Source organism: Micromonospora sp. S4605, from assembly GCF_003176715.1.
Taxonomy (GTDB): Bacteria; Actinomycetota; Actinomycetes; order Mycobacteriales; family Micromonosporaceae; genus Micromonospora; species Micromonospora echinaurantiaca.
In genome coordinates, this window is the sequence record NZ_QGSW01000248.1 from 1 (window position 1) to 55250 (window position 55250).

53 protein-coding genes and 3 pseudogenes (1 of these 56 running past the window's edge) are annotated in these 55250 nt (G+C 70.2%); 26 read left to right on the forward strand and 30 right to left on the reverse strand.

The window, feature by feature from the left end; translation table 11 throughout:
* Positions 1-156: 156 nt before the first annotated feature.
* Together DLJ47_RS37785 and DLJ47_RS21730 are read right to left on the reverse strand one after the other, a co-directional pair.
* Positions 157-315, reverse strand: coding sequence for a lytic polysaccharide monooxygenase (locus tag DLJ47_RS37785; RefSeq protein WP_342447641.1), 159 nt, complete (start codon positions 313-315; stop codon positions 157-159).
* Positions 316-469: 154 nt separating this feature from the next.
* A pseudogene (locus DLJ47_RS21730) lies at positions 470-1543 on the reverse strand (RNA-guided endonuclease InsQ/TnpB family protein); the annotation flags it as partial.
* Between DLJ47_RS21730 and tnpA the strand changes: the two are divergent.
* Positions 1524-1925: pseudogene (gene tnpA / locus DLJ47_RS21735) on the forward strand (IS200/IS605 family transposase); the annotation flags it as partial. The pseudogenes DLJ47_RS21730 and tnpA sit on opposite strands and share 20 nt — an antisense overlap.
* Before the next feature lie 64 nt (positions 1926-1989).
* Positions 1990-3224 (forward strand): IS3 family transposase gene (locus tag DLJ47_RS21740; protein WP_109902192.1). Its coding sequence is split into 2 segments (ribosomal slippage): positions 1990-2269 and positions 2269-3224, totalling 1236 coding nucleotides; the frame shifts between segments, so codons are not numbered across the junction.
* On the opposite strand, the gene DLJ47_RS21745 is transcribed toward DLJ47_RS21740, so the two are convergent.
* Positions 3199-3489 (reverse strand): lytic polysaccharide monooxygenase, encoded by a 291-nt coding sequence (locus DLJ47_RS21745; RefSeq protein ID WP_233257940.1) that lies wholly within the window; start codon positions 3487-3489, stop codon positions 3199-3201. The genes DLJ47_RS21740 and DLJ47_RS21745 overlap by 26 nt on opposite strands.
* Positions 3490-3955: 466 nt before the next feature.
* Here DLJ47_RS21745 and DLJ47_RS21750 point away from each other — a divergent pair, with 466 nt between their 5' ends.
* Positions 3956-4537: a hypothetical protein gene (locus DLJ47_RS21750; protein WP_109902194.1), complete on the forward strand. Its 582-nt coding sequence runs from the start codon at positions 3956-3958 to the stop codon at positions 4535-4537.
* Between the two features lie 91 nt (positions 4538-4628).
* Here DLJ47_RS21750 and DLJ47_RS21755 read toward each other — a convergent pair whose 3' ends face one another.
* Positions 4629-5165, reverse strand: coding sequence for a hypothetical protein (locus DLJ47_RS21755; RefSeq protein ID WP_146228161.1), 537 nt, complete (start codon positions 5163-5165; stop codon positions 4629-4631).
* Positions 5166-5232: 67 nt separating this feature from the next.
* Here DLJ47_RS21755 and DLJ47_RS21760 point away from each other — a divergent pair, with 67 nt between their 5' ends.
* Positions 5233-5712, forward strand: coding sequence for a MarR family winged helix-turn-helix transcriptional regulator (locus DLJ47_RS21760; RefSeq protein ID WP_199235950.1), 480 nt, complete (start codon positions 5233-5235; stop codon positions 5710-5712).
* Here DLJ47_RS21760 and DLJ47_RS21765 read toward each other — a convergent pair.
* Positions 5633-6007, reverse strand: a pseudogene (locus tag DLJ47_RS21765) (NADAR domain-containing protein); the annotation flags it as partial. The gene DLJ47_RS21760 and the pseudogene DLJ47_RS21765 overlap by 80 nt on opposite strands.
* A 102-nt stretch (positions 6008-6109) precedes the next feature.
* On the opposite strand from DLJ47_RS21765, the gene DLJ47_RS37015 reads away from it, so the two are divergent.
* The gene (locus DLJ47_RS37015) at positions 6110-6550 is read left to right on the forward strand and encodes a ribosomal maturation YjgA family protein (RefSeq protein WP_446723589.1); all 441 of its coding nucleotides are present in this window, start codon (positions 6110-6112) and stop codon (positions 6548-6550) included.
* Here DLJ47_RS37015 and DLJ47_RS21775 read toward each other — a convergent pair.
* On the reverse strand, positions 6514-7077 hold the full coding sequence (locus DLJ47_RS21775) for a hypothetical protein (protein ID WP_109902202.1): 564 nt from the start codon (positions 7075-7077) through the stop codon (positions 6514-6516). The two genes, DLJ47_RS37015 and DLJ47_RS21775, sit on opposite strands and share 37 nt — an antisense overlap.
* A 132-nt stretch (positions 7078-7209) precedes the next feature.
* Between DLJ47_RS21775 and DLJ47_RS21780 the strand changes: the two genes are divergently transcribed.
* Positions 7210-7872 (forward strand): TIGR03086 family metal-binding protein, encoded by a 663-nt coding sequence (locus tag DLJ47_RS21780; protein WP_233257948.1) that lies wholly within the window; start codon positions 7210-7212, stop codon positions 7870-7872.
* Here the strand turns inward: DLJ47_RS21780 and DLJ47_RS21785 are convergent.
* From DLJ47_RS21785 to DLJ47_RS21805, 5 genes are all read right to left on the reverse strand, one after another.
* Positions 7869-8423, reverse strand: a complete 555-nt coding sequence (locus DLJ47_RS21785) for a GNAT family N-acetyltransferase (protein WP_109902206.1) — start codon at positions 8421-8423, stop codon at positions 7869-7871. The genes DLJ47_RS21780 and DLJ47_RS21785 overlap by 4 nt on opposite strands.
* 47 nt (positions 8424-8470) lie before the next feature.
* Positions 8471-8938 carry a nuclear transport factor 2 family protein gene (locus DLJ47_RS21790; RefSeq protein ID WP_146228162.1) on the reverse strand — a complete coding sequence of 156 codons (468 nt, stop codon included), beginning with the start codon at positions 8936-8938 and terminating at the stop codon, positions 8471-8473.
* Between the two features lie 75 nt (positions 8939-9013).
* Positions 9014-9523 carry a DUF523 domain-containing protein gene (locus DLJ47_RS21795; protein WP_109902210.1) on the reverse strand — a complete coding sequence of 170 codons (510 nt, stop codon included), beginning with the start codon at positions 9521-9523 and terminating at the stop codon, positions 9014-9016.
* A 674-nt stretch (positions 9524-10197) separates the two neighbouring features.
* Positions 10198-10941: an SAM-dependent methyltransferase gene (locus DLJ47_RS21800; protein WP_109902212.1), complete on the reverse strand. Its 744-nt coding sequence runs from the start codon at positions 10939-10941 to the stop codon at positions 10198-10200.
* Between the two features lie 324 nt (positions 10942-11265).
* Entirely contained in the window at positions 11266-11781 is a 516-nt protein-coding gene (locus DLJ47_RS21805; protein WP_109902214.1) for a MarR family winged helix-turn-helix transcriptional regulator, read from the reverse strand.
* Between the two features lie 103 nt (positions 11782-11884).
* Between DLJ47_RS21805 and DLJ47_RS21810 the strand changes: the two genes are divergently transcribed.
* From DLJ47_RS21810 to DLJ47_RS21820, 3 genes are all read left to right on the forward strand, one after another.
* The gene (locus tag DLJ47_RS21810; RefSeq protein WP_109902216.1) at positions 11885-12829 is read left to right on the forward strand and encodes an EamA family transporter; all 945 of its coding nucleotides are present in this window, start codon (positions 11885-11887) and stop codon (positions 12827-12829) included.
* The gene (locus tag DLJ47_RS21815) at positions 12826-13737 is read left to right on the forward strand and encodes an SDR family oxidoreductase (RefSeq protein WP_255562321.1); all 912 of its coding nucleotides are present in this window, start codon (positions 12826-12828) and stop codon (positions 13735-13737) included. Before DLJ47_RS21810 ends, DLJ47_RS21815 begins: the two co-directional genes overlap by 4 nt.
* Before the next feature lie 124 nt (positions 13738-13861).
* Positions 13862-14275, forward strand: a complete 414-nt coding sequence (locus tag DLJ47_RS21820) for a PPOX class F420-dependent oxidoreductase (RefSeq protein ID WP_109902220.1) — start codon at positions 13862-13864, stop codon at positions 14273-14275.
* A 50-nt stretch (positions 14276-14325) separates the two neighbouring features.
* Here the strand turns inward: DLJ47_RS21820 and DLJ47_RS21825 are convergent, their stop codons facing one another.
* On the reverse strand, positions 14326-15348 hold the full coding sequence (locus tag DLJ47_RS21825; RefSeq protein ID WP_109902222.1) for a helix-turn-helix transcriptional regulator: 1023 nt from the start codon (positions 15346-15348) through the stop codon (positions 14326-14328).
* A gap of 95 nt (positions 15349-15443) precedes the next feature.
* On the opposite strand from DLJ47_RS21825, the gene DLJ47_RS21830 reads away from it, so the two are divergent.
* Both DLJ47_RS21830 and DLJ47_RS21835 read left to right on the forward strand, forming a co-directional pair.
* Positions 15444-16127 carry an alpha/beta fold hydrolase gene (locus tag DLJ47_RS21830; RefSeq protein ID WP_109902326.1) on the forward strand — a complete coding sequence of 228 codons (684 nt, stop codon included), beginning with the start codon at positions 15444-15446 and terminating at the stop codon, positions 16125-16127.
* A 1-nt stretch (position 16128) separates the two neighbouring features.
* The gene (locus DLJ47_RS21835) at positions 16129-16695 is read left to right on the forward strand and encodes a GNAT family N-acetyltransferase (RefSeq protein ID WP_109902224.1); all 567 of its coding nucleotides are present in this window, start codon (positions 16129-16131) and stop codon (positions 16693-16695) included.
* 96 nt (positions 16696-16791) lie between these two features.
* On the opposite strand, the gene DLJ47_RS21840 is transcribed toward DLJ47_RS21835, so the two are convergent.
* Positions 16792-17262 (reverse strand): hypothetical protein, encoded by a 471-nt coding sequence (locus tag DLJ47_RS21840; RefSeq protein WP_146228163.1) that lies wholly within the window; start codon positions 17260-17262, stop codon positions 16792-16794.
* A gap of 423 nt (positions 17263-17685) precedes the next feature.
* The gene (locus tag DLJ47_RS21850; protein WP_109902228.1) at positions 17686-18312 is read right to left on the reverse strand and encodes a TetR/AcrR family transcriptional regulator; all 627 of its coding nucleotides are present in this window, start codon (positions 18310-18312) and stop codon (positions 17686-17688) included.
* Positions 18313-18366: 54 nt separating this feature from the next.
* Here DLJ47_RS21850 and DLJ47_RS21855 point away from each other — a divergent pair, with 54 nt between their 5' ends.
* Complete coding sequence (locus tag DLJ47_RS21855) at positions 18367-19518, forward strand: FAD-dependent monooxygenase (RefSeq protein WP_109902230.1); 1152 nt, start codon at positions 18367-18369, stop codon at positions 19516-19518.
* Between the two features lie 87 nt (positions 19519-19605).
* Here the strand turns inward: DLJ47_RS21855 and DLJ47_RS21860 are convergent, their stop codons facing one another.
* Complete coding sequence (locus DLJ47_RS21860; RefSeq protein ID WP_109902232.1) at positions 19606-20367, reverse strand: class I SAM-dependent methyltransferase; 762 nt, start codon at positions 20365-20367, stop codon at positions 19606-19608.
* Positions 20368-20485: 118 nt separating this feature from the next.
* On the opposite strand from DLJ47_RS21860, the gene DLJ47_RS21865 reads away from it, so the two are divergent.
* Positions 20486-21421: a helix-turn-helix transcriptional regulator gene (locus tag DLJ47_RS21865; protein ID WP_109902234.1), complete on the forward strand. Its 936-nt coding sequence runs from the start codon at positions 20486-20488 to the stop codon at positions 21419-21421.
* A gap of 57 nt (positions 21422-21478) precedes the next feature.
* On the opposite strand, the gene DLJ47_RS21870 is transcribed toward DLJ47_RS21865, so the two are convergent.
* Entirely contained in the window at positions 21479-21838 is a 360-nt protein-coding gene (locus DLJ47_RS21870; RefSeq protein WP_109902328.1) for an ArsR/SmtB family transcription factor, read from the reverse strand.
* A 66-nt stretch (positions 21839-21904) separates the two neighbouring features.
* On the opposite strand from DLJ47_RS21870, the gene DLJ47_RS21875 reads away from it, so the two are divergent.
* Both DLJ47_RS21875 and DLJ47_RS21880 read left to right on the forward strand, forming a co-directional pair.
* Entirely contained in the window at positions 21905-22960 is a 1056-nt protein-coding gene (locus DLJ47_RS21875) for a cation diffusion facilitator family transporter (RefSeq protein ID WP_109902236.1), read from the forward strand.
* Positions 22961-23532: 572 nt separating this feature from the next.
* Entirely contained in the window at positions 23533-24420 is an 888-nt protein-coding gene (locus DLJ47_RS21880) for a S1 family peptidase (RefSeq protein WP_109902238.1), read from the forward strand.
* A gap of 175 nt (positions 24421-24595) precedes the next feature.
* Here DLJ47_RS21880 and DLJ47_RS21885 read toward each other — a convergent pair whose 3' ends face one another.
* Entirely contained in the window at positions 24596-25084 is a 489-nt protein-coding gene (locus DLJ47_RS21885) for a TetR-like C-terminal domain-containing protein (protein ID WP_233257942.1), read from the reverse strand.
* 391 nt (positions 25085-25475) lie between these two features.
* On the reverse strand, positions 25476-26312 hold the full coding sequence (locus DLJ47_RS21890; RefSeq protein WP_109902330.1) for an SMP-30/gluconolactonase/LRE family protein: 837 nt from the start codon (positions 26310-26312) through the stop codon (positions 25476-25478).
* Positions 26313-26737: 425 nt separating this feature from the next.
* Here DLJ47_RS21890 and DLJ47_RS21895 point away from each other — a divergent pair, with 425 nt between their 5' ends.
* Both DLJ47_RS21895 and DLJ47_RS21900 read left to right on the forward strand, forming a co-directional pair.
* On the forward strand, positions 26738-28588 hold the full coding sequence (locus tag DLJ47_RS21895) for a sialidase family protein (RefSeq protein ID WP_233257951.1): 1851 nt from the start codon (positions 26738-26740) through the stop codon (positions 28586-28588).
* A gap of 298 nt (positions 28589-28886) precedes the next feature.
* A complete protein-coding gene (locus DLJ47_RS21900) occupies positions 28887-30101 on the forward strand; it encodes a sialidase family protein (protein ID WP_199235953.1) in 1215 nt (404 codons plus the stop codon).
* Between the two features lie 47 nt (positions 30102-30148).
* Here the strand turns inward: DLJ47_RS21900 and DLJ47_RS21905 are convergent, their stop codons facing one another.
* A complete protein-coding gene (locus tag DLJ47_RS21905; protein ID WP_109902334.1) occupies positions 30149-32134 on the reverse strand; it encodes a beta-galactosidase in 1986 nt (661 codons plus the stop codon).
* 222 nt (positions 32135-32356) lie between these two features.
* Between DLJ47_RS21905 and DLJ47_RS21910 the strand changes: the two genes are divergently transcribed.
* The 3 genes from DLJ47_RS21910 to DLJ47_RS21920 all read left to right on the forward strand — a co-directional run bounded on the left by DLJ47_RS21910 (position 32357) and on the right by DLJ47_RS21920 (position 36344).
* Positions 32357-33055, forward strand: coding sequence for a FadR/GntR family transcriptional regulator (locus tag DLJ47_RS21910; RefSeq protein ID WP_109902336.1), 699 nt, complete (start codon positions 32357-32359; stop codon positions 33053-33055).
* Positions 33056-33325: 270 nt separating this feature from the next.
* Entirely contained in the window at positions 33326-35266 is a 1941-nt protein-coding gene (locus DLJ47_RS21915) for a sialidase family protein (RefSeq protein ID WP_109902244.1), read from the forward strand.
* A gap of 85 nt (positions 35267-35351) precedes the next feature.
* Positions 35352-36344: an acetylxylan esterase gene (locus DLJ47_RS21920; RefSeq protein WP_109902246.1), complete on the forward strand. Its 993-nt coding sequence runs from the start codon at positions 35352-35354 to the stop codon at positions 36342-36344.
* A 4-nt stretch (positions 36345-36348) separates the two neighbouring features.
* On the opposite strand, the gene DLJ47_RS21925 is transcribed toward DLJ47_RS21920, so the two are convergent.
* From DLJ47_RS21925 to DLJ47_RS21945, 5 genes are all read right to left on the reverse strand, one after another.
* The gene (locus tag DLJ47_RS21925) at positions 36349-37281 is read right to left on the reverse strand and encodes a dihydrodipicolinate synthase family protein (protein WP_109902248.1); all 933 of its coding nucleotides are present in this window, start codon (positions 37279-37281) and stop codon (positions 36349-36351) included.
* Positions 37278-38300 (reverse strand): oligopeptide/dipeptide ABC transporter ATP-binding protein, encoded by a 1023-nt coding sequence (locus DLJ47_RS21930; protein WP_199235954.1) that lies wholly within the window; start codon positions 38298-38300, stop codon positions 37278-37280. Before DLJ47_RS21930 ends, DLJ47_RS21925 begins: the two co-directional genes overlap by 4 nt.
* Positions 38297-40261: a dipeptide/oligopeptide/nickel ABC transporter permease/ATP-binding protein gene (locus tag DLJ47_RS21935; protein ID WP_109902250.1), complete on the reverse strand. Its 1965-nt coding sequence runs from the start codon at positions 40259-40261 to the stop codon at positions 38297-38299. Before DLJ47_RS21935 ends, DLJ47_RS21930 begins: the two co-directional genes overlap by 4 nt.
* Positions 40261-41220, reverse strand: coding sequence for an ABC transporter permease (locus tag DLJ47_RS21940; RefSeq protein ID WP_088994190.1), 960 nt, complete (start codon positions 41218-41220; stop codon positions 40261-40263). Before DLJ47_RS21940 ends, DLJ47_RS21935 begins: the two co-directional genes overlap by 1 nt.
* A gap of 86 nt (positions 41221-41306) precedes the next feature.
* Positions 41307-42923 carry an ABC transporter substrate-binding protein gene (locus DLJ47_RS21945; protein WP_233257943.1) on the reverse strand — a complete coding sequence of 539 codons (1617 nt, stop codon included), beginning with the start codon at positions 42921-42923 and terminating at the stop codon, positions 41307-41309.
* Between the two features lie 216 nt (positions 42924-43139).
* Between DLJ47_RS21945 and DLJ47_RS21950 the strand changes: the two genes are divergently transcribed.
* The gene (locus tag DLJ47_RS21950) at positions 43140-43862 is read left to right on the forward strand and encodes a FadR/GntR family transcriptional regulator (protein WP_109902254.1); all 723 of its coding nucleotides are present in this window, start codon (positions 43140-43142) and stop codon (positions 43860-43862) included.
* A 62-nt stretch (positions 43863-43924) separates the two neighbouring features.
* Here DLJ47_RS21950 and DLJ47_RS21955 read toward each other — a convergent pair whose 3' ends face one another.
* Positions 43925-44881 (reverse strand): sigma-70 family RNA polymerase sigma factor, encoded by a 957-nt coding sequence (locus tag DLJ47_RS21955; RefSeq protein WP_199235955.1) that lies wholly within the window; start codon positions 44879-44881, stop codon positions 43925-43927.
* A 10-nt stretch (positions 44882-44891) separates the two neighbouring features.
* The gene (locus DLJ47_RS21960) at positions 44892-46142 is read right to left on the reverse strand and encodes an NAD(P)/FAD-dependent oxidoreductase (RefSeq protein WP_109902258.1); all 1251 of its coding nucleotides are present in this window, start codon (positions 46140-46142) and stop codon (positions 44892-44894) included.
* A gap of 268 nt (positions 46143-46410) precedes the next feature.
* Here DLJ47_RS21960 and DLJ47_RS37025 point away from each other — a divergent pair, with 268 nt between their 5' ends.
* The 5 genes from DLJ47_RS37025 to DLJ47_RS21985 all read left to right on the forward strand — a co-directional run bounded on the left by DLJ47_RS37025 (position 46411) and on the right by DLJ47_RS21985 (position 52049).
* The gene (locus DLJ47_RS37025; protein ID WP_396779835.1) at positions 46411-47103 is read left to right on the forward strand and encodes a TetR/AcrR family transcriptional regulator; all 693 of its coding nucleotides are present in this window, start codon (positions 46411-46413) and stop codon (positions 47101-47103) included.
* Between the two features lie 102 nt (positions 47104-47205).
* Complete coding sequence (locus DLJ47_RS21970; RefSeq protein ID WP_109902262.1) at positions 47206-48120, forward strand: ABC transporter ATP-binding protein; 915 nt, start codon at positions 47206-47208, stop codon at positions 48118-48120.
* The gene (locus DLJ47_RS21975) at positions 48120-49778 is read left to right on the forward strand and encodes an ABC transporter permease (protein WP_109902264.1); all 1659 of its coding nucleotides are present in this window, start codon (positions 48120-48122) and stop codon (positions 49776-49778) included. The genes DLJ47_RS21970 and DLJ47_RS21975 overlap by 1 nt, the downstream gene beginning before the upstream one ends.
* A 215-nt stretch (positions 49779-49993) precedes the next feature.
* A complete protein-coding gene (locus DLJ47_RS21980) occupies positions 49994-51376 on the forward strand; it encodes a TrkH family potassium uptake protein (RefSeq protein WP_255562322.1) in 1383 nt (460 codons plus the stop codon).
* A complete protein-coding gene (locus tag DLJ47_RS21985) occupies positions 51369-52049 on the forward strand; it encodes a potassium channel family protein (RefSeq protein ID WP_199235956.1) in 681 nt (226 codons plus the stop codon). Before DLJ47_RS21980 ends, DLJ47_RS21985 begins: the two co-directional genes overlap by 8 nt.
* 463 nt (positions 52050-52512) lie before the next feature.
* Here the strand turns inward: DLJ47_RS21985 and DLJ47_RS21990 are convergent, their stop codons facing one another.
* The 4 genes from DLJ47_RS21990 to DLJ47_RS22005 all read right to left on the reverse strand — a co-directional run.
* A complete protein-coding gene (locus tag DLJ47_RS21990; protein WP_109902270.1) occupies positions 52513-53022 on the reverse strand; it encodes an SRPBCC family protein in 510 nt (169 codons plus the stop codon).
* Positions 53019-53381, reverse strand: coding sequence for a metalloregulator ArsR/SmtB family transcription factor (locus DLJ47_RS21995; protein WP_109902272.1), 363 nt, complete (start codon positions 53379-53381; stop codon positions 53019-53021). Before DLJ47_RS21995 ends, DLJ47_RS21990 begins: the two co-directional genes overlap by 4 nt.
* 136 nt (positions 53382-53517) lie before the next feature.
* On the reverse strand, positions 53518-54006 hold the full coding sequence (locus DLJ47_RS22000; RefSeq protein ID WP_199235957.1) for a macro domain-containing protein: 489 nt from the start codon (positions 54004-54006) through the stop codon (positions 53518-53520).
* A gap of 297 nt (positions 54007-54303) precedes the next feature.
* A protein-coding gene (locus tag DLJ47_RS22005) for a DUF3883 domain-containing protein (RefSeq protein ID WP_109902274.1) crosses the window boundary here: on the reverse strand, positions 54304-55250 show its end. 988 nt of this gene lie beyond the right edge of the window; the window shows 947 of its 1935 coding nt (coding positions 989-1935); its start codon lies off the right edge, out of view; its stop codon occupies positions 54304-54306.

Consider the following 55250-nt stretch of genomic DNA (forward strand, 5'->3'; position numbering starts at 1 on the left):
AACGGACCAGGTCAACCGCGTCACGCCGGAACTCTTCCGTGTACTTCGATGGACGCCCCAACGGGGACACCCCTTCCTCTGGACCAACATCCAGTCTCAGGGTGTCCACATCTCAGGGGGAAGCCCAGAGCAGTGCTGCGGTTGCGGTCTGCCTGATCAGACGAAGTCCACGTCACTGCACCACATGTAGGCCTGGTCGAGGTGCGATGCCTGCCAGATGACGAAGACGATGTGGTGTCCGGTTTGACATCCTCTCCGTCCTAAAGGAATCCTTAAGGACGGAGATTCCCTCCACGCTGCGCGTGGACCGCGCAGCGTCCGGGTGGGTTCCCGCTTCCCTGTGCGCCGCCGGCACGGATGCCGGTCTTACGTGCGCTCCACGGGCGTTGAGGTCCGCCTGTCCAGCGGCCCTGACGTTGATGGCGGCATTGACGTCCCGGTCGTGGTGGCTGCCGCAGGGGCAGTCCCACGATCGGACGTTGAGCGCCGTCTTGTTGTTGATGCGTCCGCAGTCGGAGCACATGCGGGTGGAGGGGAAGAACCGGTCCACCCGGGCGAACGTGCGCCCGTACCGGGCTGCCTTGCACTCCAACATCGCGGTGAAACTAGCCCAGCCCGCGTCGTGCACGGACTTGGCGAGCCGGGTCCGGCTGAGACCAGTCACACACAGGTCCTCGACGTACACCGCTTGGTTCTCGCGGATGATCGTCGTGGACAGCTTGTGCTGCCAGTCTCGCCGGGTGTCGACCACCCGCGCGTGAGCGCGAGCGACCTTGACGACGGCCTTCTTGCGGTTGGCCGAGCCCTTCTGCTTGCGGGAGAGATCTTGCTGCAACCGCTTGAGCTTGCGGGCGGCGCGGCGCAGGAACTTCGGTGCGGTCACCTTCGTGCCGTCGGAGAGAACCGCGAAGTGGGTCAGGCCCAGGTCGATGCCGACTTCCGAGTCCGTCTCGGGCAGCGGCTCGTCCATGGTCTGCACGACGAACGAGGCGAAGTACCGCCCGGCCGCATCCTTGATGATCGTCACGGATGATGGGTCCGACGGCAGGGTGCGGGACCAGCGGACCGCGAGGTCGCCGATCTTCGGCAGCCGGAGCCGGCTGTTGTCCAGCACCTTGAACCGGGCGTTCTTCGTGAACCGGATGGCCTGCCGGTTGTCCTTGCGCGACCGGAACCGCGGCGGCGCGACCTTACGTCCCTTGCGCTTGCCGGTGACCGAGGCGAAGAAGTTGCGGTACGCGGTGTTCAGGTCCGCCAGGGCCTGCTGCAACACCACCGCCGACACTTCGCCCAGCCACGCCCGTTCCGGCGTCGCCTTCGCCTCGGTGATCAGACGGCGCGACAGCTCCCCGTCCGAGACGTACTTCTCGCCCGCCTCGCGGGCCTGCCGACGCAGACGTAGGCCGTCGTTGAACACCACCCGCGCACACCCGAACGCCCGGGCCAGCTCGATCTGCTGGCCGGGCGTTGGGTAGGCGCGGTAGTTATACCGGAGCTGCACGACACCATCGTACCATTGGTTTATGGCTGAACTCGAAGGCATTCGCACTGGCAGACACTGTGTTTTCGCGATGCACGTTCACTTGGTTTTCGTTACGAAGTTCCGGCACAAGGTGTTCGGCAACCGGCACCTGTCCCGGATGGAACAGATCATGCGGGACGTGTGCACGGACTTCGAGTCCGAGCTGGTCGAGTTCAACGGCGAGAACAACCACGTGCACCTGCTGGTCAACTACCCGCCCAAGATCGCTGTTGCCCGCCTGGTCAACTCCCTCAAGGGGGTGTCATCCCGCCGCCTGCGGCAGGAATTCCCCGACCTCGCACGCCACTACTACCGGGCCAACAAGCTGTGGTCGGGCTCGTACTTCGCAGGCTCCGTCGGCGGCGCACCTCTAAGCGTCGTGAAGCAGTACATCGAGCAGCAGAACCGTTCCCGTTGTTCCGCACCGGGTTTGATGGAGACATCGAAACCTGGGAGGAACACCAGCGATGCCCGCACCGAAGAAGTACAACGATGAGCTGCGTGAGCGTGCGACCCGGTTGGCGCTCGAGGCCCGCCGGGATCCGGCGTCGGCGGTCGGAGCGATCCGGCGGATCGCCGGTCAGCTCGGGGTTCATCCCGAGGCGTTGCGGACGTGGGTGAAGAAGGCTGAGACCGATGCCGGTGACCGTCCGGGTATTACCAGCAGCGACGCGGAACGCCTCGCCGCGTTGGAACGGGAGAATCGTGAGCTGCGGCGGGCCAACCAGATCCTGAAGTCCGCGGCGAGTTTCTTCGCGGCGGAGCGGGACCGTCCGTCGCGATGAAGGTCGACTTCGTCGACTCCCAGAAGGCCGAACACGGTGTCCAGCCGGTCCTGCGGGCGCTCGAAGACACGCCGGCACAGATCGCACCGTCGACCTACTACGCCGCCAAGACCCGTCCCGCCAGCGCCCGCTGTCGCCGCGATGAGGAGCTGACCGGGGTGATCGAGCGCATCCACGCGGCCAACTACGGCGTCTACGGCGCCCGCAAGATCTGGCACGAGTTGCGCCGCCAAGGCGTGCCGGTGGCCCGGTGCACCGTCGAGCGGCTGATGCGCGAGTCTGGGCTACGCGGGCTGCTGCGCGACAAGTCGCCGCGCACGACCCGTCCCGCAGCCGAGACCGGCCGACCCGCTGACCTGGTCAAACGAGACTTCACCGCAGCCGGCCCGAACCAGCTGTGGGTCGCCGACCTCACCTATGTGCGCACCAGCGTGGGCTGGGTGTACGCCGCGTTCGTCCTCGACGTGTACTCCCGCATGATCGTCGGCTGGCAGGTGTCCACGTCGCTCTACACGGATCTGGCGCTCGACGCGCTGAAGATGGCGATCTGGCGACGCGAGAGTCAAGGCGCTGACCTGCGAAAACTGATCCATCACTCGGACAGGGGAGTCCAGTATCGAGCGATTCGCTACAGCCAGCGGCTCGCCGAGGCAGGCGCCGTCGCCTCCGTCGGGTCCACGGGCGACTCCTACGACAACGCGATGGCCGAGGCGTTCAACTCCCTCTACAAGGCCGAACTCGTCCGCAACCGAGGTCCGTGGCGCGGGCTCGACGACCTGGAGATGGCCACCGTCGAGTACATCGACTGGTACAACAACCGCCGCTTGCACGGCGAACTCGGGCACATCCCGCCCGCCGAACACGAGGCACTACACACGATGACCCAGCCGGTCACCGCACCCCTGAAAACCAGCTAACCAACTCTCCATCAAACCCGGGGCTTGACAGCCAGCACATGGGGTCCTGTTGCTGCATGGCCGGGTTCGTGTGGTTGTTTCCCCAGGTCTGCCAACACTTGTAGGCGCGAGATGCCGGGTTGATGACGGTGCCGTGGGCCTGGGCCGCACCGGCCCAGGGCAGCATGCCGACCATCATGGCGAGCAGCAGGACAGCTGCTCGAAGGGGCTGGCGCACGGCCGGCCGGGATCGCCCGCCGGGTTGATCGGGGCTGCGTGAACGCATGGTACGTCCTCCGTTCTTCGGCTGGATCCGCCATGGGAGCGCTTCCATCACGAGCTTCGCAGCTACCCGTCCGTATATCAATGTTTTTCGATTAATTCGGTGCACCGGGCGGCCGCGACCCGGGGTCGGGCGGGCCATCGCACGCTGAGGGTCATCGATATTGCCGAACCGGGGGCGGGCGTGCTGGAATGGCTCACATCGCCGCAGCGCGGGGGCAACCGCGCTGAGAACGGCCAGCACGGGAGCATCGCAGTGCCGGCAGCGCGCCGCTCTGGCAGACGCACGCGCGCCGCATCGCCGGGCCACCTCCACGACGGCGGGCAGACATCCCCGGGCAACTGTCCCCGCCGTACGTATCCCCCGGTCCGTGTCATCGCGACGGCCGACCCGCTCGACGTCCGACACGCCGGAGGCGTCCGATGCGGTCTGCCGACGCACCACAACCGGTGACGAGGTGAGAAGCAGCATGAATACCCGGGAGAGTTTCGCGGGGTGGTACCGGAACCGCTTCGTGTGGGTGGCGGCAGTCCTGGCGGTGACCGCCGGCGCGGTCCTCCTGACCACCTCGGCCGGCTCCGACGCGGAGCCGACCGATCTGCAGGCGCAGATCCTGACCCGGATGCGGACGACGCTCGAACGTGCGGACCCAGGGCAACACAACCACGCTGGACACACCGCCCAACCGGCCGCCACCGAGGAGGCGGCGAAGCCGACGGTGATCTGCGGGGTCCGCGTCTACGGCTACGAGCCGGCCGAGGCCAGCACGCTCGCCGACGTGCGAACGGTCTACGGCTTCCACCTCTGCGGCGTCGCCGAGCAGAAGCGCCCCTGGGACTGGGCGGTCAAACTGGCCGGCCCCGTGATCATGGACATGTCCACCGAGCCGCCGGGCATCCAGGTCGTCGAGGCGACCGCCGACGTCAGGTTCGTCGACCGGCTGCGGGAGATGTTCCCGGACACGTACGCGGAGCTGGCGGCCAGGGAAGCGCTGGCCGAATCGGAGATGGCCGACCTGCGCCGCCGGTACGACGCCGCGGCCGGGCTGTGAGCGGGCGTCCGGTAGCCGTCATGACGGCCGCCGCCGGCGTCGCGGGTCTTCACCCGTGATCACCAACCCGTCGCAGCGTCTGCGAACGTCGTCAGGTCTCCGCTACCGGAGCGCGAGGAACCGCTACGCCAGGTCCCCCACCCGCGCGCTCCTCGAGTGCCGCACGGACGACGGCCACGGCCCACACGATCATGAACGGGATGATGGTCACGTTCTTGACGGCCAACGTCCAGGCCAGGGCCGTCCTTGGTTCGGCCAGGCCGGCGATCCAGGTGTCGACTCCCACCTTGAAGACGAGCGTGAGCGCGACGAGCACGACCCCGTTCCAGAGCATCGCGGCCCGGTGGCCGGCGATGTAGTCGCTACTGCGCCTGACGTCGGACCAGGTGGGGCGCAGCGTGCGGAGCATGTTCCGGGCGACCCAGACGAGGAACAGCAGCCGGATCCCGTTGGTGAACAGCTCGCCGGCGATCCCTCCGGTCCACGCCCAGTCCTCACCACCGCCCACGGCGAGGAAGCGCTGCGTCGAGGCCAGTACGCCGAACGCGAAGACCACGGGGTAGTGGCGGACGAAGAACCGCAGGGCGGCCACGAGCACGGCTCGAGCCTCGATCCACCCTTTCGCCATGACAACTCCTTCAGATGACTAAACTATTTAGTTATCTGAACCATATGCGATGGTGAAGGATGTGTCCATGGCGATGGATGAGCGAGCGTCAGAGGCGGCAGCGGAGGCAGGAGCCCGGCTCGGCACGGACCTGAGCGACGCCGTCGTGCTGTTCCACGAAGCGCTGGGCTCGCTCATGGGACTGTCGGCGGCGGACCACAAGGCGCTCGGGATCGTGCGCCGGGAAGGTCCCATGTCGGCACGTGAGCTGGCCCAGCGGACCGGGCTGACGGCGGGCGCTGTGACCGGCCTGGTGGACCGGCTGATCGCCGCGGGACTTGCCCGGCGGACACCCCACCCGGGCGACAGGCGCCGCATCGTCATCGAGGCCACGGAGCCGGCGGACGCCGCGGTGAGCGAGGCCGTCGGGCGCATGGTGGCCGGTATGGCGGAGGTGACCAGCCACTTCACGACCGAGCAGCTCCTCGTCATCGCGGACTGGGTCGAGCGCACGACGGCGGTGCTGCGCGAGCAGGCTCAGTCGATCTCGAACCGTTCACCCACCTGACCGAAGGCCTGCGACGGAGCAGGTTCAGACCCTGCCACTGGTTCGGGTCGTCCACGCGGGGGTCGGTGGCGGCAAGGCCGATGCCCCAGACGCGGTTGGCAGGGCTGGCCTCGACGAGCATCCGGCTGCGCGTGCCGGTCAGGTAGGCGGCGAGATTGTCGTGCTGCGCGAACGTGGCCATGTTGCCAGCGACGACCAGCTCGAAGCGGTGGCTGTTCCCCACGGCCTGGTCGAAACCCGCGACCTGGCGGCCCAGGATCTTGACCGCTCCCGGGGACCTGGCCGCCGGGGTCGTACCGCTGTGGATGCCGCACCCGCATCGTGGCGGAGCTGCACCGTCGGTGGGTTGGCTACCATCGCGAAGATGTCGATCACGGCCCGTACGGTGCGGCTGCTCATGCCGGCGGCCGCGCTGCTGTTCCTGGGCCTGGCACTGCTGATCCGCGTCGTCGACGACGGGGCACTACGGCAGTACTCGGGCACCGCGCTGTACGCGTCGATGGTCTGGGCCGGAGTACTGTTCCTGTGGCCGCGGATGGCGCCGTTATCGGCCGGGGTGGCCGCCACCGGGTTCTGCTGGCTGGTGGAGTGCGCGCAGCTGACCGGGGTGCCGGCCGAACTGGCCGCGCGGAGCCTGGCGGCGAGACTGGCGCTGGGTGTGCAGTTCGACCCCGTCGACCTGGCCTGGTACCCGGCCGGCGTGGTGCCGCTGATGGTGCTGCACCACCTGACGCGCACCCGAGCCCGCCCCACGCCGCAACCGCCCGGCGACGTCGCTCCCCACGCCGATCGGTTTGACGATCAGTCCTCCGGACCGTTGGGGCCGAACGCCTCCTGAAGCATCTCCGCGCACTCGATGTCGGTCGCACCCCGCCATTCACCGGTCGTCGGGTCCTGTACCAGCCACGGCTGGCACAGCGTGCCCGCCACCCACTTGGCGAACCAATCGACGATCGTCATGTGCTGGGGGAACGCACACGACACTCCGTCCGGTGCCGGATTTGGATCGCAGCCCCAGACCTGGCCCGTGGCAAGGTCGAGCTCGCTGGTGATGCCGCAACCCCAGTCGCAGAGGATGAGGACACCGCGCTCGAGCGCGACCAGCGCGTCGAGTGCACCCATCCGATGGCCGCCCCGCAGGCCGAGGAGGCCGTAGCCGGGACCGAACCCGCCGTTGCCGACCTCCAGGTAGAGCCGACGCAGGAGCGACGGCAGTGGCCGGCCGGCCAGTTCCTCGGCCTCCGCGACCGCAGCGGGTGACGCCGGTCGAAGGGCCGCTGACCGGCTGTCGGCAAGCCCGTCGAGGTAACCGTCGGTGGTGATCCGTCGGACCACCGCATCAAACACCTCGTCCTCTGTCAGCATGCCCGCAGCGTAGCCCTGGGAGCAGCGTCGCCTCGTACCGCTGAGCGGTGCGCTCGTCAGACCGGGGTGACTCGCGCCTGATCGATCGGGCCGACCTGGCGGGGCCGAGGTGCTGTCCGTCATCGCGTGATCATGCTCGAGCGCACCGTCTTGTCGGTCCCGGCGCGTAGCGTCCGGCAGTGTTCCCGACGAAGGAGAAGCCAGATGACCGACAGTAACGGCAGCCCGGATTTCGCGCCCGCCGCCCGCGCGTTGGAGACGCTGCTGCATGGGGTGACCGACGATCAGCTCGGCGGTCCCACCCCGTGCGAGAGGTGGACGGTCGGCGATCTGCTCGATCACCTCATGGGGCTGACGGTCGCGTTCCGGACAGCTGCTGAGAAGGGATCCGACGCGGCACCGGCCGGCCCGGGCAATCCGTCGGTTGCCAACCTCGATCCGCAGTGGCGCAGCCGATTGCCGGTGCAGCTCGACGAACTGGTCGGCGCATGGCGCGTGCCGGCCGCCTGGACGGGCGAGACCGCGGCCGGCGGGGTGGTGCTGCCGGCCGAGATCATGGGCATCGTCGCGTTGAACGAGCTGGTCGTCCACGGGTGGGACCTCGCCACCGCGACCGGACAGCCCTACGACGTCGACGACCAGACCGTCGAGACGGTCTACGGTCTGGTGTCCCAACAGGCGAGCAGCGACGGCACGCCCGGCCTGTTCGGGCCGTCGATCACCCTGCCCGCCGGCGCTTCCCTGCTCGACCGCGTCCTCGGGCTCACCGGCCGCGACCCCGGCTGGAAGTTCTAGTCTCCGGCGTCCGGCCAGTTCGAGGTGAAGATCCAGTCGGGGCCGTCCTCGCCGACGGTATCCAGATGGGGCGCACGACTCAGGCCGGCGCGTGCGGCGACCTTGAGCGATGCCGTGTTCCCGGGTCGGACTCTCGCGATGATCGGCTGGTCGGGCAGCTGCGCGGTTGCCCAGTTGACGACTGCGGTGGCGGCGTCGGTAGCTACTCCGTTGCCCCAGGCCGACGGGTCGAGGCGGTAGAAGAGGTTCACAACCGTACGGCCGTGCAGCGTCATCAGCTTCAAGCCGCAGAAGCCGAGCGGCTGGCTGGTCTGCACGTGGCGGTGAACCGTCCAGTAGCCGAAGTCGTGCTGGTTCCAGTGCTCGTTCCAGCGTTGGTAGAGCTCTTCGGCCTCAGCCCGGTTGGCGAGCGCGTCGGCGGGATTGTAGGTGTACGCCCTGGGGTCGCTGTGGATTCGGTAGATGGCGTCGATGTCAGCGGGGGTCGGGCGGCGCAGCGACAGCCGCGCGGTCCGCAGTTCCTCGTTGTCGACCAGACCGCCGTGGCCCATGTACCCGATCCTCTCCTGCCGCCGCTGCCGCGTCGCTCGGGCAGGCCTCAGCAGTCGTCCTGCTTCCACTTGCCGTCTTCGCGCACCCACGGCTCCTTGTTCTGGTTGAGGGCAGGCACGTCATAGGTGTAGGTCACTCGGGCCAGATCGCCGGAGATCTGCGCCTCGAAGGTCTTGATCGGCATGGCCTTGCCGTACATCTGCTTGGCGGCCGTCAGCATGCCGGTGAACTCGCTGAGCGTCACGCGTTCCTTGCATCTGGCCGAAAACAGCTCGTACCCGACCGTAGGCTTCGCGTCGAGGAAGGCATCCGAGTACGCCACCACCGCCTGGCGAAGCGCCGCCTCCTCGCTGGGGGCCTGCGCGCTCGGGCTGGGCGCCGCCTCCGACGCCACGGCGGCGGCGGGAGTTGGCGATGTCGAGGACGGAGAGGTTTCCGGCTTGTCGGCGTTGCTGCCGCAAGCAGCGAGGGAGAACACAAAAAGGGGCATTACGATCATGGCTTTGCGGATCATGGCGCGCACAGTACTGCCGCGACAGCCCTCGATACTCGACGGTGTGCGCATTCGCGCGAGTCAGCCGACGCCGTGTCAGCTACCGCCGCGTCGTCGGCGTTCCAGCTCCGCAAGTGTGGCTGCTGCCCGGTCCAGATCGTCGTGAGCGAACACGGGGATGCCGCGGCGGCGCAATGCCTCGGCCGCGACGCCACGCCCCGCGACAGTGACGCCGGTGAAGGTTCCGTCGTGAATGTAGGTGCTGCCGCAGGTAGGGCTGCCGTCGACCAGGACGGCGAGCCCGACGCCCGCCTGCAGTGCCCGGTCGAGGGCCCGCTGCGCCGCCGCCTGGAACAGTTCCGTGACGTCGCGGCCCGATGATTCGTGTACCTGGGCGCGACCGTCGATGACGTCGGCCGCGCTGCCACCGACGATCTCGGCCGGCGGACGCGGCACCGGGAACCCGACGGCCAGTTCGGGACACAGCGGCACAAGGCGCCCCTCGGAGGTCCACCGCTGCCAGATCGCAGAGCTCACCGGTACACCGGTCGCGTTGAACCGCAGGGGCGCCCCGCCCAGGCAGCCGCTGACCAGAACCTTCAGCATGGCGACAACGGGGGCGCCAGCGGCGTCAAGATCGCCTGGTACACGGGGAAAGGCTACCCGACGACCACTGACCCTTGATCGATCAACCAGGCGCAGCTCGTGCCCGGGTCGACGCGCCCGTCAGCACCAGAAAGCGGCGTGGCTGGGAATGGGAGGCTTCCGGTTCGCGCCGGAGGGGCACTCCGCTTCACCTTCCCTGGCGCCAACCCTGGGTGGCCCCTTCGGGGCTGCTGATGGGCCGGACAGCACCGCCGGCATGACCGGACTGGCCGACGTCGCCTGTCGCCCCGGCCCCGCTGGGTCCGGTGCGCCCGGCACCTTTGCGGCGCCGTGCCGCTGCGGCTCCGGCCGCTCCCGCCGCGAGCAGCGCCGCCATCAGCGGCCATCTACGGCGATGTGTGGCGGTTGGTTGCCTCTTCGGAGTGCGACGACGGGCCGCGGCTTCTCGTCCCTGCTGCAGGAACCTCTGCGCTCTCATGTTTTCATTGTCGGCACCCGCGTCGGGCCAGGTGGCGATATCGATGTCAGCGAACCCAGGAGCCCGGTCCGGTCTACCGCGACCCGCACGGTTCAACGCGCGAGGCAGCGCTGTTCCGACCGTGCGCCGTATTCGTTGATTGCCGCTACCAACCACACAGGGCCGCGGTGGCCAGGCCATCCCGTCCACAGCACGGTCAGATGCGGCGGAGCACCAGCGTCACGAAGCCCAGAACGTTGCGGTACCCGCGCAACCACTGATCGCGGTGCTCCGAGGCGACGGTGAGCGCCTCGACGGCGTCCGGATGGCCGGGGTTGTCCAGCGCCCACTCGGTGAGCGAACCGATCCACGACCATTCGTAGTCGTCCCACTCGGCGGCGTCGCTGACATGGGCGTACACCGGCGTCCAGCCGGCCTGCTCGGCGGCGTCGACCAGGCCGGCGAGGTCGGTGAAGTCCTCAGGCTTCGCGTCGAGTGCCGCGAGTGCGTCCCCAGTCGGCGGGACCTGCCAGAATCCCTCACCGACCATCAGGATGCCGTCGGCGTTCACGTGCCGACCGGCCAGCTTCAGTGCCTCGCCGAACCCACCGAACGCGTGCGTCGACCCGACGCAGAGCACCAGGTCGTAGTCGCCGTCCGGCACGTACGTCCGGGCGTCGCGCTCGTGCAGGGTGAGCCGGTCGGCGAGGCCGCGTTCGGCGGCGGCGCTGACGGCGCGTTCGAGGGCGTACCGGCTGACGTCCACGCCGTCGGCGTGCCCGTCGGGGTAGTGAGCGAGGGCCTGCAGCGCCCACGCTCCCTCTCCGCAGCCGAGGTCGAGGACGCGAGCCGTCGGTTGGCGGCCCGCTCGGCGCAGGAGCCGGTTGAGGTTGACACCGGAGATCGGGGCCGCGATCGGGTGGTGCGAGTGCGCGATGCTGCTGAGCCGTTGACGATTCACCGTTGAAGTCAACACGAGTCCGGTCGCGCCCGCCCACCCAGCCCGGCGACGCCGACGAGGATGGCAGGGGCGGCGGCCGGACCAGGGCGACGCAGCGAGTGACGCACAACCACGCCATACCGGCTGACGGCCCGTCGACGACCCACCACCCAGGTGGTCACCGATCAGGTGTTCCGGAACGGCGGTGGTAGATGTTACGCCGCCCGCGTCACCGGCAGGGGCGGCTACTGTGCGGTGGTTCGTCTCGGCCCCACTGCACCTGGAACACCACCGGGGTGTCGAAGTCGTCGTCGGTGGCGGTGTCGAAGTGCAGGTTGGTGGCCGCTACGGGTTCAGGGGATTGCCGGGCGAGGTGTCGCCGAGGCTGGTGAGCAGCTTGCGCAGTAGTCCGGCGAGCTGTTGCTGGTCACGGCCGCTCAGTTCGTCGAGCAGCTTCGCCTCCAGGTCGACATGAGCGACGACGACCTCGTCGATCAGCTCCCGGCCGCGCTCGGTCAGGGTGATCAGCACGCTGCGCCGGTTGGTGGGGTCGACCTCGCGGGTCACGAAGCCCCTGGCCACGAGGCGGTCGATCCGGTTGGTGATCGCCCCGGAGGTCACCATCGCCGACTCGACCAGCTGCCCCGCGGTGAGCTGGAACGGAGGCCCGGACCGGCGCAGCGTGCCCAGCACGTCGAATTCCCATAGCTGCAGGCCGTGCGCGGCGAAGTTGGCACGAAGCTCACGCTCGAGCAGCCGGGAGGCGCGCTGGATCCGGGCCACCACGCCCATCGGCGTGGGGTCGATGTCGGGTCGCTCGGTCCGCCACTGATTCAGCCGCCAGTCGACGTTGTCCTCCACCGGCCTGCCGCCTCCAGGATCTCTCAACGTGAAAATGTTTGACGCTAGCGTAACAGATGGCTACTCTCGTCAACGTTGAACATTTCAACGTTAAGGAGATTGGATGACAAAGGCCCCGAGCCGGCCGGACGCGGGCAGCGCGTCCCGGCCCGGCAGCACTCTGGGACTGACCGCCCTGACCGCGACCGCGCCGATCAGCTGGGGCACCACCTACCTGGTCACCACCGAGTTCCTCCCACCCGGCCACCCGCTGGTGTCCACTGTGATCCGCGCCCTGCCGGCGGGGCTGATCCTGCTCGCCATCACCCGCAGCCTGCCGCGCGGTCAGTGGCTGTGGCGCTCGCTGCTGCTCGGCACCCTCAACATCGGCGCGTTCAACGCACTGCTCTTCGTCGCCGCCTATCGACTGCCGGGCGGCGTCGCGGCGACCCTCGTCGCCGTCCAGCCGTTGTTCGTCGCCGGCCTGGCGTACCTGCTGCTCAGTGAGGAGCCCACGCGCTGGCGGATCGGCTGGGGTCTGGTTGGCGTGGTGGGGGTCGGGTTGATCGTCCTGCGCGGCGAACTCTCCTTCGACCTGGTAGGCGTCCTGGCCGGCATCGCCGCGGCCGGTGTGATGGCCGGCGGGATAGTCCTGACCAAACGGTGGGGACGCCCGGCGGGCGCCGGCGCGGCGACCATCGCCGGCTGGCAGCTCACCCTCGGCGGGCTCGTGCTCGTTCCGCTCGCGCTCGGTTTCGAGGGAATACCGCCCGCACTGGACCATCGTGCGATCGGCGGCTACGCCTGGTTGTCGCTCGTTGGTGCCCTGCTGTCGTACGTCGCCTGGTTCCACGGCATCGGCAAGCTGCCCGTGGTTGCCATGTCGTTCCTCGCGCTGCTGTCCCCCGCGGTCGCCACGATCCTGGGCTGGCTGTTCCTCAACGAGTCCCTGACGCCCTGGCAGGGTGTCGGTTTCGCGCTCGCACTGACCACCATCGCCGCCGCACAACTGACCCCGGACGCCGTCCGCAACCTGGTCCGCATCCCCGCCACCACCAAGGGAGCATGAGCGTGTCCCGCACCGTACTGATCACCGGAGCCACCGGAACCGTGTCCACCGCGCTGCTGCGAGCGCTGAGGGGCAACGACGTGAACCTCCGCGCTCTCGTCCGCGATGAGTTCAAGGCCGACGGCCCACGCGAGCAGGGCGCCGACGTCTTCGTCGGTGACCTCGGAGACGCCCGGTCGCTGCCTCCCGCCTTCGAGGGCGTGCACGACGTGTGGCTGCTCACCCCGAACGGGCCGCGCGCTCCGGAGCACAACATGAACGCCGTATGGGCCGCGCGCCAGGCCGGTGTGGAGCGCATCGTGCGCCTGTCCGTCGTCGGCGCGGCGCACGACGCGCCGAACCGCAGCGGCAGGCTGCACGCGCTCTCCGATCGGGAGACCGAACAGTGCGGCATGCGCTGGACCATCCTGCGCCCACACTGGTTCATGCAGAACCTGCTGAACGAGGCGGGCGACATCGCCGCTACCGGCACGTTCTCGCTGAACATGGCCGCGGCGCGAATCGGGATGATCGACGTGCGCGACATCGCCGAATGCGCTGCCCGCGTGCTCCTCGACGACCCGGACCGCCACCACGGCCGCACGTACACCCTCACCGGTCCGCGCTCGCTGACGTTCGACGAGGTCGCCGACGAACTGAGTCTCGCTCTCGACAGGTTCGTCACGTACCGGCCGGTCGGTGACGACGCCCAACGCACGACGCTGCTCGGCTACGGCGTCCCGACGTGGATCGTCGACATGCTCGAGGAGTACGCGCAGGCGTACGTCTCCGGCTGGGGAGACTTCACCACCGATACGGTCGCGGACCTTCTCGGCCACCCCCCGCGCGGCATCGGAGACTTCGTCCGCGACCACGCCGCGGCGTTCACCCCGGCCGACGACGACGACCGAAACGGGGATCGAGGCTAGTACGGCAGGCAGCACCCCCACCCCGGAGGTGACCGCGAGGCTCAGCGGGGCGGGAGGCCAGGGCTTGACTTGAAGTGCGCTTCAACTCCCATGCTGACTCCCATCGCACGACGAGGAGGCGACCATGGCGGTCTTCACCGAGCGCGAGCTGGCCTATCTACGGGAGCAGCGGCTGGGACGGCTGGCGACCGTCCGCGCGGACGGAACAGTGCAGAACAACCCCGTCGGGTTCGGGTACAACGAGCGGCTGCACACCATCGACATCGGCGGGTACAACATGGCGGCGAGCCAGAAGTTCCGCAACGTCGCCGCCGGTTCCAAGGTGGCGTTCGTGGTCGACGACGTCGCCTCGGTCGACCCGTGGGCGGTCCGCTGCCTGGAGATCCGGGGCGATGCCGAGGCGTTGACCGAGCCCGCCGACTCCGCCGGCCATGTCGGCGGCCCGATCATCCGGATCCACCCACGCCGCATCATCAGCTTCGGCATCGACGCCGACGGTCCGGGTGGGGGCAAGCGGGACGTGCGGCGTAGCCACTGAAGCCCGCTGGCCGGGCCGCGAGATCGAGGACTAGGTGGGCGCGGTGTGCGTCAGCCACCCTCATCCGGGTCACCGCGCCGGCTGGCGGGCGGACGCGGTACCCGGGTGGTCGGCGGCTCGTCGGCGACGGCGGCATTGAAGCGGGCGGCGAGCGTGGCCATCGCGTCCCGCAGCTCCGGCCCGCCCTCGACCCGGAAGTCGATCGGCACGGTGGCCAGCCACTCCTGCGCGTACATCGTCGGGTTGCGGGTGCTGCCGAGGAGTACGCAACCGTCGCCGTACGGTTCGAGTCGACCCATGGGCGGGCGGATCCACGGGGCCACCGCGGCCGGCGGCGCGTCGAACACGACCCGGGTGGTGAACTGCCATCCGCGGCCGAGGTTCTCCTCCAGCGTGGCCACCGCGTCCAGGCCGTCGGGCGGTTCAAATCCGTCGTCGGTCGGCCGGACGCCGCGCACCCGGTCGATGCGGTACGTGCGGATCGCGTCGGCCCGGTGCGAGTGGCACAGCAGGTACCAGCGCCCGAAGCGCACCACGACGGCCCAGGGATCCACCTCCCCCTCCCACTCGGTGCCGGACTCGCCCCGGTAGGTGAGCACCACGCGACGCCGGGCCGCCGAGGCGGCGACGAGGGCGCTGGTGGTGGCGGGATCGGGGCGGGACGCGCGCCGGTCGGGTGCGGCCGACGCGTGGTGCCGCAGGGCTGCCGCCTGCCGTCGGAGCCCGTCCGGCAGCGCCTGGATGACCTTGCTGAGCGCCGAGCCGACGAGGTCGTCGCCGTCGGCCGCCGCCGGCTGGCCGTCGAGTACGGCCATCACCAGTCCCAGCGCCTCGGCCTCGGTGAAGACGACCGGCGGCAGTCGGACACCCCGCCCGAGCCGGTACCCGCCGTACGGACCTCGGGACGACTCGACGGGGATGCCGGCCTCGCGCAGGATGTCCACGTACCGGCGCGCCGCCCGCTCGCTGACGCCCAGGCGAGCGCCGAGCTCGTCGGCCGTCGTACCGGGCCGGCTCTGCAGGATCTCCAGGGCGCGCAACGCCCGTGCGGTGGGGCTGACGTCGTTCCGCACATCAGGAGGTTAGTGAGATCCGCCCGAATCCGGAAGCCGATCGTCCGGAACAGGTCCTAGCCTGACCGCCGAGTCGACCGTTGGAGGAGACGATCATGGACATCCTGCTCATCGCCGGCCTGTGGCTGGACGGGTCCGCCTGGGACGAGGTGGCGCCGCAGCTCGACCGGCTGGGTCACCGTCCCGTGCCGCTCACCCTCCCCGGTCAGGGCGACGGTTCCGCGGCGGCGACGCTGGACGATCAGGTGGCCACCGTGCTCGCCGCGGTCGACGCCGCGTCCGGCCCGCCCGTCGTGGTCGGGCACTCGGCCGCCGCCACGCTGGCCTGGCTGGCAGCCGACGCGCGCCCCGAGCGGGTGGCCCGGGTCGTGCTCATCGGCGGATTCCCGTCCGTCGACGGGAAGCGGTACGCCGACTTCTTCGACGTGACGGACGCGGTCATGCCGTTCCCGGGCTGGGAGCCGTTCGAGGGGCCCGACTCGGCCGACCTGGACGAGGAGAGCCGGCGCCGCTTCGCCTCGGCGGCCGTCCCGGTGCCGGCGGGCGTCGCCAAGGGCGTCGTGCGTCTGTGCGACGAGCGACGGTACGACGTGCCGGTCACGCTGGTGTGCCCCGAGTTCACCCCGGCCCAGGCCCGCGAGTGGCTCGACGCCGGCGAGCTGCCCGAGCTGGCCAAGGCCAAGCACCTCGAACTCCTCGACATCGACTCGGGCCACTGGCCGATGTTCACCCGGCCGGCCGAGCTGGCCCGGCTCCTCGCCGCGGCGGCCGAGGCCTGACATGTCGTACGCGGTCCGGCCCCTCGACGCCACGACGTGGCCGGCGTTCGTGGAGCTGGTCGAGCGCAACAACGGCGTGTACGGCGGATGCTGGTGCATCGGCTACCACCTGGAACGACCGCAGAAGGGGATGGATCGCCGGGCGGCCAAGGAGAAGCTGGTACGGACCGGCCGCGCCCACGCCGCCCTGGTGCTCGACGAGGACGGCGTCGCGCAGGGCTGGTGCCAGTACGGCAGCCCGGAGGAACTGCCCGGCATCAAGCACCGGCGCGCGTACGACCAGGACGCCCCGCCGTGGCCGGACTGGCGGATGACCTGCGTCTTCGTGGATCGGCAGCATCGGGGCCAGGGGGTGGCCCGGACCGCTGTGTCCGGCGCGCTCCACCTGATCGCCCGGTCCGGCGGCGGCCTCGTCGAGGCCATCTCGGAGGTCACCGTCGGCCGGGTCGCACAGGGGCGGTTCCTGTTCAGCGCGACGGTCGAACTGTTCGAGGAGCTCGGCTTCGCCCGCGGCCGGCAGGTCGGCAAGCACGCCTGGATCGTGAGCCGGGTGGTCGACCCGCAGTGACGGTCGGTGCCGGGTCGGTGGGCCGCGGGCAGCACCGGGCCCGGCTCGACGTCGTCGGGAACGCCCAGGCTTCGTGCCACATCGACGCGCCCCGGTTCAGACGTACGGTGACCACTCGAGGTATCCGTTGTTGACCATGCCTTCCGACATCACCGAACGGTACTCGTAGATGGTCTGGCCGAAGCACACTGACCACGAGTTCGCCGCGATCCCCGACGATGGGCATTCCCACTCTCCGAGGAAGAGCCCGTCCTGGTTCCTCAGGTCCGTGTTCGCCGCCGCGGAGTAGAGGCTGGATCGGTTGTTGCGAACAATCACCGCCCCCTGTGCGTACTGCCCTCCGACTGACCGGATCGCGCAGGCCTGGGCGACCACATTGGTGGCGACCGTTCCGGTGACACCGCACTTCCACGTGCTGGAGCTGGAGGTGATCGGGTTGGTGTTGCCGTAGGCACGCCACGCGCCTCTCTCCGCGGCTGCGGCAGGGCCGGCGGCGGTCACCAGACTCAGCCCTAGAGCAGCGGTGGTGACGGTTGTCAGCCCCGCGATCACCCGTGCAACTCGCATGTCGATCCCCTTTGGACGCCGGAACCTCGGCCGGGCGGTCGAATCGACCGCGATGAGGATCAGTATGGTCGGGCCACGTTGACGATCGATGACAGACGATTGCCGATCCGTGCCGGGTGGCTCGGGCGCGCCGACAGACCGATGTCAGGACCTGGGTGATGGTCAGGGGCGGCCGGGTGATCACCGGGGGCGCAACGTACGCCTGTCCCTGGCGAGTCTGGACGTGCTCGAGACGACGCGCAGTTTGCGCGCGCCTCGATCGGCGGCTCCGGCACCACCACGTCGTGGCCCCGGCCGGCCAGCTCAGGGGCCAGGAGATGCCAATCCCAGGCGCTGCCCCCGCCGCCGTGGATCAGAGCGAAAGTCGCCACGCCCGGGAGCCTTACCCAGAGGTACGACAGCCAGTCGCGCGGTTCGGTCAGCTCACTGGGTCGTTGAGCCGCCCGGATCGGGCAGCGCGCCGCCCACGATGGCGCGAGCGAGCGGCTCGACGAGCTGCCTGTTGACGAGGTCGACCGGCGTGGTGACCAGGACGAACAGCGCGCCGCCGTAGAGAGTGACCAGCGTCGGAACGGCCTCGGCGGGGATGGGCAGGCCGAGGGCGCCGTGGTGGCCGGCCGTCAGACCGATCGAGCTGTCCTGAAGACCGGCGAGAGCCGAGGCGAGGGCCGGCCGGCGTCCCGCCTCCAGTTGGAGTTCGTAGATCGCTCGGTAGCGGGTCCGAAGTGTGGTGGCCGCGGTGAGCAGCGCGTCGGTCAGCAGGGCCGCCAGTCGGTCGGTGAGGCTCGCGTGGGTCGGCGGGGTCGCCGTGTCGGTGTGGTGGTGTCGGGCGGCCCGGTCCATGTCGGCGTGGTGCAGCTCGACGATGCGGCGCGCGGTGGCGACCAGGAGCGCCTCGCGGCTGGGGAAGTAGTTGGAGGCCGTTCCCGGGGGCAGCGCGGCGGCCTTCTCGACCGCCCGGTGGGTCACGCCGTGAACTCCGGACGCGGCGAGCAGGTCGATGGCGGCGTCGGTGAGCGCTTGGCGACGGGTGGGGTTGGTCGGCGGCACTCCACCATGATAGGACTACGATCGTACTAGTACGATCGTAGTGGAGGTGAGCTCATGCGAGTCGTGGTGGTCGGCGGTGGCCTGGGCGGGGTGTCCGTGGCGGTGGGGCTGCATCGGCAGGGACACGAGGTGTCGCTGTACGAGCGCGGCGCCGAGCTTCGCGAGGCGGGCACCGGGGTGGTGCTCATGCCCAACGGAGTTCGGGCGCTGGATGCGCTCGGCCTCGGCGACTACGTGCACGGCCAGGCGATGCGTGCCACCACCGGCGGATTGCGCGACTGGCGCGGACGGCCGCTGTTGGTGACGGACGCGGTCCACGCCGAACGAACGGTCGGGACCGCCCACGTGGTGAGCCGAGCGGAGCTGCACCGGGCACTGCGCGCACCACTGCCCGCCCACCTGGTGCACACCGCCGCGCCGGTACAACGGCTGGAGCCCGACCCGTCCGGAGTGGTCGTCGTCAGCCACGGCCAGCCGGTGACCACGGCGGATGCGGTGGTCGTGGCCGATGGCATCGGCAGCAGCCTGCGCCGTCAGCTGTTTCCCGCCCATCCCGGAGTACGGCAGGTCGGCCGGTTGGACCTGCGCGGCATGCTGCCCACGCCGTCGGGGCTCGACGTCACCGAACTGTTGGCCAGCATCATGGTCGACCGCCGGACCGGCGCCATGTTCGGGCTGTTCCCGGTCGGTGAGCGCGATCTGTACTGGTTCACCGACACCGCGCTGCCCGAAGCGCGGCCCTCCGCGCACGACGCGCGCCAACAGGTCCTGGCCCTGCTGGCCGACTGGCACCCGGCGGTTCCGGCGCTGATCAAGGCGACGCCGCTCGCCGCTGTCCACGTCGACGCCATCGCGCGCCTCGCCACTCCGCTGCCGTCGTTCGCGGTCGGCCGTATCGCGCTGCTCGGCGACGCCGCTCACGCGATGACCCCCGATCTCGGACAGGGCGCGAGCCAGGCATTCGAAGACGCGGCCGCGCTCAGCCGGCACCTCAGCGGGGCCGACCCGGCCGTTGTTCCCGAACGACTGCTCCGCTACGACGCCGAACGCCGGCCCCGTACCAGTCGACTGATGGCCGCGGCATCCCGGCAATCACGGATGACCTCGCAGACCGGCGCCGTCGCGTGGCTGCGCGACACCCTGCTGCGCGCGACACCGCCCCGGCTCGCCACCAGACTGCTCGCCGCCACCTGGCACGCACAATAGGCAGCCCGCAACGATAGGCGGATCCCGCTGAAAACCTGATGCTGCTGATGCCATTGCGTGGCGTGGTTGGGTCTGTCGACGCCGCGATCAGGTCCGGCTCAAGGGGCGAGTCGCCTGCACGAACGTGACCCGGCCGAACCTGTGGTCGGCGTGCGCGACCTCCCGGGCGTCGCCGAGGCCGGCGTCGGCCAGGAGCGTGACGATGCCGTCGCCGTGGTTGCGGGCCACGACCGGGCTGGCCGCCACCCGGCGACGCATGAGGCGGGTCAGGTGCCGGAGGGCATGGACAGGGCTGTGGCCATGGCGGTGTGTTGGGTGCCCGGCGTCCTCGACGTTGGACGCTGGGCCGCCGAAGTCGACGACCGTGACCCTTCCTCCCGGCCGAAGGGCCCGCAGCGCGTCACGCGCGAACGCGATCCGACCGTCGTCATCGACGTGGTGCAGGGCCAACGACGAGACAACATGGTCGAGCGAGGCGTCCTCAGCGGGGATCCGGTCGGCGTAACCCTGAACGAGGGTCAGAGCGGCGCTGCGGCGGCGCGCCTTGCGCGCTGCCGTGCGCAGGGCGTCTCCGTCCGGGTCGAGGCCGGTCACCCGCGCGCTCGGCTGGGCCGCGAGCACCGCGAACGAGAGGTTGCCCGTGCCGCAGCCGACGTCGACCACCGTCTGGCCGGGCTCGATGCCGGCGAGCTCGACCACACGTTCGTGCAGTGCGCGGACGCCGGCCAACCGGGTGAAGGCGTCGTAGAACGGAAGAAGCCAGGCCCTTCCCGCGCCCGGCAGGAAGGGGCGGTCCCGATCCTCCGGAGTTCGCTGGTCGAGGATGCGTACGTGGGTCGAAGCTGCCATGGGTGCCTCCTGTGCATGCGGGGACGGGTCTGCCTCGGCGGCCCCCTGACCAACCGGTGTCGCCACCTCCAAGTCTTGGATATTCTGCGGTCGCCGAGCAGGATTTATCGTGGTAACCATGGGACATTCTTCGGTCAATGACGTGCCGGGGGTCCCGTCTGGGCTGCGCACGGTACGGTCCGACGGGACGCCGGTCTACCGCTACCGGCAACGCCCCGGCCTGCCTCCGGTCTCGGTGAGCCGTTTCGACACCGAAGCCGCCCACTCCAGGCTCCCGCCGGACCACCGGCACGCCCACGACTTCCTCGTCCTGGTCTATGTCGAGGAGGGCATGGGCTCAGTCACCGTCGACGGCGCCGAACGGCCGCTGCGCGCTGGCGAGGTCCACGCTCTATCGCCCGGACAGGTCATCGGCGTCACGGCCGCGGCTGAACTCGCCCGCGGCCGCGCGTGGTCGGTCGCGTTCACACCGGACGCCGTCCCTGCCCTGACCTCGGTCTCCCCACTGGGCTGGGCACACCATCCCCTCCTCGCCCTGTTCGCCTTCAGCGCGGGCCACGGTCGGATCGCGGAGCCCGACCGGGCCAACTGGTCGGCGTGGCTGGCGGACCTGGCCGACGAACTCGCCGACCCAGGCCGTCTCGGCGCCGGCGAGGCCGTCGCCGCACTGCTCACCCGGCTTCTGGTCGCGGCCGCGCGACTGGCACCCTGCGCTCCCGCCGCGCCGGACCCACTGGTCGAGCGGGTCTTCGCCGAGATCGAGGCGACGTTCCGCGAACCGGTCTCCGCCACCGACGTCGCCCGCAGGCTCGGCTACACCCCGGGGCACCTCACGACCGTGCTCCGTCGGCGCACAGGCCGCCCCCTGCTGGAATGGATCACCGAACGGCGCATGACCGAGGTCCGGCGAATGCTGCGCGAGACCGACCTGCCGCTCGACGCCGTGGCAGCCCGAACCGGCCTACGCGACGCCACCTATCTCGTCCGCCGCTTCCGCGACCGCTACGGCATCACCCCACAGCGATGGCGCCGCGCCCAGCGCGCATGGTCATGACACCGGCCCATCCGCACACACCGCTCCACGGTCTCCGATAGGCGTCGCCGTCCGCGTTCAGTCGTGCTCGGGGATGCCGGCCACCCGGTGCGAGGCAGCGCGGATGACCTCGGCCACGAGCCGCCGGACATGCCCGCCCCGGGCCGTGTAGAGGGCTCGGCGGCCCTCCCGCCGCACGGTCACCAGCCCGGCCAACCGCAGCCTGCCCAGGTGCTGCGACACCGCCGGCCGTGCCGCACCCACCGCCGCGACCAACGCCGTCACGTCGTGCTCGCCCTCGGCCAGCAGCGCCATCAACCGCAGCCGGGTGCCGTCGCCCAGCATCCGCAGCATCTCCGTTGCTGCCTCCACCTGGCTATCTGTGGGCAGGCGTTGTTGCAGGTCATGTGCATCTACAACCTTGTCGCGTGCGTACATGAGCACATATTATCGCCGGCGGCACGTCGGCCCCGATCTTCCGAGCCGGACGGGTAGGAGGAGCTTGTGCAGGACCAGGAGCACGAACACGATCACCGGCACGATGACCGGCACAGCGGAGGCCACCCCGCCACCTGGTGGCACCGGCTGCGGCACGCGGCGGTGCCGCACTCACACGACTCACGCGCGAAGGTCGACCCCGCTCTGGAGTCCTCCCGCGAGGGACTACGCGCGCTGTGGATCTCGCTGGTCGGCCTCGGGATCACCGCCATCGCCCAGGCGGTCATCGTCGTGCTGTCCGGGTCGGTCGCCCTGCTCGGCGACACCCTGCACAATGTCGCCGACGCCCTGACCGCCGTACCGCTGGGGATCGCCTTCCTGCTCGGCCGCCGCGCCGCCACCCGCGCCTACACCTACGGCTACGGCCGTGCCGAGGACCTGGCCGGCATCATCATCGTGGTCGTCATCGCCGGATCCGCTGTCGCCGCCGCCTGGACGGCCGGCAGCCGGCTGCTGCACCCCGCCGAGGTGACCCACCTGCCGTGGGTGGCCGCCGCCGGCCTCGTCGGGTTCATCGGCAACGAACTGGTCGCCCGCTACCGCATCCGCGTCGGCCGCCGCATCGGCTCCGCCGCCCTGATCGCCGACGGCCTGCACGCTCGCACCGACGGCTACACCTCCCTCGCCGTCCTCGCCGCCGCCGCCGGCGCCGCCCTCGGCTGGCACTGGGCCGACCCCGTCATCGGCCTGGCCATCGCCATCGCCATCACCTTCGTGCTCAAGGACGCCGCCCGCGAGGTCTACCACCGCCTCATGGACGCCGTCGACCCCGCCATCGTCGACCAAGCCGAAACCACACTCCGCGCCGTCGACGGCGTCCAGGACGTAGCCGCGGTACGGCTCCGCTGGATCGGCCACCGCCTGCACGCCGAAGCCGAGCTGGTTGTCGACGCTCGCCTCAGCCTCATGGCCGCCCACGAGATCGCCGCCGACGCCGAGCACCAGCTCACCCACGCATTACCCAGACTGGTCAGCGCCACCGTCCACACCGACCCCGACAGCCACCCCGGGATGCGCCACCACACCGACCTCTCGCACCAGCGCCGAAAGCAGCCACGATGACGCTCGCGATCAGATGTTGTGGCGGAGCTTGGAGCCGCCACTCCGCAACCAGCAGGAACGGCGCTCAACGCCTGCTCATGCGGCTCTGCGGGCTGCCATGATTCGGCACTGGTTCGCGATGCCGCGACTTCTCACGCGGTGGTTGGTGAGGTTGGTGGGCTAGCGGCCACTGCCAGGCAAGCGCGTTACGGGTCGCGATGGGCACATCGGCGGGGAGTTCGGCCGGGCGTCCGGCCACGACGATCCGCATCTGGCCTCGGGCCGCGCGGGCAGCAGCGCGGCGAAGCTGTACGACTGCGCCCCCTCGCGAACCCCGGAGTCCTGGTCCGTGGCAGCCCTCTTCGGCACCCGGTGTGTGTCGCACGTAACGCTACGCCATTGATGAACGCTTATCGATGCGGAAAGCCGGATGTGCGGCTTCCACGGACCGGGCATGGCCTCCACCCGTCCCCACCGGCCACTCAGGTCGTACCGCCACTGGCCACCGTCAGTGGCGCTGACACCTGCCGTCCGTTGGCGGCGACTCACCGGGCCACCACCCGTCTGGCCCATCACTCCCGTAGGAGGAGACAGTGAGGATCACCAGGAATCCCTCCCGCAGCCGCACCGCTCGATCCGCCCAGCTGCTGGCCGTAGCCGTCGGCGTGATCGCTACCGCCGCCTTCACCCAGCCGACCGCCGCGTCGGCATCCCCCCGGGACTACAGTCCCCGCCAACTCGCCGAGGTGACCGACGCGGTGGACAGGTCGGGCGTCGAGGGCATCGCCTGGCACGTGGACACCGCGTCCGGCCGCGTCGTCGTGGTCGCCGACAGCACCGTCAGCCGCGCCGAGATCGCGAAGATCAGGCAGAGCGCCGGCGACAAGGCCGGCGCGGTCCGGGTCGAGCGCGCCTCGGGAATCTTCAAGCCGCTGCTGTCCGCCGGCGACGCCATCTACGGCGGGGGTTACCGCTGCTCGCTCGGCTTCAACGTCGTCAGCGGCAACACCTACTACTTCCTGACCGCCGGGCACTGCGGAGACGTGGCCAACACCTGGTACACGAACTCCAGCCACACCACGCTCATCGGGGCGACCATCGGCTCCAGCTACCCGGGCAACGACTACGCGCTGGTCCGCTACGACAACACGTCGCTGAGCCACCCCGGCGGGTTTTCCGTCGCGGACGCGTACGTCGGGGAGTCGGTCAAGCGGACCGGGTCGACCACGGGTACCCGCAGCGGAACGGTCACCGCGCTCAACGTCTCGGTCCGCTACGTCGGCCAAGGCGGCGGCAAGGTGAGCGGCATGATCCAGACCAACGTGTGCGCCGAGCCCGGCGACTCCGGCGGCGCGCTGTACGACGGGTCCAAGGCGCTCGGCATCACCTCCGGCGGCAGCGGCGACTGCCGATCCGGCGGCACCACCTTCTACCAGCCGGTACGCGAGGCGGTCAACGCGTACGGCGTAACCGTCTACTGATCCGTCGCGGGGCAACGGGCTCTCGGCCGCGGCCGGGAGCCCGCTGCCGCGGCGCCCGGCGCTCATTCGCGACTGAAGAATCGTGGCTCCGGTGAGCGGATGCATGGACCGGATGCGCGGAGCATGTCTCCGGCGAGCATCGAGTTGCGCCTGGTCGCGTCAGTGTGTGGTGTGTTCAGGCGCGGCCGCGTACGAGCGGCAGGAAGACCTCATCGACGATTTCTATCAGTACCTCGTCGGGTACCGAGGGGATGCCGCGCATCGCGTAATCGGCGCGTAGCAGCATCGTCGGCGTGGTCGCGACGCGCGGATGGACGGCCGCCGGTGGCGCCTCGCCACGCGCTACGGCGCGTTCGAGCATGGTCAGCCAGGCGCGGTCCATGGTGTCCGCGCCCGACCGTTCTCGCACGAGATCGAGCAGCGCCGGGTCATCCGCCGCAGCCGCCAGCAGGCCGCGCAGGACCGCTCCGTGCGGCGACGACCACGTTTCGTTCGCCTGCCGCAGCATCTCGAGTGCGTCGCCCCGCAGGGTGCCCGTGTCGGGGTTCGGCATCGTGGCGTCGGAGAGGTGGCGGTACGCCGCGATGCCCAGCGCCGCCCGATGCGGCCACCGGCGGTAGATGGCGTTCTTGTTAGTCCCGGCCCGGGCGGCGACCCGGTCCATGGTCATCCCCGCGTAGCCGGACTCGCGCAGTTCCTCCGCTGCCGCTGTGCGGGAGCGGTTCGGCGGCGCCGTCGGCTACGCCTCGATCCCGCTGGAGGACGTCGACTGGACGCCGTTCGACATCATCGCCAGCGACGCGCGCACTCAGACCCTCGCAGAGTAGTCGCGCGACCTCGTCCCGCCCTCGGCGCACAGCGCCACCGTGGGCAGGCCCAAGCCCCGACCGGCGGTCATTCCCGGCGTGAATCCCGCCGACGAGCGGTTCGGCTCTGCGTAGCCGCCTCAGTTGCCACCGGCAGCGCTCGATCAGGGTTCCGCTCATGCCGGGGCCGCTTGTCGCCGGTCCGCCCCGGGCGTGACCGACCATGACCCTGATCCTCGCTCCGCCGGGTCACGGTCTCCCGGCTCCGGGCGCGGGCGCCGGGAACGCCACCAGCCTCCCGCTGGGCCGCGACGACCCCGGTCCACCATACGTCTGGCCCACGACGAACAAGCGCGGATCCCGACTGCGGCTGAGCACGCAAGCGAAGGCGCCGCGATCGAAGTCGACGGTGGTGAGCACCTCGCCGCCCTCGCGTACCCGGACACAGCGCTGATTGCCGACGTCGGCGTACCAGACCGCACCCTCGGCGTCCATGCAGATCCCGTCGGGGTGGTCGTCGGGTGTCGCCGCCCACACCCGCCGGTTGCTGAGAACCCCGTCGCCGCCGATGTCGTAGGCGGTGAGCCGGCTCGCGTACGACTCGGCGACGATGAGCGTCGCGCCGTCCGGGCTGATCGCCATGCCGTTGGGGAACGCGAGGTCGTCGGCCACCTGCTCGACGTGCCCCTCGGGGCTGACGAGCACGACCAGGCCCGGGGCGAACTCGCTGCCGGGAAAGTCGAAACCGATGCTGTTGACGTAGGCGTTGCCCCGCTCGTCGACCACGATGTCGTTCCACGGCTTGTCCGAGACCGCGGAAAGGTCGGCGTGCTCGACCAGCGACCCGTCCGGCTCCCGGCGCAGCAACCGACGCTGCGCCGAGTCCACCACGAGCAGCCGCCCGTCCGGCAGAAAGTCGATACACATCGGGAACGACGTGACCGTCGCCTCCACCTCGTGGCGACCGTCGGCGTCGAGCGAGATCACTTGGTTGGCGCCCCAGTCGGAGAACCAGACCCGCCCGTCGTGCCAGCGCGGCGACTCGCCGAAAACGATGTCTTCCAGCAGGACCTCAGCTTCGCCCATCACGACCTCCATCTGCTTGGCGTTGGTACAGACCCGACTCGGCAGCGAAACTCATCGCTCCCTCCTCAATGGGCTGCGCGTCCCCGCGCACGGGTGAACCGCCGGGTTCTGTGGAGACCTTGATGTTCCCGGGTTTGGTGGAGTCGGGTTGGTCGATTCGGTGCGGTCGGCGGGACGTGCCCGATGGCTGAGGGGCTTGCGATGCCGGACATAGGACGTAGGATGTCCGCCAACCGTTCCTAGCTGTTTCCGACGGAGCACCTGGGAAGAGCTGCGGACAATCCACGAGCGCAGCAGGTGCGACAACCAGCAGTCGGGACTCACCTGCCGCTCGACACGAGCCGCCCCAGCGGTGACCAGTGGAGGTATCGCATTCCATGACGAGGCAGAGACACAGCAGAAGACACCGCCGACTGTTGTCCACCATGGTGATCGCGGCGATGGCTGCCGCCCTGCTCACCAGCGGCACCGCGCACGCCGCGGAGCCGTACCACGAGGAGCGTGCGGTCTACACCGCGAACACGGACGGGTACTTCTGCTTCCGCATCCCGGCGATCGTGAGGGCCACCAACGGAGACCTGCTGGCGTTCGCCGAAGGCCGGATCGACAACTGTGGCGACAGGGGCGACATCGACCTGGTGCTGAAGCGGTCCCACGACGGCGGCCGTACCTGGGGGCCGCTGCAGGTTGTGTCGCGCGGCAACGGTGACACGCACGGCAACCCGATGCCGATCGTGGACGAACGGACTGGTCGGGTCGTGCTGTTCACGACCCACAACCCGGGCACCGGCAGCGGTGGCCGCGTTCCGTTCCTGCAGGTCAGCGACGACCACGGAGTGACCTGGAGCGCGCCGCGAGAGATGACCGGGCTGATGCTGCCGGAGTGGTCCGCGTGGTACGCCACCGGTCCGGTACACGCCATCCAGCTCAAACGCGGCCCGCACGCCGGGCGGCTGGTGATGAGCGCCAACCACGAGTCCTTCGCGTCTGACGGGCGGCGCATCGCCGGAGTCCACCTCGGTTACAGCGACGACGGCGGCGAAACCTGGCATCGCGGCGCCAGCGCCGGTGGCGCGGAGGACGACATCCTCGTCAACGAGTCGACGCTGGTGGAACTGACCGACGGGCGGATCTACGTCAACGTGCGGGAAGCCGGCACGGCTGAGGGCACCCGGGCGTACGCGATCTCCAGCGACGGCGGCGAAAGCTACGACGCGCCGTTCCGGATGGTGCCCGAGCTGACGATGCCGGTCGTGCAGGGAGCGTTGCTACGCCTCACCGCCACCGACGAAGGTGACGCGCGGAACCGCATCCTGTTCTCCGGACCGGCCAACCCCGGCAAGCGCGAGGCCCTGACGATCCGATCCTCGTACGACGAGGCCCAGACCTGGGAGACCTGGCAGGAAGGCAAGGTCGTCACGTGGGGTCCGGGCGGCTACTCCGACCTGGTCGAGATCGAGACCGATCCGGTCGCGGGCCCCGTGGCAGGGGTGCTGTACGAAGGCGGTGTCGCCGCCCTGTACGAGGTGATCCAGTTCGTCCGGTTCAACGAGGCGTACCTCGACACTCCGAACGGTTCGCCTCCGGATCTGCCGCCGCCCCCGGAGCCCGGACCGACGACCCCGGACGCAGCACCGCGCTACGACAACACCGCCTACGTCCGTAACGGTGCGACGCTGACCGAGGGGCGGTACGGCACCGGGATCGCGCTCGACGGCGTCGACGACCACGTGGAGGTGCCGTACAACCCGGACGTCGACCTTGAGGACAACCAGTTCACAATCATGACCTGGTTCCGGTACAGCCACACCACCGGCAGCCACGTGATCTGGTGGTTCCACCAGGTGGGTACGGGAGCCGCTCAGATCTGGCTGCGAGCCGAACCGGCAGGCAACCGCATCCGGGGCGTCGTCGGCACCGGCCAGGGCGACGCGAACATCACCATCGCGGGCGCGTACAACGACGGCCTCTGGCACCACGTCGTCATGCAACGCACAGCGACCCGGGTCACGGTCCTCATCGACGGCGCCACCGTCGCCAACCTGGCCGCTCCGCGCGGCTCGGTGACCACCGGCAAGGAGTTCGGCATCGGCAGCATCCACCTCGGGCAACGGATCGACGGCGTCAACCGGTTCCGCGGCACCCTCGACGAGTTCCGCATCTACGGGCGCGCCCTCACCTCTGAAGAGTTGCGGGATGTCCGGGACCACAATGTCCCGATCGCCGGCCAACTCCGGCTTCGTCTCCCGTTCACGACCGTCGACCCCGAGCGGTAACCGCAGGGTCGGTGCCCCGCCAGCGGTCGTCTGGCGGGGCACCACCACCCGCGCCGACTGTGTTCACGCTCCGCGTCGACGGCCTTGTGGATCGAGGGTCGTCCGCCAACACCACGGGCAGGGCGTTGCGGAGGCTGCCGGCAGGCGGGGCCGGCGGGTCATCGACCTTGACCACATCGAACTCCGCCATTAGCGTCTGGATCGGACAGAGGACGTCCTACGTCAAGCTCTACCAGTGCATCTCTCACCGATGCACCGGATCCACGAAGTGCCATCCCCCACCACGAAAGAGGTGCGCATGTCCCGCACACCCCGCTCGATGATCGCTCTCGGCGCCGCCGGGATCGCCGTCTCCCTGGCCCTCGGAGCCTCGCCCGCGACGGCCGAACCGACGACACCCGCGCACCGGTGTGACACCTCCGTGCCGTTCGTCTCCGGCGCCGAGGGCTACACCGGTTTCCGGATCCCCGCCGTCGTCACCGCCCGGTCCGGCGCCCTGCTCGCCTTCGCCGAGGGTCGGCACGGCTCGTTGGCCGACGCGGGCAACATCGACCTCGTCCTCAAGCGATCCGGCGACGGCGGATGCACCTGGGGGCCGTTGCAGGTGGTGCACGACCGCGGTCCGGATACCGCCGGGAACCCCGCGCCGGTCCTCACGGCGAGTGGCCGTCTCGTCCTGCTGTCCACGACCAATGCCGCCGAGGCGTCCGAGGCCGAGATCATGCGCGGTGAGGTCACGCCCGAGCAGAGCCGCCGGGTCTTCGTCCAGCACAGCGACGACGACGGAGTCAGCTGGTCGGCGCCGAGGGAGATCACGGGGCAGGCTAAGGCGCAGAACTGGCGGTGGTACGCCACGGGACCGGGCCACGCCCTACGCCTGACCGGTGCCGCCCACCGGGACCGGCTGGTGGTACCGGCCAATCACTCGATCGCGCCCCCGGCCGGATCTACTGATCTCGGTACCGAGGCCAAGTACTACGGTGGTCACCTGCTCTACAGCGACGACGCCGGCGAGACCTGGCAGATCGGCGCGGTCGACGACAACCCCAACGGCTACGTGAACGTCAACGAGACCACGGCGGCGGAGCTGCCGGACGGCCGGCTCTACCTCAACACCCGCGAGCACAACGGCAGCGCGCCCGGCAATCGGGCCGACACCTGGAGCGCCGACGGCGGCGAGTCGCTGGTGCTGCCGTACCGGCCGCAGGCGACCCTCGTGGGCCCGGTCGTGCAGGCCAGCGTCCTGCAGCTGAGCGGCCCGGAGGCGCCGCTGCTCTTCTCCGGGCCCGCCGATCCCGCCAGCCGGGCGGCGATGACGCTGCGGATCAGCACTGACCAGGGCTCGACCTGGCGGCCGGCCCTGGCGCTGTCCGGCCTTCCCGCCGGGTACTCCGACCTGGTGCAGCTGGACGCCCGGACCGTCGGGGTGCTCTACGAGACCGGCAACTTCGGCCCGTACGAGACGATCACCTTCCGCCGGGTCCCGGCGGTCGAGCTGCGGAAGCTCGGGTGAGGCACGGGTGTGCGCCGCGACGCTGGTCGCGGCGCACACCCGCCCGATCAGGAACGCAGCACAGCGACACCGCGCGGAGGCAGGGTGACGATGTCGGCCGCGCCGTCCTGGTCACCGAGCAGGTCGACGGCGACGGACGGCAGCGCCACGGTCGCCGGCGTGCCGCCATGGTTGAGCAGGAACAGGTACGAACGGTCGTCGCCGTGGCGACGCACGGCCTGCACGCCGTCGGGCAGGTCGGGCAGGACCGGCGCGACTTCCGCCTCCGCTCGAACCTGGTCGAGCACCGCGCGCATCAGCGCCGGGTCGGGGCGGGTGGCGAGGTACCACGCGGCGCCGGCTCCGTAGCGGTGCCGGAGCAGGGCGGGTCGGCCGGCCAGCTCGCCGTCGGTGAACGTGCCCATCACCTGCGCCCCGGCCGGCTCGACCCATTCCGACCACTCCAGGCCGTGACCGTGCCGGCCGTCGAGGTCCAGGCCGATCGTGCCGTCGACCGGCAGGGGCCAGAACTCCTCCACCCGCAACCCGAGCAGGTCACGCAGCGGCCCCGGCGCACCTCCCGGGTGCAGCCGCTCGGTCTCGTCGACCACCCCGGTGAAGTACGACACCAGCAGGGTGCCGCCGCGGTGTACGTGCTGCCGTAGCGCGTCGGCGGTGGCGGTCGAGAGCAGGTACAGGTTGGGCACGATCACCAGGCGGTAGCTGGCCAGGTCGGCGTCGGGTGGCACGACGTCGCAGGTCACATGGGCATCGAAGAGCGGCGCGTAGTGCGCCCGGTGGGCCGCCAGGACATCGAGCGGCCCCGGATGGGCGTCGCCCTCCACCGCCCACCAGTTCGACCAGTCGTGCAGCAGGGCCACGTCGGCCTGCACCCGGGTGCCGGCGAGTTCGGCGGCGGCCGCGATCTCGGCGCCGAGCTCACGGACCTCGCGGTGGGTCCTGCTGTGCTCTCCGGTGTGCGGCAGCATCGCCGAGTGGAACTTCTCGGCGCCGCCCGCGGCCTGCCGCCATTGGAAGAACAGCACCGCGTCGGCCCCCTGGGCGACCGCCTGCCAGCTCCACAACCGCATCACTCCCGGCGGCTTCGGTGCGTTTCGCTCCCGCCAGTTGACCGCGCTCGGTGCCTGCTCCATGAGCAGCCAGGGTTGACCCCGTCGCGCCGAGCGGACGAGGTCGTAGCCGAAGCCGGCGTCGACGTGCGTACGCGGGTCGTACGGGTCGGGATAGCTGTCGAGACTGACGACGTCCTGTTCTGCGGCCCAGCGGAAGGAGTCGATCGGCTTGTGCACGAGGCCGATGAAGTTGGTGGTCAGCGGTATACCGGGGGTGTGCCGCCGCAGGATGTCGCGTTCGAGGGTGTAGCAGGCGAGGATGGCGTCGTTGCTGAACCGGGCGAAGTCGAGCTTCTGGGCGGGGTTGCCGAAGGTCGGCGCGGTACGTGGGGGCAGTACCTCCGACCAGTCGTCGTAGCGCTGGGACCAGAAGGCGGTGGACCAGGCGGCGTTGAGGGCGTCCACGTCGCCGTAGCGGTCCCGCAGCCAGCGCCGGAAGTCGGCCGCGGACACGTCGCAGTAGCAGGCCCGCACATGGCAGCCGTACTCGTTGCCGACATGCCACAGCCGCAGCGCGGGATGGCTGCCGTAGCGCTGGGCGAGCTGCTCGACCAGCCGGGCCGCGTGCTCCCGGTAGACCGGGCTCGACGGGCAGTAGTGCTGGCGGGCGCCGGGCCACAGCCTCACCCCGTCGGCCCGGGTCGGCAGCACCTCGGGGTGCAGACGGGACAACCAGGGCGGTGGCGAGGCGGTCATGGTCGCGAGGCTGGCCCCGATCCCCGCCTCCGCCAGGTGGTCCAGCACCCGGTCGAACCAGCCGAAGTCGTAATCGCCGGGTCGCGGCTCCACCTGGGCCCAGGCGAAGATGCCCACCGAGACCAGTGAGACGCCAGCCTCGGCCATCAGCTTCATGTCCTCGACCCAGACGTCCTCCGGCCACTGCTCCGGGTTGTAGTCACCGCCGAACAAGATGTTGGGCATGGTCACAGTCCACTCCTCGTCGTTCGGGCGACCGCCCGGGCGCTCCCGAATCAGGCAAGGCGGACATGGGACGTCATCCGCCATCCGGGCACAGTAGGTGGGGCCACAGTGACCGTCAAGGCATGAGCCGTGTAAATTCTTCCCACCGCCCCCGCCGCGTCAGCGGCATGACGTGGGATGTTCGGAGCGAGAAGACGTGGCGGCGCGGAAGTGGGAGGCAACATGCGGGCACGCACGAGGGAGACGCTGCAGGACCGCATCATCGCCCTCATCCACGAGCGCCGGCTGGCGCCCGGCGCCCTGATGCCCACCGAGCCGCAACTGATGGATCTGCTCGGCGCCAGCCGCAACAGTGTGCGGGAGGCGATCCGCGCCCTGCAGGCGCTGGGCATCGTGGAGATCCGGCACGGATTCGGCACGTTCGTGGGGCACGCGCCACTGGACGTGCTCACCCCGTCACTGACGTTCCGGGTGCGGACCCGGCCCGGGCATGGGGTCCGGGCGCTGCACGATCTGGTCGCCGTCCGCGAGATCCTTGAGACGGGCCTCATCGGTTCCGTGGCGCGCGACATCAGCGAGGCGCGACTCGCCGCACTGGACGCCCTGGTCACGGCGATGGAACGGGACAAGGAGGCGGACCGCGCCTTCCACTCCCTGCTCTACGAGTCCTGCAACAACGAACTCGTCCTGCAGTTGATCGGGCTGTTCTGGGACGTCTACCACGAGGTCGAGCCGGCCCTCGGCCCGCCCGAGGACCGGGCGTCCGACATCGTCGCCAACCACCGGCGCATCGTCGAGGCGCTGTGCAACCGCGACGGAAGCAGCGCGCAGGAGGCGATGCGCCTGCACTTCCGGGACGTCAAGGCCCGGATCGCCCGGGCCGAGCGCTGGCTCGACGAGGCGGGCCAGCAACCCGCCTGAGCGCGCCCGCCGCCCGGCCGGGTCGGCCGCCCAGCCCTGCTGCGTGGCGAACGTGGCTACCCGGCTGGCCGTAGCCGGCCGTCGCGGCTGGCTGCACCCGGGGGTTTCATCTGGGGCCGACTCCTGGACCAGCCGGACACGTCGCCTGGCGACCTACGCCGGTGGTCCGACCCTCGCCACTGCTTCTCGACGTTGCGGTCAACCACTTCCGGACATCCCACGTCCCACATAGGATGACCGCCACCACCACCCAACGCGGAAGGGCGCGACATGAGAGAAGGGCACCGATCATCCAGCCGCACCGGCGCGCGGCGGCGCCGCCGACCGGCCCTCATCCTGCTCGCCGTGGCCAGCCTGCTCGCCGCCACGCTCACCACGCCGCCCGCGAGTGCCGCCGAGGCGAGCGATCGGCTGGACGGGACGGGCAGCGCCGTTCCGTTCGTCGATGAGCAGGTGCTCTACGAGCAGAGAACCTTCGGATACGCCTGCTTCCGGATCCCGGCCATCGTCCGCGCGATGAACGGCATGGTCCTGGCGTTCGCCGAAGGCCGGGTCGCCGACTGCGGCGACGACGGGGACATCGACCTGGTGCTGCGCCGGTCCTCCGACGGCGGACGCACCTGGGGCCCGCTCCAGGTGGTGGTCGAGGGCAACGGCAATACCCGGGGTAACCCGGTGCCAATCGTCGACCAGCGCACCGGCCGGGTCGTGGTGGTGGGGACCAGCAACGGTCCCGCCCCCTGCCCGAACGGCTGCGACCGCGACCCCTACCTGGTCACCAGCGACGACAACGGCGCGACCTGGTCGCCGGTACGCGAGCTGACGGAGGCCAAGCGGCCGGAGTGGAACTTCTGGTACGCCACCGGGCCGATGCACGGCATCCAACTCCAGCGCGGCCCGCACGCCGGCCGGCTCGTGGTCGGCGCCAGCTTCGAAAGCTACGACGGGGTCGGCGCGCACGTCTACGGCACCCACCTGCTCTACAGCGATGACGGTGGACTGACCTGGCAGATCGGCGCCGAGACGTCCCGCGACGACGGTTCGGTGATCGCCCAGGAGATCACCGTCGTCGAGCGGACCGACGGCCGGATCTACGCGCTGGCCCGCGAACGGGGCACCGACCCGGGTCACCGGGCGTACGCCGTCAGCAGTGACGGCGGACGTAGCTTCGACGCCCCCTTCCGGACCATCCCCCGTCTCGAGATGCCGGACGTGCAGGCCTCACTGCTGCGGTTCGGCGCGACCGACACCGGAGACCACCGGAACCGGATCCTGCTCTCGTCCCCCGCCCATCCGGTAGCGCGGGAGGTGATGACGATCCGTTCCTCGTTCGACGAGGGGCGCAGCTGGCAGACCTGGGACGAGGGCAAGGTCTTCCACTGGGGGCCGAGCGCGTACTCCGACCTGGTCCGGCTCGACGGCGACGAGGCGGCGCTGTTGTACGAGGCGGGGCGAACCAGCCCGTACGAGAGCATCCGGTACGCCCGCTTCAACGAGGCGTACCTGGCGACGCCGAACGGGACGCCACCGGGGATCCCGAGCCCGCCGGCGCCGGGCCCGACCACCCCTGACACCTCGCCCCACCACAACCCGGCGTACGTCCGGGGCGGCGCTCAGCCGACGGCGGGCCGCTACGGCGACGGACTGGCGCTGGACGGGGCGGACGACCGGATCGAGGTGCCGTTCGACCGCTCGGTCGACCTCGGAGGTGGGGATTTCACGTTCGCGACCTGGATCCGGTACACCGAGACGAAGGGCTCGCACGCCATCATGTGGGCCTACCGCACCGGTAGCGGCACGACGCCCCAGGTCTGGTTGAGGGCCGAGCCGGCGAGCAACCGGATACGCGCACTGATCATGGTGGACCGGTTCAACATCTCGGTCGCCTCGGCGCAGGCGTACAACGACGGGAACTGGCACCACGTGGTGCTGCAACGCGTCGACGGCCGGCTGGTCCTGCAGGTCGACGGCGCCGAGGTGGCCGCCGCCGCGGTGCCGCCCGGCTCGGTCACCGCCGGCAAGGAGTTCGGTGTCACCGGCATCCACCTCGGGCAGCGGGTGGACGGAGCGGACCGCTTCCACGGCACGCTCGACGAGGTCCGTCTCTACCGTCGGGCCCTGTCCCCCACCGAGCTCGAACTGATCCGGGAGCGGAACCTGCCGATCGGCGGCGGACTCGGCCTTCGGCTCCCGCTGGAGACCGTAGGCTGACCCGCCGCCACCGACTCGCACGGCGGCGTCCACCATCGCGTGGGCGCCACCGTGCGCCGACTATGAACCGATCAGGGAAGGCGCTGTGCTCACCGACTGGCCACTGGACACGCTGCGCGACTACCGCCCCGCCCGGACCGAACCCGACGACTTCGACCACTTCTGGGCCGCGACGATCGGCGAGGCCGCAGCCGCCGCCTGGCCGGCGCGTCTGGAGCCGTACGACGCGGGGCTGGCCACGGTGGAGGTGTACGACGTCACCTTCGCCGGTCACGCCGGCCAGCCGGTGCGCGCGTGGCTGCTACTGCCTCGCCAGCGGTCCGGGCCGCTGCCCTGCGTCGTCGAGTACATCGGCTACGGCAGCGGCCGCGGCCTGCCGCACGACTGGCTCTTCTGGAGCGCCGCCGGCTACGCCCACCTGGTCATGGACACCCGGGGCCAGGGCGCTGCCGGCTCGCTGACCGGGGACACGCCCGACCCGGACCCGTCCGGGGCGCCGCAGGCAAACGGCTTCCTCACCCGCGGCGTCACCGACCCCGCCCGCTACTACTACCGGCGGGTCTTCAGCGATGCCGTCCGGGCGGTCGAGACCGCGCGGCTCATCCCGCAGGTCGATCCGGCCCGGATCGTCGTCGCCGGGGGCAGCCAGGGCGGTGGGATAGCACTGGCCGTGGCGGGGCTGCTCGACGGCCTGGCCGCGGTGCTCGCGGACGTGCCGTTCCTGTGTCACTTCCGCCGGGCGGTCGACGTCACCGACGCCGGGCCGTACGGCGAACTGGGGTCGTACCTGCAGACCCGCCGGGACGAGGTGGATCGGGTGTTCCACACCCTGGGGTACTTCGACGGGTTGAACTTCGCCCCCCGGATCACCGCGCCGGTGCTGGTGTCGGTGGCGCTGATGGACCGGATCTGCCCACCGTCGACCGTCTTCGCGGCGTACCACCACTGCGCCAGCGCCGACAAGGACATCGTGGTGTGGCCGTACAACGGACACGAGGGAGGGGCCGCCTTCCAGCGGGTGGAACAGCTCCGCTGGCTCGGCAAACGGGTGCCCGCCGCGGAAGGCGGCACCTCCTGACCGGTCAGAGCAGCCCGGCGTCGGCCAGGTACCGGCCGATGCGGGCTGTCTCCTCGCTGTTCAGTGGCACCTGGGGCAGCGCCGTCGTCGGGTGGTCGATGATGCCCCTCAGGTGCAGCGCGGCCTTGAAGGCGCCGAGCGGTGAGGAGCTCATCCCCATCCGGTGAGCTCCGACGAACACCAGCTCGAACATCCGATACAGCCGCTCCTGCTCGGTACGCGCCGCCCCCCAGTCGCCCTTGGTGGCGGCCTGGTGCAGCCGCACGTAGCCGTCCGGGTCGACGTTGCCGAGACCGGGCACGACCCCGTCGGCGCCCATCCACAGCGCCGAGTCGACGGTGAGCTCCGAACCGGTCAGCACGCTGAACCCGGTGAGGTCCGGCCGGTCACGCCGGCGCAGGATCAGCGACCGCAGCCCGGCGTCGTCGCCGCTGGAGTCCTTGATGCCGGCCAGCACCCCGTCGGCGGCCAGCGCGAGCACCAGCTCCGCCCCGAGCTTCGTGTGCACCGAGACCGGCAGGTCGTACGCGTACAGCGGCAGGCCGGTCCGGGCGGCGATCGTCCGGAAGTGCGTGTCGATCTCCACCGGGTGGGTGCGGGCGTAGAACGGCGCGGTCGCCACCAGTCCCGCCGCTCCGGCCTGCACGGCCACCCGGGCGTGGTCGAGCACCCGCAGGGTGGTCATGTCGATGACCCCGGCGAGCACCGGCACCTGACCCGCGACGTGCCCGATCACGGTGTCCAGCACCACCCGCCGGTGTGCGTCGGGCAGGAAGGCCACCTCCGAGGAGGAGCCGAGCACGAACAGCGCGTCCACCCCGCCCCGGAGCTGGTGGTCGACGAGACGGGTGAGCGATCGGGTGTCCACCTCGAAGTCGGGGGTCAGCGGGGTGCACACCGGGGGGATGACGCCGGTGAGTGCGGCGGCGTTGGTCATGGACGCTCCTGTGCTTGGCTGATCAGTTCGGTGTCGGTGGCGCCGCCCGGTACGGGGTGGTGGCAGCGGAACAGGTGCCCGTCCGGCAGGCCCTGCACGGCGGGCAGGTCGCGGGCGCACATGTCGTCCGCCTTCCAACATCGGGTGCGGAACGGGCAGCCGGACGGCGGTCGGGTCGCGGAGGGCACCAGGCCGGACAGCGGGATCGGGTCGATCGGCGAGAGCAGGCCTGGGGTCGCGGAGAACAGCGCCCGGGTGTACGGGTGGCGAGCCTGCCGAGGTACGGACCCGGCTGGCGCCTGCTCCACGATCCGGCCGAGGTACATGGTGACCACCCGGTCGCTCATCCGCCGCACGGTCTGGATGTCGTGCGAGACGAACACCATGGCGAGCCCGAGCTGGTCCTTGAGGTCCAACAGCAGGTTGAGGATCTGGGCCCGTACCGAGACGTCCAGTGCGCTGGTCGGCTCGTCGGCCACCACCAGGTCGGGTTCGAGGGCCAGGGCCCGGGCGATGGCCACCCGCTGCCGCTGGCCACCGGAGAGCTGACCGGGCAGCAGGTCGGCGGAGCTGGCCGGTAGCCCGACGAGGTCGAGCAGCTCGCGTACCCGCCGCTCCCGGTCGCCCGGTGTGCCTCGCCGGTGCACGTCCAACGGATCCCGCAGGATCTGCCGGACGGGCAGGCGGCGGTTCAACGCGGTGGACGGATCCTGGAACACCATGCCGGTGGTGGCGCCGATCGTCCGCCGGCGTCGCGACTCCGGCGTCGACCACACGTCCTCGCCACGGAAACGGACGGTCCCGGCGGTGGGGCGTTGGAGCGCGACCAGTACCCGCGCGAGCGTCGACTTGCCGCAGCCTGACTCCCCCACGATCCCGACGGTCTCCCCCGCCCTGACCGTGAGGTCCGCGCCGGTCAACGCGTACACGCGGTCGCGGGCGAAGATGCCTCCGGAGCGGGCCCGGTGGACGACGTGCACGTCGGCGAGCTCCAGCAGAGGTGTTTCGGTCGGGTTCACCGGGCCTCCGTTCCCGCCGCGAGCGGCTGGCTGAGCGTGATCGCCGGGTGGTGGCACGCCGTCGCGTGGCGGCGCTGGTCACCGGCGAGTTCGGGAGCGGCGGTGCGGCACACGTCGGTCGCCATGGGGCAGCGGTCGGCGAACCGGCAGCCGGCCGGGAAGTCGGCGGGGGCCGGCACGACGCCGCGGATCTGGGACAGTCTCGCCGCGCCGGCCTCCAGCGACAGCACCGAGCCGAGCAGGCCCCGGGCGTAGTGGTGGGCGGGTGCGCCGACCACTTCGGCGGTCACCCCCGTCTCGACGATCTGCCCGCCGTACATCACCACGACCCGATCGGTCACGTCGGCGACCAGCGCGAGGTCGTGCGAGACGAGGATCAGCGCGAAGCCGAGTTCCGCCCGTAGCCGCAGCAGCAACTCGATCACCTGTGCCTGCACGGTCACGTCCAGCGCCGTGGTCGGCTCGTCGGCGATGATGAGCTTCGGGTCCCGGGACAGGGCCATGGCGATGAGGACCCGCTGCCGCTGGCCGCCGGAGAGCTCGTGCGGGTAGGCGGAGAGGGTCCGGTCCGGGTCGAGCCCGACCAGTGCCAGCAGTTCCCTCGCCGTACGCCGGCCGCCTCGCCGGATGAGCTGCTTGAGCTGGGCGCGGACGGTCATCGCCGGGTTGAGCGAGGAGAGCGCGTCCTGGTAGATCATGGCCAGGTCGTGGCCGAGCAGCCGCCGTCGCGCCGCGCGGGGCATGCGGAGCAGGTCGGTGCCGGCGAACCGGATGCTGCCGCGGATCCGGGCGTCGCGCGGTTGTAGGCCCATGACGGTCAGGGCGGTCAGCGACTTGCCGCAGCCGGACTCTCCGACGAGGCCCAGCACCTCTCCGGGCCGCACGTCGAAGGAGATCCCGTCGACGATGTCCACCCCGTCGTGCCGGCCGTCGAAGCCGATGGCGAGGTTCTCCACCTCGAGGATCGGGGGGCCGTCGGGCAGGGGACGGGCCCGTTCGGAGAGCCGGCGGGCGGCCTCGGCGAGGCCGGGTAGTTCGGTGACCTCGCCCGATCCGGGCCGGGCCTGCTCGATCGGGTCGACGTCGCCGGGGCGTCGGGCGGGTGGGCGGCGGGCGGCCGGTGTCGCCCATGCGTCGGAGATGCCCTCGGACAGGATGTTCAGCGCCAGCACCGTGACGAGGATCAGCAGGCCGGGGAAGACGGTGGCCCACCATCCGCCGAGCAGCACCAGGTTCTTGCCGTCGGCGATGACGCTGCCCCAGGACGGGTCGGGCGGCCGGACGCCCGCGCCGATGAACGACAGCGACGCCTCGAACACGATCGCGTCGGCGACCATGACGGTGCAGAACACCAGGATGGGTGCGGCGCAGTTGACCGCCACGTGCCGGACGAGGATGAACGGCGTACGCGCGCCGATGATCTTCTCGGCGGCGACGTAGTCCTCCCCGTACTGGGCGAGCACGTTCGCCCGGACGATGCGGGCGACGGGCGGAGTGTTCAGGAACCCGATCGCGGCCACCAGGACGCCGACTCCGCCGCCGAAGACCGCGACCAGCACGGCCGCCAGGGCGATGCCGGGAAAGGCCATGATCACGTCCAGGACGCGCATGACGCCCTCGTCGACCCACTTTCGCGAGGTGGCCGCGAGGGCCCCGATCAGCGCGCCGGCGAGCAGGGCCAGGCCGGTGGCGCCGAGCCCGATGACCAGCGACCACCGGGCGCCGTGCAGGAGCCGGCTGAAGATGTCGCGGTTGGCGCTGTCCAGGCCCATCCAGTGGGTGGCGGACGGGGCGCCGCCGGCGGAGTGCTGGGTCAGCGGTGAGTGCGGCGCGATGATCGGGGCGAGCAGGGCGGCGAGGGCGACCACCACCAGGACGCCCAGCGCGACCCAGGACAGGGGCGGTAGCCGGCGGAATCCGATGCCCGGCCGGGCCAGCCGTTCAGTGAGTCGTCGCCGCATCAGCCAGCACTCCTCAGGCGTGGGTTGACCAGTAGGTAGAGGATGTCGACGACGAGGTTGACCACCACGAAGCCGGTGGCGATGGTCAGTACGGCGCCCTGCACCACGGCTGGGTCGCCGTTGGTCACTCCGTCGATCATCAGCTTGCCCATCCCGGGCAGAGAGAAGATCGTTTCGATGACCACCGCGCCGCCGAGGAGATAGCCGACCCGCAGGCCGAGCACGGTGAGCGGGTTGATCAGCGCGTTGCGCAGCACGTTCCGGCCGACCACGACGACCGGCGGTAGGCCGTTGCCGATCGCCGTGCGGACGTAGTCCTTGTCGAGCTCTTCGACCATCGAGGTCCGGACAATGCGGGTGAGCTGGGCCGCGACCGGTAGTGACAGGGCCAGCGCCGGAAGGGTGAGGGACCGCAGCCAGCCGGTGAAGGAGTCGGCCGGGTTGATGTATCCGCCGGTGGGGAAGACCCCGGCGTCGACGGCGAGGTACTGGATCATCAGCAGGGCCAGCCAGAACGACGGCGCGGCGACGCCGGTCAGGGACAGCACCCGGATCAGTTGGTCCGGCCAGCGGTCCCGGAAGAGCGCCGCGGTGACGCCGAAGACCAGCGCGGTGACGACGCCGATCAGCAGGCCGAGGAAGGTCAGCTGAAGGGTCAGCGGCAGCGCGGTGAGGACGGAGTCGAGCACCGGCGCCTTGGTGAGGACGCTGGTGCCCATGTCGCCCTGCAGGAGGTCGCCCACGAACCGGAGGTAGCGGATCGGCAGCGGATCCAGCAGGCCGTTCTCCAGTTGGAACTGATGGATCTGTTCCGGGGTCGGGTTCGCGCCCTGGAAGTACGCGTACTCGGGCTTGTTCTGCGAGAACCGCATGATGATGAAGACGAACAGGATCACGCCCAGCAGGAGCGGGATCAGGAGAAGCAGGCGACGGACCAGCATTCTGGCGATCACTGCCACGGTGTGACTCCTCGGCGGGTGGGACGGCCGGGCCGGAGGGCCTGCCGGGCGGGCGGTGACAGTCCGGCCGCCCGGCAGCCCTGCTGTCAGACGCGCTCGGCTTGGAGCAGGTTGATGCCCGGGTAGGCCTGCGGGCGGATGCCGGTGAGCCGCTTGGGGTCCCAGGCGGTCATCAGCTCGGTGTGCACCACCGGGTAGAGGACGGCCTGCTCGGCGATGACGTCCAGGTACTGATGGGTCAGGGCGAGTTTGCGGCTCTGGTCCGGCTCCCGGGTGGCCTGGTCCATGAGCGCGAAGAGGCTCTTGGCCTCGGCGCTGCTGTCCCACTTCGTGTACTTCATCCAGGTGCCGCCCGGGGAGTAGTTGTAGCGGAGGATGAGGTCGGCGTCGAGGCCGAACTGGTTGGGGTTCGAGGCTGCGGCCACGACCTGGTAGTCCTGAGACTGGTCCATCTTCGTGAACAGCGCGCTGGTGTCCTGCGGCTGCAGGGTCGTCTTGACGCCGATGGCGTTCCAGGAGTTGGCGATGGTGGGCAGGCAGTCGGCGATCCAGCTGACGTTGACCGCCATCAGGGTGATCGACAGGTTGGTGACGCCGGCCGCGGCGAGCAGGGACTTCGCCTTGGCCGGGTCGTAGCTGTAGACGGTCTTCGCCTTCGCGTACGACGGGTTCTGCTCGTTGAGGAAGCTCGTGGACGCGGTGCCGTGGCCCTTGAGCGCGACGTCGATCATCTTCCGCGTGTCGATCGCGTAGAGCAGTGCTTGGCGGACCCGCACGTCGTCGAACGGCTTGGCGCCGGTGTTGAACATCAGGAACATGTGGTTCATGCCCTTGCCGCCCTCGACGGTGAGGCCGGACTTCTTCAGCTGGTCGATGTTGGCGTACGGGATGTTGTCCGCGATCTGTGCCTCGGCCGACCCGCCGGAGATCTTCGCGACGCGGGCCGAACTGTCGACGATCGACAGCCAGTTCATCTTCTTGAACCGGGCCTTGCGCGGACCGTTGTAGTCCGCGTACGCCTCGAAGGTGGTGTTCGACTTCGGGTTGTGCGCGGTGAGGCGGTAGGGGCCCGAGCCGACCGCCTTGCCGCCCTTGGCGGCGTCCCAGCCGCCGGGCGCGCCGAACACGTGCTTCGGCATGATCTTGGCGATCGAGAGGCGGCGCAGAGCGTCCGGGAAGGGGAAGTGGAAGACCAGTTCCACACTGCGGTCGTCGACCCGCCGCACCTCCTTCAGCCAGGCCCGGAAGAACGAGCTCACCAGGGTGGACTTGTCGAGCACCCGCTCGAAGGTGAAGAGCACGTCGTCCACCGTCACCTTCTGGCCGTCATGCCAGGTAGCGCCCTCTCGCAGGGTGAACCGCCAGGCGGTGGACGCGGTGTCGGTGGGCAGCGCGGTGGCCAGCGCCGGGTAGGGCTCGCGGGTGACCGGGTCGGTCTCGATCAACCCTTCGTAGATGTGGTTGTTGGCGGCCATGGAGAACGCCGAGGCCGTCATCGTCGGGTCCCAGCTCTGGTCGTTGCCGTAGCCGATGACCGCGGTGACCAGGTCCTTGTCGGCGCCGGCGCCCACCGAACTGGTGGACGCTGGTCCGGACTGGCAGGCGGAGATATTGGCGGTCACCACCGCCGCCGCGCCGAGCATCCCACTGAAGCGCAGGAAGTCACGGCGGCTGTAGTGAGGGCGGGATACCGGGGCGCTCACGATGCCTCCTACCGATTGGGTGACTGAGGTAACTGCTAGGACGTGGGACGTTCCACATCCCACCTCCCCGGTTAGGATGGAGGCTAGAGCGGCCGAAGCAATCGGGTCAAGGGAATGAGTCATTGAGGTTTCTCGGATGTTTCGGCCCCGGCGGCCGGTCGGAAAGGATCGGCCGACGCAAGTCATGGGATGTCCAGCGGAAGGTTGACCCCGAGCATGAGCGTTGCCGACCGTCCCGTCCGCCCACGAACGAGTCGCGCCGCCGAGGCCCGAGAGGCGGTCAAACGACTGATCCTCGACCGGGGCCTCGGCGTCGGAGACGCGTTGCCCACCGAGACGGAGCTGATGAGAGAACTCGGCATCAGCCGCAACTCGGTCCGGGAGGCGCTCAAGGCGTTGCAGGCCGTGGGCATCGTCGAGATCCGGCACGGCTTCGGCATGTTCGTCGGGCAGATGTCCCTCGGCGGACTGGTCGACGAACTGGCCTTCCACGGCCGGATCACCCCCGCCGGCGGCGGCCATCAGCTCACCTATCTGATGCAGGTCCGAGAGGCGCTGGAAAGCGGCCTGGTCATCCAACTCATCGAGCGCCACCGTGACGCCGATCTGACCGCCGCGGTGGACGTGCTGGACCAGATGGCGGTGGAGGCTCGCGTCGGGGCCGTCTCACCGGAGACCGACCGGCTCTTCCACGACGTGCTCTACCTGCCGCTACGCAACCCCCTCGTCGGCCAACTGCTGGGCGCCTTCTGGGACGTGTACCACCAGCTACGGCTGGACCTCGGCGCACCGACCGAGTCACCGCAGGAGGTCCTGCACCGTCACCGGGTGATCCACGAAGCCGTTGTCGCCGGCGACAAGGAGGCAGCCGTCACCGCCGTGCGGGCCCACTTCGACGGCGTACGGGAGCGGCTGGCACGCCTACGCGATCGATCCTGACCCGCCGCCTCGCGAGCGGCTGCTTGCAGGGGGTGCTGGGCCTGGCTGCGGTCGGCGTCGGGTCACCACCGAGGGATGAGCGGCGGGCCCGGTTCGTGCCGCCGCCACGCTTCGGCGAGGCGGACGAGGCGGGTGGGGGCGGCGATGCCGCGTACGGTTGCGATCCTGCCGTCGGTGACGTCGAACACCACGGTGCCGACGACCCGGTCACCGACCACGACGAGGATCGCGGGAGCGCCGTTGACGAGCGCGTAGTGGATGGCGGGCGTGCCGCCGGCGAATCGGCGTTTCGCGGGTGTGGGCTTGAAGCCGGCCCGGGCGATGGCGGCGATGCGCTGTGGCGTGTCATATCGCAGCAGCGTCTCGGTCAGGCCGGCGCCGTCGGAGATCGCGGTCGCGTCGTCGGTGAGCAGCTCCACCAGCCGTTCGGTGCGCCCCGAGTAGGCGGCGGCGAGGAACTCCTCGACGATCCTGCGGGCGGACGCCGGATCGACCTCGACGCTGCCGCGGCGGCGCGCGGCGGTGATGCGGCGTCGGGCCCGGTGCAGGTGCTGCTGGCTTGCTGACTCGGTGATGTCGAGGATCCCGGCGATCTCGGCGTGGCTGTAAGAGAACGCTTCGCGCAGGACGTAGACGGCCCGCTCGACGGGCGCCAGACGCTCCAGGAGAGTCAGCACGGCCAGGGAGACCGATTCGCGCTGCTCGACGGTGTCGGCCGGGCCGAGCATCGGATCGCCGTCGAGCAGGGGTTCGGGCAGCCAGGCGCCGACGGTGCGTTCGCGGCGGGCCTGTGCCGAGCGGAGCCGGTCGAGGCAGAGGTTGGTGACGACTTTGGTCAGCCATGCTTCCGGCACCTTGATCCGCTGCCGGTCGGCGGCCTGCCAGTGCAGGAACGCATCCTGCACGGCGTCTTCGGCGTCGGCGGCGGAGCCCAGCAGCCGGTACGCCAGCGAGGCCAGCCGGTTCCGGCTGGCCTCGAACCGACCGGTGTCGAACCGATCAGCGGCGGTGTTGTCCACGCGGCCCACCCTAGGCGGCCACGCGACCGCCCTGGACGGATGCTCCCGCGCCCGGCCCAGCGGCTCGTGCCCCCTCCCCGGCGGACGCACCCGGCGCGGCGACCAGGCGGCGCCGGCGCTTGGGCATACCGAAGGTCGGGTGCGAGGTGGCCCACAGCGAGCCCAGGAGGATGCCCGCCTTGATCCGCGCGGCGGTCCGGCCGCCCAGGTACGTCGGCTTCGCTCGCGCTTCGTCGTCGACCAGCTGCAGGATCCCGTCCCGCCGCCCGAGGCTGATGTGGTTGCCCGGGTAGCCCAGCTTGGTGGTCGCGATCTTGCGGCCGGTCAGGCGTCCCACGATCGCCTCGATGGCCTGCTTGCTGGTGTAGCCGGCTGAAGCGCAGGACATCGGCAGCGGCCGGCCGTTGTCGCCGATGGCGTATGCGCTGTCGCCGACAGCGTAGACGTTCGGATGCGAGACCGATCGCATGGTGCGATCGACGACGATCCGACCATTCTCGGTGACCTCCAGCCCGCTCGCCGCCGCGATGGGGTTGACCGCGAACCCGGCCGCCCACACGGTGGCGTCGGACGCCAGGGCGCTGCCGTCGGCGCACAGCACCCGCGTCGCCTCGACGGCTTCGACGCTGGTGTGCTCCAGGACGGTGATGCCCAGCCGGTGGCAGGCCTGGCGAAGGTGGCTGCGGGCTCCGGCGGAGAGCCGGGCGCCCAGCTCGCCTCGGGCGATCAGCGCCACCGACAGGCGGGGCCGGGATTCGGCGATCTCGGTGGCGGTTTCGATGCCGGTCAACCCGTCGCCGACGACCACTACCCTCCCGCCTTCACCTCGCTTGCCGAGGCTGTCCAGGCGCTCGCGCAGGCGCAGCGCCGAGGGCCGGGCGGCGATGTCGAAGGCGTGTTCGGGCACACCGGGGACGCCGTGGTCGTCGCCCTGGCTGCCGAGGGCGTAGAGAAGGGTGTCGTAGCCGAGCTCGCCGCCGCCGTTGGCGTCGGCCACGGTGATGACCTGGCGCTTGGGGTCGACGGCGGTGACCCGGGCCAGGCGCAGCCGGATCCCCGTGCCCGCGAAGACGTCGGCGAGCTTGGGAGCCTCGATGTCCTGGCCGGCCGCGAGCTGGTGCAGCCGCAGCCGCTGGACGAAGTCCGGCTCGGCGTTGACCACGGTGATCTCGGTGTCCGTCGGTGACAGCCGGCGGGCCAGGTTCCCAGCCACGTAGGCCCCGGCGTAGCCGGCGCCGAGGACGACGATGCGGTGCTTCATGTATTGCTCCTGTCTGTTCGCCTGCTTCGCGAGTTGAGCGGAACAGCGCCCCGATTGCTGACAGGAACTACCTGTGGCATGGGCCACAGACCGACACGAGCGCCAGCCAACGTGGGCGGCGGTGGCGGTCGATCAGGTGACCGGCGACTGGTTCGCAGGATCCTGTGGGGCACGCGAGGGGCGCCCATCGGATATGGGTACTTCGGCGACTGAGGCAGGCCCGGCAAGGGGTGTTGCGGTTGGCTGAACAAGTGTTTAATGTGGCGGCGTGGCGTCGGATGGCGTGGGGATCGGGAGTCGGGATGGCGAGTTCGCCACCACGAGCCGCATCCGTGACGCCGCCATCGAGCGGTTCGGCCGCGACGGTTTCCGGGTCGGGCTGCGGAGCATCGCCGCCGACGCCGGGGTGACCGCGGGCCTGGTCATCCACCACTTCGGGTCGAAGGACGGGCTGCGCCGCGCTTGCGACGAGCACGTGCTGGAGGTCATGCGCCAGGAGAAGACCAAGGCGCTGACGGACGGCTCGGCGGCGATGCTGCTGGCCCACATGGCCGAGGTTGAGCAGTTCGCGCCGATGGTGCGGTACCTGCTGCGCAGCTTGCAGGCTGGTGGGGAATTCGCGCTGAAGCTGGTCGAACAGATGATCGCGGACGCCGAGGAATACCTCGCCGCGGGAGAGGCCGCCGGGGTGGTCCGCCCCAGCCACGACCGCGCCGCCCGGACGCGATACCTCGCCTACCAGGCGACGGGTGGCCTGTTGCTGTGGTTCACGCTGCACGGTGCCGATGCCACTGACAAGGAGTTCCCTGCTCTGTTCCGGCGGTACGCCGAGGACATCACGCCGCCGGCCCTCGAACTGTTCACCAAGGGGCTGCTCGTCGACCGATCAATGCTCGACGACTACCTGATGTACGTCCCGGATCCGCCGCCGGCAGGCGACGCAGGCACCGCCGCACGCTAGCCACCACGCCTTGGCGTGACCCTTTCTTCCGCGGTTCTTCCGTGATCGACGACATCGGACCCCAGTTTGCCCTGGGCTTTTCCTCGAATGAGGCCTACGACGATGACTGCTGCCATCGATATCCAGAACATCCACAAGTCTTTCGGCCGGGTCACCGCGCTGAACGGACTCGACCTGCGGGTCGAGACCGGAACCGTGCATGGTTTCCTCGGTCCCAACGGCGCCGGCAAGTCCACCACCATCCGGATCCTGCTCGGGCTGCTCCGGGCCGACAGCGGCCGCGCCCGGATGCTCGGCGGCGACCCGTGGGCCGACGCGGTGCGGCTGCACCGCCGGCTCGCCTACGTCCCCGGCGACGTGGAGCTGTGGCCCAACCTCACCGGCGGCGAGGCGATCGACCTGTTCGCCCGCCTGCGCGGCGGCACCGACCCCGTCCGCCGCGACGAACTGTGTGAGCGTTTCGACCTCGACCCGCGCAAGAAGGGCCGCACCTACTCCAAGGGCAACCGGCAGAAGGTGGCCCTGATCGCCGCGCTGGCCAGTGACGTCGAGCTGCTCCTGCTCGACGAGCCCACCGCGGGACTGGATCCGCTGATGGAGGCGGTGTTCCAGGAGTGCATCCGCGAGGCGAAGGCCGCCGGCCGCACCGTCCTGCTGTCCAGCCACATCCTCGCCCAGGTCGAGGTGCTCGCCGACCAGATCTCGATCATCCGACAGGGTCAGATCGTCGAGACCGGCTCGCTGACCGACCTGCGTCACCTGACCCGTACCTCGGTCGACGCAGTCACCGACCGCCCGGCCGACACCCTTGCCGGCCTCGCCGGCGTGCACGGGCTGCGGTCCGAGGACGGCCACGTGCGCTTCGAGGTCGACGGCGATCACCTCGCCGCCGTGGTTCGGCAGCTGGGCGACCTCGGCGTGCAGGGGCTGACCGTCCGGCCGCCGACCCTGGAGCAGCTGCTGCTGCGCCACTACGGCGACCAGCTCGTCCACGACGGCGCCGCGGAGGTGGCGTGATGGCCACGGTGACGCTCGACCGTCCGGCGCACGCCGTCTCCGCCCGGGGAAGCGCGGTCACCGGAACCGGCAGGCTCCTCCGGTTCATGCTGCGCCGCGACCGGATCCGCTTTCCCGCGTGGATCCTCGGGCTGACGTTGCTGATGACGTACTTCGCCACCGCGCTGGAGACCCTCGTCAAGAGCCCGGCGGACCTGGAGGGGCTGACCGCGTTCTCCGGCAGCCCGGCCGGCGCGCTGTTCAGCGGCCGGGGCTTCGGCTTCGACGACCTGACCATCGAACGCTTCCTCGCCGGCCAGTACGGCCTCTATGTGGCGATCGGGGCCGGCCTGATGGGACTGCTCACCGTCGTGCGGCACACCCGCGCCGAGGAGCGCTCCGGCCGGGCCGAGCTGATTCGCGCCAACGTGGTCGGCCGGCACGCCCAGCTCACCGCCGCGCTGACGCTCGCTACCGCGATGGCGGTTCTGGTCGCGCTGCTGATCGGCGCGATGATGATCAGCCGTGGGTACGACGCGGGCGGATCGCTGCTGTTCGGCGCATCGGTCGGCGCGGTGGCGCTGACCTTCGCCGGCATCGCGACGGTGACCGTTCAGCTGTCGGAGTACCCGCGGGCCGCGTCCGGCGCCGCTGGCGCTGTACTCGGGGCCGCGTTCATGCTGCGCGGACTCGGCGACATGGCGGCGGTGCAGGGCAGCGGCCCGGCCTGGCTGTCCTGGCTGTCACCGATCGGCTGGTCGCAGCAGACCGCGCCCTACGTGCACGACCGCTGGTGGCCACTGGCGATCTCCGTGGCGTTCACGGCGGCCGCCGCGGGGGTGGGTTACGCCCTGTCGGTACGCCGGGACTTCGGCGCGGGTCTGGTGCCACCCCGGCTCGGATCCCCCCGGGCCGCGGCCTGGCTGGCCAGCCCGCTCGCCCTCGCCTTCCGGCTGCACCGGGCCAGCCTGATCGGTTGGAGCATGTCGTTGCTCGTCGCCGGGCTCGCCTACGGTTCGTTCACCCAGCCCCTGCTCGACGGTTTCGCGGACGCACCGGAAGACCTGATCGCGGTCATGGGCGGTTCGGAGAACCTGCTGGCCGGCTTCCTCGGCACTCTGGGCCTGACGATGGCGTTGGCGGTCGGGGTCTATGCCGTGCTTGCCGTACAGACGCTTCGCGCGGAGGAAGCCGAAGGGCGAGCCGAGTCGGTCCTCGCCACCGCGGTAAGCCGACCGGCCTGGGTCGCCAGCCACGTCGCCGTGGCCGCTCTAGGCGTACCGTGGCTGCTGCTGGTCGCCGGTGTCGGCATGGGCGTGGGGGCCGCGGTGAGCACCGGTGACGAGGGATTGTTTGGCCAACTGGTGCTCGGCCATGTCGCCCACACCCCGGCGGTCTGGCTCGTCCTCGCCGCCGCCACCGTGCTCTACGCGGCCTTGCCGCGGGTACTGCCGGCCATCTGGGGAGTGCTCGCCTACGGGCTGATCGTCGGATTCTTCGCCCCGATCCTCGACATACCCGACACGGCGGTACGGCTGTCGCCGTTCGAGCACATCGGGGAGTATCCCCTGGTCGACATCAGCCTGGTCGCGGTCGTGGTGCTGACGGTGCTCGCCGCGGCAGTCGCCCAGGCGGCCGTGGCCACGTTCCGCCGGCGTGACCTGGCCGGGGGCGCCTGAGTGGAGTAGCCGCCGGTGCCAGACCTTGATCTGGCGCCGGCGGCCCCGTCGCGGCTGCGGCCATCGGTCCGGTGTCGGCACCACCTGGTTACCGGCGATGTCGGGCAACGGCGGGCGAGTCGAGGGCGGGGTGCGATGATTCGTTCCATGGGAGTTGCGGTCGGACACGGTATCCGGATGACCTGTCCCGGCCGTCGTCGACATGTGGTTCACGGGTGAGCGGGTCGCTCGTGCCGCTACTGGGCCGTAGGCCCGCGTGGCAGCGGCGTACCGATCGCTTCCAGCATCCGGCCAAGGTGATCGCCACCGGTTTCGCCGCTGCGGTGGCCGTCGGCACCGCGCTGCTGTCGTTACCGGTGGCGACCCGTGCCGGCCAGCGGGCCGACCTGGTGGACGCCCTGTTCACCGCCACGTCGGCGGTGTGCGTCACCGGCCTGGTCACGGTGGACACCGGCAGCTACTGGTCCGGTTTCGGCCAGGCCGTGATCCTGCTGCTGATCCAGGCCGGCGGACTCGGCATCATGACCCTGGCGACGCTGTTCACGGTGCTGCTCTCGCGACGGCTCGGACTGCGTGCGCGGTTCCTGGCCCAGGCGGAGACGAAAAGCCTGGAGCTGACCAACGTACGCGGGGTGGTCCGTCGGATCGTACTGTTCAGCCTCGCCAGTGAGGCCGTGGTCGCGGTGGTGCTGACCGTCAGGTTCGCCACGGCCTACGACGCGCCGTTCGGTACCGCGCTGTACGACGGGACTTTTCATGCCATCTCGGCGTTCAACAACGCCGGCTTCTCGACCAACGCCGACAGCCTCATGCGGTACGTCACCGACCCCTGGATCAGTCTGACGATCGCCGCTGCGGTCATCCTCGGTGGCCTCGGTTTCCCGGTGGTGTTCGAACTGGCCCGCGGCTGGCGGCGACCGGCCCTGTGGTCCGTCATGACCCGAATCACCGTCGTCCTGACGGTGGCGCTCCTGGCCCTGGGCACGATCGTGTTGGCCCTCGCGGAGTTCTCCAATCCCCGAACGCTCGGCCCCCTGGAGGGCCCGCAAAAGCTCCTGGCTGCGTTCTTTTCCTCGACGATGACCCGGACCGCCGGCTTCAACAGCGTCGACATCGGCGCCATGCGTCCGGAGAGCCTGCTGGCCAGCGACGTGCTGATGTTCATCGGAGGCGGCAGCGCCGGCACCGCTGGCGGCATCAAGGTCACCACCTTCGGGCTGCTGGCCTTCGTGCTCTGGTCGGAGATGCGCGGAGAGACGCAGGTCAATGTGGGTCGGCGCCGGATCCCGCCGAGCAACCAGCGTCAGGCTCTGGCGATCGTCCTGCTGAGCATCGGCGCGGTGGTTGTCGCCACGTTCATCCTGCTGGCCATCACCCCGTACCGGCTCGACGCGATCCTGTTCGAGGTCGTGTCCGCGTTCGCCACCGTCGGTCTGTCCACCGGCATCACCGGTAGCCTGCCGCCACAGGGAAACATCCTGCTGATCCTGCTGATGTTCATCGGCCGGATCGGACCTCTCACCGTGGCGTCCGCCCTGGCGCTGCGAGATCGTAACCGCCGCTTCGAACTGCCCGAGGAGAGGACGATCGTTGGCTGAAACACACACCGAACCGGTAGTGGTGATCGGGCTCGGACGCTTCGGCAGCGCCCTGGCCCTCGAACTGGTCAGGCGGGGCACGGAGGTGCTCGGCATCGACAACAGACCCAAGGTCGTCCAATCCCTCGTCGGACAGATTCCACACGTGATCACCGCAGACTCCACCGACGTCGAAGCACTCCGACAACTCGGCGTCGCGGAATTCCACCGTGCCGTGGTCGCGATCGGCACCGACATTCAGGCCAGCATCCTCACCACCAGCCTGCTGTCCGAACTCGGTGTCTCCGACATCTGGGCCAAGGCCGTCACGGGCCAACACGGCAACATCCTCACCCGCGTCGGCGCCCACCATGTCGTCGCGCCTGAGCACGACATGGGCGAACGCGTCGCGCACCTGCTCTCCGGGCGGATCCTCGACTATGTCGAGGTCGATGCCGACTTCGCCGTGATCAAGACCAAACCACCGCGCGACGTCGTCGGCATGCCACTACGCGAGTCGAAGCTGCGCAGTAAATGGGGTGTCACCGTGGTCGCCGTGAAGCCCCAGGCCGGGATCGGCGGGCGAGAGCCGAGCTTCACCCATGCCACACCCGACACCGTGCTCACCTACGGCGACCTGATCCTGGTGGTCGGCCCCATCGATAACGTGGAGCGCTTCGCCGCTAGTGAATAAGGCCCTCCCGCTCGGGAGGCCAGAGCCATCTCCTGCCCAACGTCAAAAACCAGCCGCCGCTATGTGGCGGCTCGGCGGTTCATCACTGCCTCCTGACAGCGCGTAGTCGAACCAGTGTGGACCATCCGCGCACGTAATCCGCCACCCGGACGTAAGCGCCTACAGAGTTGCTTTTCAAGATCATAACGAGACGATTCGACGCGAACCCGGCGTGAGGTCGTCTCCGTCGGCAGCAAGCTCATGACGATGTTCCCACCGAGCCGGGTGTGGCGGACCTGCACGCCGCGCTGGCCGCATCATCGAAGATGAGATGACCGACCCAGAGGTGACCAGCCCTGGCGACAGAAGCCTCGACCAAGCCATCGCCGCAGCGCGCGCCGGGCTGGCGCGCTGAGCAACCGCATCCACGGTCGGCGGTAGAAGATTATGAGTTGGCTTCTACCTGCCAGCAGCCTTGGCAAGGTCAGGCCGGGTCGGTCCGGGTGGGCAGCGAATCGTAGTAGGGCTTCATCGCCGGGTAGTAGTCGTCGAAACTCGGCGTGGACAAGCCGTCCCGGGCTGCTATCAGCATGTCCAGGTAGTACTCCCAGCCGGGGCCCATCTCGCCGATCTCGTCGGTGGTGTCGAGGTGGTGCACGAGCCGGAGCTCGGTCTGACCATCGGTGTGCGACAGCAGTAGCTCGATCCGCCAGTTGCCCGACTCGTCGGTCGTCGACAGGGCCAGTCGCCGCGGTGGGTCGCATGCGTCGATCCGCACGTCGAACCACGGTGCCTGATCCTCGTAGGCCATCTGCAATTTGATCATGTGACCGGGGGCGGCATCGCCTTCCCACGCTCCGAACCACCGGGCGGTGCGGTCGGGTTCGGTCACGCTGGCCCACACGTCCTCGATGGGTGCCCGGAACGTGCGGCTGAGGATGAGATCGCGGCCGTCAGCCGTTGGGAAGAGCCGGCCCGTAGGTGGATTGCTCATGCCGTTTTCTCCTGCCGTTGATCCGTCGTGTCGCGCCGGCGGCGCTCGCGACGGGTGCGATAGACCTCGGTCTCCAGCGCGTCGAGGCGCCGCTCCCAGCCGGCGGCCCGGGCGAACTGGTCGAGCCACCCGATCAAGCCGGCGAACCGCGACGCGTCCAACTCGTAGAAGCGTTGGCGGCCGACGAGCGTGTCGCGGACCAGGCCGCTCTCCCGGAGCACCCGCAGGTGCCGGCTGACGGCAGGCCGGCTGATGGTGAACCGCTCGGCGATCTCACCCGCGGGGAGCCGCTGCTCGCGCAGCATCACCAGGATGTCGCGCCGCACCGGGTCGGCTATCGCCGCCGCCACCTCGTCCACCCGAAGAGCGTAACCACTATGTTACGCGTTCGGCAAGGCCATGGTTGGAACGCCCGCTCAGCGGCACGTCCGCGCGGCCGCCCACGGGCAGCCGGCCGCGCTTCGCGACGCGCGGTCCGTGTCCGCCAGGGTGCTGCTACCGGTGGTCGTACACGGTCACGCTGATGTCCCGTGCGCAGAGGGTTCGGAGGATGATCGGCTCGACCCGGTTCCACGCACCGCCAGCCAGCCCGCAGCCAATGCGAAGCATGTGCACAGACGCACCCAACGCATGCGCTTGGTCGGCAAGGGAAGCCAGACATCGTTCGACGGCGTCATAGCGGATCGGCGGGCCGGCGCTGCCGGTCCTGATCCCCCGCTGGCCGACCATGTTTGCCACCCATGCATCCGGGGCGACCTGCACCAGCCGGGTGGCACCGAGCGCGAAGTCGTTGCTCGCCCGGCCACGATGCCACTGGCGGTAGTCGCGTTCCGGCTCCGGCCAGCGGCGGGAGATCGCCAGGACGAAGCCCTTGCCCCAGCCGCCCAGGTCATTGCAGAGGTGCGCGATCACCTTGCGGCCTTTGGCCTGCGGGCTCGTCGCATCACCCTTGATGATCGTCAACGGGGTCACGGCCGCCAGCATGCCACGGACGTCCGACCATGTGACCTCGCCAGCAGGCGCAACGGCGGCTCCTGCGTAAGTACTTTCGAAAGCGGCGCCGCCCACCTTCCGCTGTGCCGGCCAGCAGCCGTAGGTCACGACCCTCGGTCGGCGGCGCCCGGCAGTCCAGGCGATCCCTGACCGCCCGGGCGCGGATCTTGGCAGCCGTCGCCCGGTGGCATCCGGCTGGGGACTAGCCCGCGACCGTTCACGTGGCTGACGTCGCGACCATTCCGCTCACTCGCTCCCAGCCACCGGTGTGACGTGTGTCTGCACGCCTCATTCCACCGGTAGCGCGAACCGTGCCCAGTCGGTGAACTCCCAGTCCCAGCGGCGGCACACGCGCTCGCGCGTCAGGCCCTCTCGGGATGGATCCAGGAGCACCAGCTTCGCGTAGCGGCCGTCTCCTACCACGATGGCGAGGTAGTAACCTCCCGGCGTGCCGAGCATCAGCGACATCTCGTTGTTCGTCATGGCGAACCGGGCGTCGGGACGGTCGACCTTCTTGACCTCGAGCCGCACCGGGGTGCCGTCGGGTTGGGTGCCCTCGAGGTCGTAGCCGACGTTCTGGGTGCTGACGTCGCGCAGGTCCCAGCCGCGCGCGTTCAGGTACTGCCGTGCGGCTTCCTCAGCGGCCCGCCACCGGGTGAGTACTTCGGAAAGTGGCTCCCCGCGGGATGGCGCACGAGGCGGAGTCCGCTCGACGACCGCCGCGGGTGCCTCCTTCGTGGGTTCCTCCGTCGCTGGTCCCGCCGCGGACTCGACGAACCGCCGTTCGGCCTCGCTGAGCCGCCGGCCGTGCATCTTGGCGAGCTCGGTCAGGTGCTCGGTCAGGCGCGTCTGCAGCGGCGCGGAGACTTTCGGCACGTCCGGGCCGGCCAGCAGCGCGTTGAAGTCGAACGTGGTGAGGCCCAGGGTTGCCTTGATCGCGCGGGCACTCGCTCTATTTCTGGCGGTGTAGAGAGCGGCTGGCGCACCCTGTGGAAAGAGGACCGGGACGTCCTCCGGCTCCAGGACGAGAGTGGAGTAGGAAAACGGCAGCCGGCGCGATGCCATCGCCTCGCGGAGAGCGCTGAGCAGCACCTTCGCGGCGGTGTCGGTGGCGGCGAGCAGCGCGCTTCGGATGTCCTCTCCGTCGAGCAGTAGCTCCCACAGCCGGTCGAAGGTGGGCGCGCCCGGCGTGGACAGCTGTTCGGCGATCGCGGTGGCCGCGTCTCGCAGAACCT

Bases quoted from the DNA above. Each gene is read 5' to 3' on its own strand.
- DLJ47_RS21895 (WP_233257951.1), top strand. From the start codon at position 26,738: ATGGTGATCGCGGCGATGGCTGCCGCCCTGCTCACCAGCGGCACCGCG.
- DLJ47_RS21915 (WP_109902244.1), top strand. From the start codon at position 33,326: ATGAGAGAAGGGCACCGATCATCCAGCCGCACCGGCGCGCGGCGGCGC.
- DLJ47_RS37015 (WP_446723589.1), top strand. From the start codon at position 6,110: ATGCCGGCGGCCGCGCTGCTGTTCCTGGGCCTGGCACTGCTGATCCGC.
- DLJ47_RS21840 (WP_146228163.1), bottom strand. From the start codon at position 17,262: ATGCGAGTTGCACGGGTGATCGCGGGGCTGACAACCGTCACCACCGCT.
- DLJ47_RS21990 (WP_109902270.1), bottom strand. From the start codon at position 53,022: ATGAGCAATCCACCTACGGGCCGGCTCTTCCCAACGGCTGACGGCCGC.
- DLJ47_RS21775 (WP_109902202.1), bottom strand. From the start codon at position 7,077: ATGCTGACAGAGGACGAGGTGTTTGATGCGGTGGTCCGACGGATCACC.
- DLJ47_RS21745 (WP_233257940.1), bottom strand. From the start codon at position 3,489: ATGCGTTCACGCAGCCCCGATCAACCCGGCGGGCGATCCCGGCCGGCC.
- DLJ47_RS21815 (WP_255562321.1), top strand. From the start codon at position 12,826: ATGAGCGTGTCCCGCACCGTACTGATCACCGGAGCCACCGGAACCGTG.
- DLJ47_RS21925 (WP_109902248.1), bottom strand. From the start codon at position 37,281: ATGACCAACGCCGCCGCACTCACCGGCGTCATCCCCCCGGTGTGCACC.
- DLJ47_RS22000 (WP_199235957.1), bottom strand. From the start codon at position 54,006: ATGCTGGCGGCCGTGACCCCGTTGACGATCATCAAGGGTGATGCGACG.
- DLJ47_RS21860 (WP_109902232.1), bottom strand. From the start codon at position 20,367: ATGGCAGCTTCGACCCACGTACGCATCCTCGACCAGCGAACTCCGGAG.
- DLJ47_RS21785 (WP_109902206.1), bottom strand. From the start codon at position 8,423: ATGGGCCACGGCGGTCTGGTCGACAACGAGGAACTGCGGACCGCGCGG.
- DLJ47_RS21780 (WP_233257948.1), top strand. From the start codon at position 7,210: ATGCTCGAGCGCACCGTCTTGTCGGTCCCGGCGCGTAGCGTCCGGCAG.
- DLJ47_RS21910 (WP_109902336.1), top strand. From the start codon at position 32,357: ATGCGGGCACGCACGAGGGAGACGCTGCAGGACCGCATCATCGCCCTC.
- DLJ47_RS21760 (WP_199235950.1), top strand. From the start codon at position 5,233: ATGGCGATGGATGAGCGAGCGTCAGAGGCGGCAGCGGAGGCAGGAGCC.
- DLJ47_RS21865 (WP_109902234.1), top strand. From the start codon at position 20,486: ATGGGACATTCTTCGGTCAATGACGTGCCGGGGGTCCCGTCTGGGCTG.
- DLJ47_RS21900 (WP_199235953.1), top strand. From the start codon at position 28,887: ATGTCCCGCACACCCCGCTCGATGATCGCTCTCGGCGCCGCCGGGATC.
- DLJ47_RS21755 (WP_146228161.1), bottom strand. From the start codon at position 5,165: ATGGCGAAAGGGTGGATCGAGGCTCGAGCCGTGCTCGTGGCCGCCCTG.
- DLJ47_RS21835 (WP_109902224.1), top strand. From the start codon at position 16,129: ATGTCGTACGCGGTCCGGCCCCTCGACGCCACGACGTGGCCGGCGTTC.
- DLJ47_RS21950 (WP_109902254.1), top strand. From the start codon at position 43,140: ATGAGCGTTGCCGACCGTCCCGTCCGCCCACGAACGAGTCGCGCCGCC.
- DLJ47_RS21970 (WP_109902262.1), top strand. From the start codon at position 47,206: ATGACTGCTGCCATCGATATCCAGAACATCCACAAGTCTTTCGGCCGG.
- DLJ47_RS21795 (WP_109902210.1), bottom strand. From the start codon at position 9,523: ATGCTGAAGGTTCTGGTCAGCGGCTGCCTGGGCGGGGCGCCCCTGCGG.
- DLJ47_RS21975 (WP_109902264.1), top strand. From the start codon at position 48,120: ATGGCCACGGTGACGCTCGACCGTCCGGCGCACGCCGTCTCCGCCCGG.
- DLJ47_RS21855 (WP_109902230.1), top strand. From the start codon at position 18,367: ATGCGAGTCGTGGTGGTCGGCGGTGGCCTGGGCGGGGTGTCCGTGGCG.
- DLJ47_RS21790 (WP_146228162.1), bottom strand. From the start codon at position 8,938: ATGATCCGCAAAGCCATGATCGTAATGCCCCTTTTTGTGTTCTCCCTC.
- DLJ47_RS21830 (WP_109902326.1), top strand. From the start codon at position 15,444: ATGGACATCCTGCTCATCGCCGGCCTGTGGCTGGACGGGTCCGCCTGG.
- DLJ47_RS21885 (WP_233257942.1), bottom strand. From the start codon at position 25,084: ATGGACCGGGTCGCCGCCCGGGCCGGGACTAACAAGAACGCCATCTAC.
- DLJ47_RS21890 (WP_109902330.1), bottom strand. From the start codon at position 26,312: ATGGGCGAAGCTGAGGTCCTGCTGGAAGACATCGTTTTCGGCGAGTCG.
- DLJ47_RS21820 (WP_109902220.1), top strand. From the start codon at position 13,862: ATGGCGGTCTTCACCGAGCGCGAGCTGGCCTATCTACGGGAGCAGCGG.
- DLJ47_RS21870 (WP_109902328.1), bottom strand. From the start codon at position 21,838: ATGTACGCACGCGACAAGGTTGTAGATGCACATGACCTGCAACAACGC.
- DLJ47_RS21810 (WP_109902216.1), top strand. From the start codon at position 11,885: ATGACAAAGGCCCCGAGCCGGCCGGACGCGGGCAGCGCGTCCCGGCCC.
- DLJ47_RS21750 (WP_109902194.1), top strand. From the start codon at position 3,956: ATGAATACCCGGGAGAGTTTCGCGGGGTGGTACCGGAACCGCTTCGTG.
- DLJ47_RS21935 (WP_109902250.1), bottom strand. From the start codon at position 40,261: ATGCGGCGACGACTCACTGAACGGCTGGCCCGGCCGGGCATCGGATTC.
- DLJ47_RS21905 (WP_109902334.1), bottom strand. From the start codon at position 32,134: ATGCCCAACATCTTGTTCGGCGGTGACTACAACCCGGAGCAGTGGCCG.
- DLJ47_RS21960 (WP_109902258.1), bottom strand. From the start codon at position 46,142: ATGAAGCACCGCATCGTCGTCCTCGGCGCCGGCTACGCCGGGGCCTAC.